A 48,422-nucleotide genomic window follows, 5' to 3' on the forward strand; every position below is an offset into this window, starting at 1 on the left:
GAACGTGCGGGTCTGTTTGACCCGCCTACGGCCGTCCGGGTTCGGTGTGCGGACGCACGCGACCACCTCGTCCTTACCGATGTCGATACCTGCGCACCGCTCGATCAGCGTGTCCATCCGTGGCCTCCTCGCCCCGCTCCCGGACAGGGGTGGGGCCGGCGGGGCCGACCGATCAACGACGCTGTAAGGCGTGCACGAGACAACAATTCGAGGTGCCGGGAAGGCCCCTGGCATCAGTCTCTGACACAGGCTCTCGCGCACCAAGCAAGAACGAGCTCAGCCGACCCCGCACCGATTCTCATCCTTCAAGGCGGCCAGCGGTAGCGGCCATGGGGTCTCTGACCGCGATAACCACTCACGGGTGGCGGAGCCGCTGCGGGTCGGCGTCGAGGGTGACCGGCGAGCCGTGCGGGGTGGCCGCGGCGGCCCGCCGCCAGGCTGCGGTGCGCTCGTCGAGCGAGCCGGGGTTGGTGAGGCCGTGCTCGGCGAGCAGCTGCTCCAGCGCGGCGAGCCAGGCGTCCCAGTAGTCGTGGCCGGACTCGAGCTCACCGCCCAGCGCCACGGCGAAGTCGCGCCGGTCCAGCACCCCGCGGTCCTGCAGCGCCACCGCCAGCGCGAACGCGCTCGCCTGCCACGGCTCGTCGAACACCGGACCCTCAGGCGTGCTCAAGGTAGCTCTCCCAGGCGTCGACGGAGATCGTCGTCGTCGGCTCCGCGTCCGGGCCCCACAGCTCCGCGCCGGTGAACACCACGGTGTAGAGCTGTTCGGGCGCCTCGCCGTTGCCGTGCGCGCGGGAGTCGGGCAGCACGTGCGCCCCGCGCCGCGACTCGACCACGCCACAGCGGCCGCGGACGTAGCGGGGCAGGCGGGTGTGCCCGCGCGGGTGCACCACCCGGGCCCGGACCCGGTCGCCCGGCCCGAACCGCGGCGGCGCCGGTTCCGGGCGCCCGGTCGGGGCGCCGGTCGCCAGCACCTCGGCGGCCGCCGCCGCGTCCAGCGGCTCCGGGGCCGGGGCCCCGGACCGCAGCGAGCGGCCCGCGGCGAGCTCGTCGGCGCCGACGAGACCGTGCGCGACCAGCAGGTTCTCGGTCGCCGCGAGCCAGATCTCGTAGTAGGTCAGGCTCAGGTACAGCGGCGGTGGCAGCGATTCGCGGGCGTGCCGGGACTCGTCGATCGACCACCCGCCCGGCCGCGCCGCGGCCAGGGTCAGGGCGAGCACGAGCGGCTCCCAGCCGGCGTGGAACCGCACGTCCTCCGGTTCCGGCTCCCCGCCGTCGCCGAGCACGGGGCCGAACCCCATCGCGCCGCCGAGGTCGTGCGCGCCGTTCACACCGACACCAGCCGGGTGCCGATCATGGAGTCGCGCGACACGATCGCGGCGAGCGCGTCGGCCGGCCAGTCGTCGGTCCCGGCGGGCCGCTGCGGGACGACGAGGTAGCGCAGCTCGGAGGTGGAGTCGTGGACCCGGACGGCGACGTCGTCGTCGAGCACCGTCCCGAACTCCGCGAGCACCGCGCGGGGCTCGAGCACCGCCCGCGACCGGTAGGCCGGTGACTTGTACCAGACCGGCGGCAGTCCGAGGACCGGCCACGGGTAGCAGGAGCACAGCGTGCAGACCACGAGGTGGTGCTCGCGTGCGGAGTTGAACACCGCCGCGAGGTGCTCACCGCCGCGACCGCCGTAGCCGAGCTCGGCGACCGCCGCGGTCGCGTCCGCCGCCAGCCGCTCGGCGTAGGCCGGGTCGGTCCAGGCCCGGGCGACGACGTGCGCGCCGTTGCGGGGGCCGACGCGGTGCTGGTACGTCTCGATGATCTCGTCCAGCGCGGCCGGGTCGACGTAGCCCTTCTCGACCAGGATCGACTCCAGAGCCCGCACCCGCGCATCGACCGCCCGCATCTCCCCGCTCACCTGTCCGACGCTAACGATTCGGTCATGGTGAGTCGAGGGTCACATCGGTGCCCGTCGGGTGGCGCCGGTGTGGCGCCGGCGGCCCTGGCACGGCGACGGCACACATGTTTAGCTGAGGCTCACCTACATAATCGAGCCCTGTGTGGCCGGGCTCGATGTGATCGGGCTCTATGTGATCGAGGAGGCGACGCCGTGACCGCAGCGGTGACCGAGGAGCGGACCGACGTCCGGGTCGTGGGTCTGCAGCGTCTGTCCGAGACGTTCGTGCGGGCCGAGATCGAGGGCGACGCGCTCAGCCGGCTCGGCCTGCCCGGCGCGCCCGACGAGGCGTGCGTGTTCCACTTCCCGCTCACCGGTGGTGGCCGCGACGAGTACGGACGCTGGTACACCCTGCGCGAGATCAGCCCGTGCCGCACCCGGGCGTCGATCGACCTCGTCTGCCATCCCGGCGGGGTCGGCGCCGACTGGGCACGCCGGGCCCGGGTCGGCGACGAGCTCGGCGTCTCCCGCTCGCACAGCTGGTTCCGGCGCCCGGCCGACGCCCGCTGGCAGATCCTGGTCGGCGACGCCGCCGTCGTCCCGGCACTGGCCCGGGTCGTGGCGGAGACCCCGCCCGGCATCGACACCGAGGTCGTGCTGGAGGTCGACGAGATCCCGGCCGACTTCCCGCGCGGCGGACGCCTGCGGCACGAGCCGGTCACCGGTGACACCAGCCGGCTCGCCGAGATCGTCGCCGGGCTGGAGCTGCCCGAGGGGCCCGGGTACATCTACGTCGGCGGGGAGGCCGCGGCGACCCGCGCCGCCCGCAAGCACCTGCGCCACGAGCGGAAGCTGCCCGCGTCGGCGTACGGGGTGCTCGGCTACTGGCGCCGCGACGCCGACACCTTCCGTCGCCGGTGGGCGGAGAACAAGGAGCGCTACGAGCGCGCCTACACCGACGCCGCGACGGCCGGCGCCGGCGACGAGGAACAGACGCTGGACCTCTACGAGGCGACCCTGGAGCGCGACGGGCTCCTCTGACCCCGGCCCCTCACCCGGGGGCGTGGGTCACCGTCTCCGCGAGCTCGAGCAGCAGCCGTTCGTCGGCGTCGTCGCCGACCCCGAGCAGCTGCACCCCGGCAGGCAGCCCCGGCCCGGCGACCGGGACGCTGAGGGCGGGCCACCCGGTCACGTTCGCCGGCAGGGCCGGTTCGAGCAGCGCCGCCGCGACGGTGCTGCGCTCGCCGGCCACGTCGACGAGCCGGGCACCGAGCGGCGTGGCGCGGACCCGGGTGGCCGGGGTCAGCACCGCGTCGAACCCGGCGAGGTGCCCGGCCAGCCGGTCGGTGACCCGCCGCGCGGTGCGCAGGGCCGCGGCGTGCTCGTCCGGCGGCGCCCCGGCGAGCAGGGACAACCCGGTCGCGGACTCGGGCTGGTAGTCCCCGGGCCGCTCGGCGAGCGTGGCGGCGTGCCGGGCGTGGGCCTCCGCCCCGAGGATCGGCATGTAGGCGGCGGCGATCTCGTCGATGCCCGGCGTGCCGACCTCGCGGACCTCGGCCCCGGCCGCCTCCAGCGCCGCCGCGGCGCGGTCCACCGCCGCGCGCACCGCCGGCTCGGCCGCCGTCCAGTAGGGATCGACCGCCAGCCCGACCCGGGCCCCGCGCGGGCCCCGGGGCCGTCCGGGGTCGCCGGCCAGCGCGGCCCGGGCCGCCAGCGCCGTGCCCGGGTCCGCCGCGAGCAGGCCCACGGTGTCCAGCGACGGTGCCAGCCGGACCGTCCCGGTGGCCGGGAGCACGCCCCGGGCCGGCTTGAGCCCGATCACCCCGCACAGCGCGGCCGGGATCCGCACGCTGCCGCCGGTGTCGGTGCCCAGCGCCAGCGGCAGGTACCCGGCGGCGACCGCGACCGCCGACCCGGACGACGAGCCGCCCGCGATCCGCGTGGGGTCGTGCGGGTTGCGGGCCGGCCCCTCGGCGGCGACGTCGCCGGTGGGGCCGAGCCCGAACTCGTGCGTGTGCAGCTTGGCGACCACCACGGCCCCCGCCGCCCGCAACCGGGCGACGACCGGTGCGTCCCGGTCGGCGGGCGCGGCCCGCGCGCGCACCGCCGACCCGGCCCGGGTCGGCAGCCCGGCCACGTCGATGAGGTCCTTCACCCCCACCGCGACGCCGTGCAGCGGCCCGCGCGGTCCGGTGCGGCGCAGCTCGTCGCGCAGCGCGGCGGCGTCGCGCAGGGCACGGTCGGCATCGAGGGTCACCACCGCGCCGTAGGGGTCGCCGGCGAGCCGCTCGAGGGCCTCGGCGACGTGCTCGACCGGGTCCTGCCGGGGCTCGACGCGAGCGGGCGCGGCCCCGGCGCGCACGGCGGCCCGCGGCTCGGCTCCTGGGGTGGATCGGGGCACGGCCATCGGCGCCGACCGTAGCCCGGAACCCCGGTCGGCCCCGCTCCGGTTTCCGGGCTCCGGCAACCGGGGCGCGCGGCTGGTGTGGCGGACGCGGCCTTGACGGCCCCGAGCGCCGGGTCGATGCTCGTGGTTCGGGACGAGCGAGTCCCGGAACGACCGAGCCCGCCGACCGGCCAGGAGCGGAGCGGGCCGGTCGTCCTGCACCGACCCGGGAGGAGACCGGGCCCGGGGCGGGGACGCCGCCGTCCCCGCCGAGCACCCCTGCCGTGACGGCACCGGTGACGCCGTCCGACGCACGACGGCCGACAATCCAGACAAGCCCAGCGGGCACGGCCGGGGGACACCCGTGTGCCCGCGAGAGAAGCATGGGGACGCACCGTGTGGATCTACCGCAGCAGGACCGGCGAATCCGCCGTCCGGTCCTGGTGTCAGCACCGCCTCGACGAGCGGCTCCCGGAGCACCGGCGTGAGGTCTGGCCCGGACCGGACGGCGCCGAGTACCACGCCGCGCACGTCGTCATCGCCGGTGAACAGCACGACCGGACCGTCGTGCTGCTGCCCGGACGGCACGCCAACGCCGCGACCCTGGCCGACCTGATCGCCGAGCTCGCCACCCGGCGCCGGGTGGTCGCCGTCGATCTCCCCGGTGAGCCGGGCCTGGCCTCGGGCGGGTGGCCCAACACCGACCGGATGCGGGACTACGGGGCGTGGATCGACACGCTGCTGGCCGACGTGGCCCGCCGGTCCCCGGGCGGGGTCACCGTCGTCGCGCACGAGTTCGGTGCCGCCGTGGCGCTGGCCGCGAACCCGGCCCCGCACCTGCGCGGGCTGCTGCTGCTCGGCCCGACCGGCGTCGTCCGGCGGGCCTGGACGCCGCGGGTGGCCGGTGCGCTGGCCGCCTGGCGGCTGGCCCGTGGCCGCTCCGGCTCGCAGCACCTGCTCAGCACGCTGGCCGCGCCGGGCTGGCAGCCCCCGGCCGAGCTGGTCGAATGGCTCGACCTGGTCGACCGGCACGTGGCGATGAGCACCACGCCGCCGCCGCGGCCCGAGTGGGTCCCGCGCTGGCGCGGGGTGCCGTGCCTGATCGCGGTGGGCGAGCACGACCCGGTGCTCGGCGACGGGCGCCTGGACGCCGCGGTGCGCCGCATGCTCGGCGCCGAGGTCGCCACCGTGCCCGGCGCCGGCGCACTGGTGCCCTACGAATGTCCCGGGGCGGTGCCCGGCCTGCTGGACCGGCTCGAGAACGGCGGCGTCGCCGCCGGGGCCGGAGTAGGCGCCGGGACCGCGCCGGCGGTGGCGGCACGCCCGGCCGGCCGCTGACCCCGGCGGTACGCACCGCCCCGTGACGGGGTGCGGGTCCTCCCGGCCACCAGGTCGGGAGGACCCGGCCGGAGCAGCGGCGTATCGTCGGGGAGGACTCCCCGTCCCGTGCCCGGGCCGGGGCCTGTCCCGTGCTCCAGCACCAGCCCCGTCCCGAGGAGTCCGCGCCACCGTGGCCATCCTGTCCGGTCTGCTCACCTCCGCCCTGTCCGATCCCGGCCTCCGTGCCGCGGTCGACGCCGCCCGCTCGGCCGAGACGCGCACCGGCGAGACCCCGGCCGTGCAGGTCGAGGGCCCGGCCGCGCTGCGCCCGCTGCTCGCCGCCGGCCTGGCCGAGCACTCCTGCGTGCTCGCCGTGACCGCCACCGACCGGGAGGCCGAGGACCTCGCCGCCGCGGTGTCGGACCTGCTCGGCCACGGCGAGGCGCTCGACGCGGCCACCGACACCGTCGCCGACAGCGCGGGCGCCCCCGTCGTCGTGCTGCCGTCGTGGGAGACGCTGCCGCACGAGAAGCTCTCGCCGCGGCCGGACACCGTCGCCCGCCGGTTGACGATCTTCCACCGGCTCGCCGACGCCGCCACCGCGCCACGGGTGGTCGTCACGGCCGCGCGGTCGCTGATCCAGCCGGTCGCCCCGGGCCTGGGCGCGCTCGCGCCGATCCGGCTGGCGGTCGGGACCGAGCACGACTTCGAGCAGCTGCTCGAGCGGCTCGTCGAGCTCGCCTACTCCCGCGCCGAGATGGTCACCACCCGCGGCGAGTTCGCCGTGCGCGGCGGCATCCTCGACATCTTCCCGCCGACCGCCGAGCACCCGGTGCGCATCGAGTTCTGGGGTGACGAGGTCTCCGAGCTCCGCGCGTTCTCGGTCGCCGACCAGCGTTCGGTCGGGGAGGTGGAGCAGGTCGTCGTCCCGCCGTGCCGGGAGCTGCTGCTCACCGCCCCGGTCCGGGAGCGGGCCGCGGCGCTGGCCGCCGAGCAGCCCGAGACCGCCGGGCTGGGCGGCAACCCGCTGCGGGAGCTGCTGGAGAAGCTGGCCGAGGGCATCCCCGACGAGGGGATGGAGTCGCTCATCCCGGCACTGGTGGGAGCCGAGATGCAGGTGCTCACCGATCTGCTGCCGGCCGGTTCGCGGGTGCTGGTCGCGGACCCGCAGCGGATCCGCACCCGCTGCGCGGACCTCGTCCGCACCGGGCAGGAGTTCCTGGAGGCGTCCTGGCTGGCGACCGGGGCGGGCGGCGAGGCCCCGATCGACGTGTCCGGCTCGGCGTACCGCGGCCTCACCACGACCCTGGAGCACGCGACCGGCAGCGGCCGCCCGGTGGTGACGCTGTCGCCGCTGCTGTCCGGCTCCGACGAGGCGGTCGTCCCGGCCGTGCACGAGATCGAGCCCTACCGCGGGGACACCGACCGGGCCCTGACCGACCTGCGTGCGCACGTCGCCACCGGCGGCGCGGCGGTGCTGGTCCTGGCCGGGCAGGGCACCGCGGACCGGTCGCTGGAGCAGCTGCGCGACGCCGAGGTGCCCGCGACCGCGGTACCGACGCTGGCCGACGCGCCGGAGAAGGGCGTCGTGACCGTCACCTGCGGACGGCTGCTCAACGGGTTCTCCGCGACCGAGATCGGGGTGGTCCTGGTCTCCGAGGCGGACCTGACCGGGAGCCGGGCCGGGCTGGACGCCGCGCCGCGCAAGACCACCCCGCGCCGGCGCAACGCCGTCGACCTGGCGGCCCTGCAGCCGGGCGACTACGTCGTGCACAACCAGCACGGCATCGGGCGCTTCATCGAGATGCGCGAGCGCACCGTCCAGGGCGCCACCCGCGAGTACCTGGTGCTGGAGTACGCCAGCTCCAAGCGCGGGCAGCCCGCCGACCGGCTGTTCGTCCCGACCGACGCGCTCGACGAGATCAGCCGCTACGTCGGCGGTGAGCAGCCCGCGGTCAACAAGCTGGGCGGCGCCGACTGGGCGAAGACCAAGGGCCGTGCCCGCAAGGCCGTCAAGGACATCGCGGCCGGGCTGGTGCAGCTCTACGCGGCCCGGCAGGCGTCGCCGGGGCACGCGTTCGGCGCCGACACCCCCTGGCAGCGCGAGCTCGAGGACGCCTTCCCCTACACCGAGACCCCGGACCAGCTCTCGGCGATCGACGAGGTCAAGAAGGACATGGAGCGGCCGGTCCCGATGGACCGGGTGATCTCCGGCGACGTCGGCTTCGGCAAGACCGAGATCGCGGTGCGGGCCGCGTTCAAGGCCGTGCAGGACGGCAAGCAGGTCGCCGTGCTCGTCCCGACCACGCTGCTGGCCACCCAGCACCTGACCACGTTCGCCGAGCGCATGCGGGCGTTCCCGGTGACCGTGCGCGGGCTTTCGCGGTTCACCGACGCGGCCGAGGCGCGCGAGACCCTCGACAAGCTCGCCGCGGGCGACGTCGACATCGTGGTCGGTACCCACCGGCTGTTGCAGGGCGGGGTGCGCTGGAAGGATCTCGGCCTGGTCGTCGTCGACGAGGAGCAGCGCTTCGGTGTCGAGCACAAGGAGCACATCACGGCGCTGCGCGCGCACGTCGACGTGCTGACCCTGTCGGCGACGCCGATCCCGCGGACCCTGGAGATGAGCCTGGCCGGGATCCGGGAGATGTCGGCGATCACCACCCCGCCCGAGGACCGGCACCCGACGCTGACCTACGTCGGCGGCTACGACGACAAGCAGGTCGCCGCCGCCGTGCGGCGCGAGCTGCTGCGCGACGGCCAGGTCTTCTACGTGCACAACCGGGTCTCCTCGATCGACCGGGCCGCCAAGCACGTCCAGGACCTCGTCCCGGAGGCCCGGGTCGCCGTCGCGCACGGCCAGATGAACGAGGAACTCCTGGAACGCACGGTCAACGCGTTCTGGCACCGCGAGTTCGACGTGCTGGTCTGCACCACGATCGTCGAGAACGGCCTGGACATCTCCAACGCCAACACGCTGATCGTCGAGCGCAGCGACACCCTCGGGCTCTCGCAGCTGCACCAGCTGCGCGGCCGGGTCGGGCGCGGCCGCGAGCGCGGGTACGCCTACTTCCTGTTCCCGCCCGAGCACCCGCTGACCGAGACCGCGCACGACCGCCTCGCCACCATCGCCCAGCACTCCGAGCTCGGCTCGGGTGCGGCGGTCGCCATGAAGGACCTGGAGATCCGCGGCGCGGGCAACATCCTCGGCGCCGAGCAGTCCGGGCACATCGCCGGCGTCGGGTTCGACCTCTACATCCGGCTGGTCGGCGAGGCGGTCGCGGCGTTCCGCAAGCAGGCCGGCGGGGAGACCGGGGCGTCGGTCGAGGACGAGCAGCTGGTTGAGGTGCGGGTGGACCTGCCGGTCGACGCGCACGTCCCGCACGACTACGTCGACGGCGAGCGGCTGCGCCTCGAGGTCTACCGCAAGATCGCCGAGGCGCCCGACGACGCGGCACTGTCGGCCATCGTCGAGGAGCTGACCGACCGCTACGGTGAGCCGCCGAGACCGGTGCACAACCTGCTCGAGGTGGCCCGGTTCCGCCAGCTGTGCCGGCGGCTCGGCATCCGCGAGGTGGCCTCGGCGGGCACCCAGCTGCGGATCGGCCCGATGCAGCTGCCCGACTCCGCGCAGCTCAAGCTCAAGCGGCTCTACCCGAAGGCCCAGTACAAGGCGGCGGCCCAGCTCATCACGGTGCCGAAGCCGGTGCCGGGCGGCCGGATCGGCGGCGCCCCGATGCGCGACGTCGAGCTGCTCGGCTGGTGCGCGGAGCTGCTGCTGCAGATCGTGCCGAGCTCCACCCCGGTGCACAGCTCCGGCTGACCGGGGCACCGCCGATGTCGGTGCCCCGGGTTAGGTTCGGTCCATGCCGTCCTTCCTGCGTCACCCGCACCTGCACGACGACACCCTCGTCCTGGTCGCGGAGGACGATGTGTGGGCAGCCCCGGTCGACGGCGGGCGGGCCCACCGGCTGACCGCCGACGAGGTGCCGGCGCTCGCACCGCGGATCTCCCCGGACGGGTCCGCCGTGGCCTGGGCCTCCCGCCGCGACGGCGTCTGGGAGGTCTACCGGTCCGACCTCGAGGGCGGCGGCGTGCGGCGGCTGACGTGGTGGGGCGACCCGCTCACCCGGGCGGGCGGCTGGACGCCCGGCGGCGAGGTCGTGGCGCTGTCCGCGCACGACGACCCGACCTCCCGCAGCTGGGCGTACGCGATCCCGGCCGGCGGGGGGACACCGCGGCGGCTGCCGTACGGCTCGCTGACCGCGCTCGCGTACCAGCCCGGCGGCCCCGGCATCCTCACGCAGGTCGAGGGCGGCCGGGACGCCGCGCACTGGAAGCGCTACCGGGGCGGGCGGGCCGGCCGGTTGTGGCTGGACGCCGACGGGTCGGGCGAGTTCACCCGGGTGCTCGCCGGTCTCGCGGGCCAGCTCGAGTGCCCGATGATCGTCGACACCGCGGGCGGGCCGCGGCTGGCGTTCGTCTCCGACCACGAGGGGTGGGGCAACGTCTACTCGGTCCCGCTGTCCGGCGGCACCGGCGCCGACCCGCTCGCCGGCCTGCGCCGGCACACCGACCACGGCGCCGGCTCCGGCACCCCCGACTTCTACGCCCGCCATGCCACGACCGACGGCCGCCGGGTCGTCTACGAGTGCGCCGGCGAGATCTTCCTGCTCGACGGTCTCGAGGCCGACTCGCGGCCCCGCCGGATCGACGTCCGGCTCGGCGGCCCGCGCTCGGCCCGCGACCCGTTCCGCGCCGCCGTCCCGGCCGACCTCGGGCCGGTGCGGCCGGACCGGACCGGCCGGGCGAGCATCGTCGGGGTGCGGGGCACCGTGCACCGGCTGACCCACCGCGACGGCCCGGCCCGCGCGCTGCTCGCCGAACCCGGGGTGCGGGCCCGGTTGGCGCACCCGCTCGGCGAGGACCGCGCGGTGTGGATCGACGACGCCGCGGGGGAGGAGGCGGTGTGCGTCGCGCCGCTGGACCCGCACGCGCCGTCCGCCCCGGAACGTGCGCGGTACGCGGCCGGGCAGCTCGGCCGGGTGCTCGAGCTGGCCCCGGCCCCGGACGGCACGGCGGTCGCGCTGATCACGCACGACGGGCGGCTGCTGGTGCTGCACACCGGCCCCGCCCCCGGCCCGGCCGCGGCCCCGGACGGGGTGGTGGACGCCCCGGCCACCGGTGCCGTGCGGAATGCCGGTGAGCTGCGCGAACTCGCCCGCGGCGCGGCCGGTGAGCCGTTCGACGTGGCCTGGTCGCCGGACTCGGCCTGGCTGGCGTGGTGCGACCCGACCGAGGCCGGGCTGTCCCGGGTGGTGCTCACCCGGGTCGCCGACGGCGGGCACGTCGAGGTCACCCCCGCCCGGTTCCACGACAGCGACCCGGTGTTCACCACCGACGGCAAGCACCTCGCGTTCCTGTCCCGGCGGGTGTTCGACCCGTCCTACGACCAGCACTCGTTCGACCTGACCTTCGGCACCGGCTGGAAACCGTTCCTGGTGCCGCTGGCCGCGCGGACGCCCTCGCCGTTCGGGGAGAGCCCGGAGGGCCGCCCGGTGGACCCGTCCGACGAGGGCCCGGAGGACCCGCCGGCCGCTCCGCCCGAGCCGGAGCCGGACGAGGGGGACGCGGGCGGGGACGGCGCGCCGGGTGGCGCCGCACCCGGTGTCGCCGCACCCGGTGTCGCCACCGCGTCCGCGGTACCGGAACCGGCTGCGCCGGCGTCCGCGCCCGGGGCGAAGCCGGGCCGCACGGGCGGCAACGACCGGGACGCCCCGCCGGAGGTCGTCGTCGACGCCGAGGGGCTCGCCGACCGGGTCGTCGGGATCCCGGTCGAGGCGGCCCGCTACCACGGCCTGACCGCCGTGAAGGACGGGCTGGTCTGGCTGCGGCTGCCCGGCGGCGGCGTGCTCGGCGACAGCCTCGCCGACGCCGACGCCGAGCGGGAACGCGCCGTGCTGGAACGCTTCGACCTCGCGCGGCGCTCGGCCACCGAGATCGCCGACCCGGCGTCCGGCTTCGCCGTGAGCGGCGACGGCACCCGGATCGTGGTGCGCGACCGCGGCACCGTGCGGTTGCTGCGCGCCGACCGCAGCAGCTCCTCGGCGCCGGACTCCGGCGCGGGCGGCGACGAGTTCGAGATCGACACCCGGCGGCTGGTCGTCACGATCGACCCGTCCGCGGAGTGGCGGCAGATGTTCGACGAGACCGCCCGCCTGATGCGCGACCACTTCTGGGTCGAGGACATGGCCGGGGTCGACTGGGCCGCCGAGACCGCGCGCTACCGCCCGCTGGTGGACCGGGTCGGCAGCCACGACGACCTGCTCGACCTGCTGTGGGAGCTGCACGGCGAGCTCGGGACCTCGCACGCCTACGTGATCGGCGGCCGCCCGGCGGGCGACGGCACCGGCCGGCCCGGCCTGCTCGGTGCCGACCTCGAACCCGGGACGGGCGGGGCCGGCTGGCGGGTGACCCGGGTGCTGCCGCCGGAGACGTCGGCGCCCGCCGCGCGCAGCCCGCTGTCCGCGCCCGGTGTCGACATCCGGGCCGGTGACGTCCTGCTGGAGGTGGGCGGCACCCCGGTCGACCCGCACTGGGGGCCGGCGCCGCTGCTGCTGTCCGCGGCCGGGCGCACCGTGGAGCTGACCGTGCGCTCCGGCCCGGACCGCGACGACGCCGGCACCGTCCGCCGGGTCGCCGTGCGGCCGCTGGACTCCGAGACCGAGCTGCGCTACCAGGATCGGGTGGCCCGGCTGCGGGCCGAGGTCGCCGACCGCTCCGGCGGCCGGCTCGGCTACCTGCACGTGCCGGACATGATGGGCTACGGCTGGGCGCAGCTGCACCGCGACCTGGCCCGCGAGACCGCCCGGGACGGGCTGGTGCTCGACGTCCGCGGCAACCGCGGCGGGCACACCTCCCAGCTGGTGGTGGAGAAGCTCGCCCGCACCGTGATCGGGTGGGACCTGCCCCGGCACCGGGCGCCGTCGACGTACCCGGAGGAGGCGCCGCGCGGGCCGGTCGTGGCGCTGGCCGACGAGCGCTCCGGCTCCGACGGCGACATCGTCACCGCGGCGATCAAACGGCTCGGCATCGGGCCGGTGGTCGGCGTCCGCACCTGGGGCGGCGTGATCGGCATCGACGGCCGGTACGGGCTCGTCGACGGCACCCGGATCACCCAGCCCCGGTATGCGACCTGGTTCGACGGGGTCGGCTGGGGCATGGAGAACCACGGCGTGGATCCCGACATCGAGGTCGTGGTGACCCCGCAGGACCGCACGGCGGGCCGGGACCCGCAGCTGGACCGGGCGATCGAGCTCGCACTGGCCCGGCTCGAGGAGCACCCGCCCGCCCGGCCACCGGACGTCACGACCCGGCCGTCGATGGCGCGCCCGGCGCTGCCACCGCGCCCGGCCGGCTGAGGGCCGCGGCGGGCGGGGGAGATCGACGCCACACCCCGTGAGAAGGTGACCGGGTGCGGACTCGCAGGATCATCGCCGCCCTCGTGGTCGCCGGGGCGCTCGCCGCGGGGTGCGGTACCGGGCCGAGCCGGGTCGACTCGGCCGCGATCGTCGGACAGACCTCGATCCCGCTCGCGGAGGTCCAGCCGGCGATCACCTCGGTGCTCACCCGGCCCGGGCTCGTCGAGGGGCTGGAGTCACAGGGCGGCTCGCAGGCCGACATCGGCCGCGCCGTCGTGTCCCAGCTCGTCATCCGGGACCTGCTCGGCCGCGCCGTGGCCGAGCAGGGCGTCACGGTCACCGAGCAGCAGGTGACCGACCAGCTCGAGCGGGCCGGCGGCGAGGAGGCCGTCACCGCGGGCTCGCTGGCGGTCGGCGGGGCGCGGGCCTCGGTCCGCGACGACCTGGAGCTCACCGCGCTGGCCCGCGCCCAGATCGACCGGCTCGCGGTCACCGCCGACGTCGCCGTGGCCCAGAGCCGGGACGAGGCACTCCGGCTGGCCGAGGAGGTCGCCGCAGGCGGTGAACGTGCCGAGGCCGCGCTGGCCGGGGCGGGCACCACACAGCGCGGGCTCTCGATCCGCCCGGCCGAGACCCCGCAGGCCGCGCTCACCCCGTTGATCGGGATCCCGGCCGGCCGGGTCGCCGCGTTCCAGCTCGGCACCGGCCAGGGCTGGGTCGTGGTGCGGGTGACCGACCGCACCCTCGATGCTCCGCCGCCCGCGCCGGAGGCGAACGCGGCCGCCCAGCTGGACCAGCAGACCCTCGCCGAGGCCGGGGTCCGGCTGCTCACCCCGACCGCGCTGGACACCGGCGTCGAGCTGAACCCGCGCTACGGCACCTGGGACGCGGTCCGGATGCTCGCGGTGCCCTCGGAGGAGGAGGCGTCCCTCGTGCTGCCCACCGGCACCCCGGCCCCGGCGGCGCCCTGATGGCCGCCACGATCGTCGTCTGCCCCCGGCGCGGCGCCGCCCTCCCGGCGGCCGCGCTACCGGCGCTGCGCGCGGCGGCCAGGGTGCTCGCCGTGCCGGAGCTCGAGGCCGGCACCGCCGCCGGTGCCGAGGACTGGGACGGCACCGACCCGGCGGCGCTGCCCGCGGACACGGTGCTGCTCGTCGCCGCCGGGCACCCCGCCGCGGAGCAGAACCCGGCCCCCGTCCCTCCGCCTGTCGGCCACGGCGTGCTCGATGCCGTCGCCGTGATGGACCGGCTCCGCTCACCCGGCGGCTGCCCGTGGGACGCCGAGCAGACCCACGAGTCGCTGCTGCGCTACCTGGTGGAGGAGTGCTACGAGCTCTACCAGTCGATCGAGGACGGTGACCGCACCGAGCTGCGCGAGGAGCTCGGCGACGTGCTGCTCCAGGTGCTGTTCCACGCCCGGGTCGCCACCGAGCACCCGGACTCCGCGTTCGGGATCGACGACGTCGCGACCGGCCTGGTCGACAAGCTGGTCGGGCGGCACCCGCACGTGTTCGCCGCGGGTGAGGCCGTCGCCACCGCCGCGGACCAGGATCGTCGCTGGGACGAGCTCAAGCGTGCCGAGAAACAGCGTGAGTCCAGTGTGGACGGCGTCGCGACCGCCCAGCCGGCCGTGGCGCTGGCCGCCAAGCTCGCCTCGCGCACGGCGAAAGCCGGCCTGCCGGCCGAGCTGTTGCCCGACGGCGGGGGGCCCGGCGAGCGGCTGTTCGGGCTGGCCGCCGCGGTCCAGCTCGGCGGGGGCGACCCGGAGGCGGCGCTGCGCACCGCGGCCCGGGCCTTCGACGCCCGGGTCCGGGCCGCGGAGAAGGCCGCCGCGGCCGACGGGAAGGACCCGCACGCGCTGACCGCCGACGACTGGCGCCGGTACTGGAACACCCCCTGACGGCGGTCCCGGGCGGCGGCGCGTGCGTACCGTGAGGTGAGTGCGCATCCGTTCGCTGCTCGCGGCGCTGGTCGGGATCACGGTCCTGGTGGCGCTGGTCGTGCTGGTCGCCGGGCAGCTCCCGGGCCCCCGCGGCCCGGGCACCCCGGTCGACCGGGACAGCCCGCCGCCGGCGACCGCGCCGCTCGCCGCGGGGACCGACCCGGCGTCCTGGGCGGGGGAGACGGCCCGCGGAACGGGCATCCCGGAGCGCACCCTGCAGGCGTACGCCAACGCCGAGCTGAAACAGCGTGAGCGCACCCCGGAGTGCGGCCTGAGCTGGTCGACGCTGGCCGGCATCGGCCGCGTCGAGTCCCGGCACGCCCGCATCGACGGCGCCGACCCGGGCACGGACGGCCGGGTGGAGCCGCCGATCGTCGGCATCCCGCTCGACGGGTCGAACGGCACCCGCCGGGTCGCCGACACCGACGGTGGCCGGCTGGACGGCGACCCCGTCCTCGACCGGGCGGTCGGACCGATGCAGTTCCTGCCCGAGACCTGGGCGCGGTACGGCACCGACGGCGGCGGCGACGGTGTCGCCGACCCGCAACAGGTCGACGACGCGGCACTGGCCGCCGCCGGCCTGCTGTGCGCGGGCGAGCGCGACGTCACCGACGGCGACGACTGGTGGGACGGCGTGCTCGGCTACAACGCCTCCGGCAGCTACGCCCGCGAGGTCTGGTCGGCCGCCGCGGACTACGCGCAGCGCACCCCGGAGCCCGGCCCGCAGCGGCGCTGAGCGCAGCGCCGCTGTGGGTGCAGCGCCCTGCGGGGACGGAGCCCTACGGGAACGGTGCCCTACGGGACGGCGCGCGAGCGGCGTTCACGCGAGCAGTGCACGACCCCAGTGGTCGTCGCCGTCGGCGAGCCCCGGCGGCACCGCGAACACGGCCGACCCGGTGTGCTCGAGGTACTCGCTCAGCGCGTCCGAGCGGGCCAGCGTGCGCTGCATCGGCACGAACCGGGACTGCGGGTCGCGGACGAACGCGACGAAGAACAGGCCGGCGTCGAGGTGACCGCGCCCGTCGGAGCCGTCGACGAAGTTGTAGCCGCGGCGCAGCAGCCGCACCCCGCCGTTCTCCTGCGCCGACGCGAGCCGGACGTGGCTGTCGTCGGCGATCACCGGCCCGTCCGGCCCCGTGGCGGACAGGTCCGCCGGGTCGAACTCACCGGTCCCGGTCAGCGGGGCGCCCTCGCCCTTGTCCCGGCCGATGATCTGTTGCTGCTCGTCGAGGTTGGAGCGGTCCCAGGTCTCGATGTGCATCCGGATCCGGCGGGCGACCAGGTAGGTGCCGCCGCGCAGCCAGTCCGGGCCCTCGGCGCCGACCCAGACGTGCTCGTCGAGCAGTTCCGGCTCCTCGGCCTTGAGATTGTTGGTGCCGTCCTTGAACCCGAACAGGTTGCGGGGCGTGGCCTGCGCGGTCGAGGTCGACGCGGTCCGTCCGAACCCCAGCTGCGACCACCGGACCTCGGTGACGCCGAAGCCCTCGCGCACCAGGTTCCGCACGGCGTGCACCGCGACCTGCGGGTCGTCGGCACACGCCTGGATGCACAGGTCGCCGCCGGAGCGCGCGGGGTCGAGCCGGTCGCCCTGGAACCGGGGCAGCTCGGCCAGCGGGGCCGGGCGCCGGTCGGTGATCCCCAGCTTGTCGAACAGCGCCGGCCCGACGCCGAAGGTCAGCGTCAGCGACGCCGCCGAGAGCCCGAGCGCCTCCCCGGTGTCGGCCGGTGCGACGTAGCGGTTCGCCGGGACGGCATCGCCGTCGGCGGTCTCCAGCCCGGCCGTCATCCGTTCGGCGGCGAGCGTCCAGCGGCGCAGCAGGTCCCCCACGGCGCCTCGGTCGGTGCCGGTCAGGTCCAGGGCGACGAAGTGCATCCGGTCCTGGGCCGGGGTGACGATCCCGGCCTGGCGCTCGCCGCGGAAGGCGATCACACCGGTTCCGGGACCGGCCGCCGCGGACAGCCCGTACCCGGTCGCCGCGCCCGCACCGGCCAGTGCCGCCCCGGCACCGGCCAGCCCGAACAGCCGTCGCCGGGAGACCTGCCACGGGCTCATGCCGTCACGGTCCCCGCGACCTTGCTGACCGGCTCGGACAGGGCGTCGACGGCGGCGGTCATCTTCCGGACGTCGTCCGGGGTCAGCTCGGTGTAGAGCACGTAGCCGTCGCCGGCGCGGTAGCCCTGCAGCAGGGTGTCGAGGGCGTCGAAGCGCTCGTCGAGCACCGGGCCGAGCGCCGGGTCCTTGGCGTCGATCACCGGCCGCAGCGCCGCGACCGCCGCCTGCGAACCCTCCACGTTGGCCTGGAAGTCCCACAGGTCGGTGTGCGAGTAGCGGTCCTCCTCACCGGTGATCTTGCCGGTGGCGACCTCGTCGAGGAGCTCCTTCGCGCCGTTCGCCAGCTGCACCGGGGTGAGCTCGACGGTCGTCGTCCGGTCCGCGAGATCGCCGATGTCGGCCACGAGCCGGTCGGCGATCGCCGGGGAGTCCGGCTGCAGCCCGGTCACCCACAGGTCCTTCTCCAGGCGGTGGTAGCCGGTGAACGGCACGCCGGGGTCGCGCTCGTCGTCCTCCCGGCCGTCGATCTTCGGGTCGATGTCGCCGAAGGACTCGGCGACCGGCTCGATCCGCTCCCAGTAGGTGCGTGCCACCGGGTACAGGGCCTTGGCCTGCTCCACGTCGCCGGCCGTGACCGCGTCGGCGAACTCCTGGGTCTTCGGGACCAGCTCCCCGACCTGGGAGGCGACGTAGCGGGAGTAGCCGGCGGTGGCCTCGGCGAGCCGGGCGTCGCCGTCGGTGGACCGGGCGACCGAGCCGGTCACGGTGAACGGTGCCCGGATGCCCTCACCGGACATTCCGGGCTTGCAGGCGGTGGTGTACGGCCCGCCGTCGGGGACCTCGACGATCAGGTCGCGGGACAGTCCGGGGCCGATGTTCTCGACCTCGCCCATGATCCGGTCGCCGGTGCCGTAGAGGTAGAACTCGGTGACCTTCGACCCGGCGTTGGTGACCCGGAAGGTGATGGTCCCGGCGGGCGCCTGGGCGGCGGAGACCTCGCACGCGGTGTCGGTGCCGGTCACCGTGATCGGCCCGGGGCCACCGCCGGCGTCCGGTGCGGTGGACGTGCAGCCGGCCAGGACGGCGGCGGTGAGGGCGAGGGACGCGAGGCCGGCGGCCGTGCGCGGGTGCGGGGACATGGTTCTCCTGCGGTTACGGGGTGGTGGGGGCGCGGCGCGCGGGACGGCGGGCCGGGCGCAGGAACAGCGCCAGGACCACCACGACGTAGACCGTCCAGACGACGGCCTCGAGCACGGTCGTCCGCGGGGAGAAGTTGAAGATCCCCTTCAGCAGCGTGCCGTACCAGGAGTCGGGCGGGACGGCCGCGCTGACGTCGAAGGCCAGTGTGGTCAGGCCGGGTAGGATCCCGGCCTCCTGCAGGTCGTGCACGCCGTAGGCGAGGATGCCGGCGGCGACGAAGATCAGCAGGAAGCCGGTGACGGTGAAGAACCGGCCCAGGTCGAGCCGCAGTGCCCCGCGGTAGATCAGGTACGCGATGACGACCGCGACCGCGAGCCCGATCAGGAACCCGGCCAGCGGGCCCGCGGTCCCGCCCGCGGCCTGCGCGGCGGCGAACAGCAGGACCGCGGTCTCCAACCCCTCCCGGCCGACGGCCAGCGCGGCCATCACGACGACCGCCCACGGGCCCATCGCGACGGCCGCATCGAGCCTGCCCTCGAGCTCGGCCGACAGCGTCCGGCCGTGCGAGCGCATCCAGAAGATCATCCAGGTGACGAAGCCGACGGCGACGATCGACAGCGACCCACCGAGGGCCTCCTGTGCCTCGAACGTCAGTGCCTGCCGGGTCAGGGTGAGCCCGAGCGTGACGCCGATGCTGACCGCGACCGCGAGCCCGACCCCGAGCCACACCCGCGGCAGCTCCGCGCGGCGGCCGGTGCGGACCAGGAACGCGACGAGGATCGCCACCACGAGCGCGGCCTCGAGCCCCTCGCGGAGCCCGATCAGCGCGTTTCCGAACATGACGCGGGTCCTTCCCGACCTCGTGCCGATGACGGCAGACGCGCGGCAAGGGTGCGCTGCCCAGCGCGAAGGCTAGCCTCGGCTATGGGGTGCCGGAAGGGCCGTGTCGGCTTTGCGGTCGAAGAGGCCCGAGCAGGCGCGGAGTCCGCTTCGCCCCAGGTCAGGACTTTCGGCGCGGACGGTCAGCCGCGAAGGGTCAGCCGCGGGCGGTCAGCCGCGGACGGTCAGGGGCGGAGCGTCAGGGACGGTCGCCGATGACCGCGATCCGGGCCCGCACCTCGCCGAGCGCCTCCTGGTACTCGGGCCGCGGGTCCATCGCCACGGCCATCTTCAGCTGGGTCTCGGCCTCGGACAGCCGTCCCTGGCGCTGCAGGGTCCGGCCGAGCGCGAACCGGGCGTAGTGATCGGCCGGGTCGATCTCGATCACCAGCGTGAACTCGTCCTCGGCCCGGCGTAGCTGCGCGGAGTCGAGGTAGGCGCGCCCGGCGAGCAGGTGCACCGAGGCGTCCGGCGGGTCGTCCGGGTCCCCGGCGGCGAGGACGGAGCCGAGTGCGTCGAGCGCCTCGAGCGGGCGGCGCCGGGAGAGCAGCTCCTCGGCACGCCGGAACGCGGCGATCGGGTCCGAGGAGTGTGCGCGTCGACTGCTCATGGTCATTCCCACGTTAGGTGGCATTCGCGCGCGACGCGAGGCTCATCCGGAGACGGGCGTCGCAGCACCGCCCGCGGACCGGGGGTGGGTGACTACGCTGCCCCCCGGACGAGACCCCCATGAGAACAGGAGCCACGGTGGCGGTCATCGAGCAGGTCGGGGCACGCGAGATCCTCGATTCGCGGGGCAACCCGACGGTGGAGGTCGAGGTCGCACTGGACGACGGCACGCTGGCCCGTGCCGCGGTCCCGTCGGGCGCCTCGACCGGGGAGCACGAGGCCGTCGAGCTGCGCGACGGCGACAAGAAGCGGTACGGCGGCAAGGGCGTCGAGAAGGCCGTCGCGGCGGTCCTCGACGAGATCGGCCCGGAGCTGGTCGGGGTCGAGGCGGTCGACCAGCGGCTGGTCGACCAGCGGCTGGTGGACCTCGACGGCACCCCGGACAAGTCGAAGTTCGGCGCGAACGCGCTGCTCGGGGTCTCGCTGGCGGTCGCGAAGGCCGGCGCCGAGTCGTCCGGCCTGGAGCTGTTCCGCTACGTCGGCGGCTCCAACGCGCACGTGCTGCCGGTGCCGATGATGAACATCCTCAACGGTGGTGCGCACGCCGACACCTCCGTCGACGTGCAGGAGTTCATGATCGCGCCGATCGGTGCGGAGACCTTCCGCGAGGCGCTGCGCTGGGGTGCGGAGGTCTACCACGCCCTGAAGTCCGAGCTGAAGGACAAGGGCCTCTCGACCGGCCTCGGCGACGAGGGCGGGTTCGCCCCGGACGTCAAGGGCGGCACCCGCGGGGCGCTGGACCTCATCGCCGCCGCGGTGCAGCGGGCCGGCTACACCCTCGGCACCGACGTCGTGCTGGCCCTCGACGTCGCGGCCACCGAGTTCCACTCCGACGGCAAGTACGCGTTCGAGGGCAAGAAGCTGTCCGCGGACAAGCTCGCCGAGGTGTGGAGCGAGCTCGTCGGCGCCTACCCGCTGGTGTCCATCGAGGACCCGCTGGACGAGAACGACTGGGACGGCTGGGTGTCGCTGACCGAGTCGCTCGGCGACAAGGTCCAGCTGGTCGGCGACGACCTGTTCGTCACCAACCCGGAGCGCCTCGAGGACGGCATCGGCCGCGGCGCCGCCAACGCGCTGCTGGTGAAGGTCAACCAGATCGGCACGCTGTCGGAGACGCTCGATGCGGTGACGATGGCGCACAACTCCGGCTACCGCTGCATGATGAGCCACCGTTCCGGGGAGACCGAGGACGTGACCATCGCCGACCTCGCCGTCGCCACCGGCTGTGGCCAGATCAAGACCGGTGCCCCGGCGCGCTCCGAGCGGGTGGCGAAGTACAACCAGCTGCTGCGCATCGAGGAGCTGCTCGGCGACGCGGCCCGCTACAACGGTGAGCTGGCGTTCCCGCGCTACCAGGTCCCCGGGCAGGGCTAAGTCTCCGGATCGGGTGCCGTGTCGGATCGACTCGGCGCGGCACCCGGACCGCCGCCCGATCGGGCGGCATCCTGGGGTGGTCGTGCACGCAGCGGTACCGCCGCCGGGTGGCTCCGGGACCCGGCCGCCCCGACCGGACGAGGAGGACGCATGGCCGACAGGCGCGGGCGTAGCCGTGACACGCGGGCGCGTGCCTCCGGGACCGGCCGCGCCCGTACGGCGGCCAAGCCGCGCACCGCGCCGTCCCGCTCGGCGAGCACCCGCTCGGAGCGCTCCCGCGACGCGCCGGCGCGGTCGCGCCCGGCCGGTCCGGCGCCGGCGCGGCCCCGGCTGACCCGGGCCCGCTCGCGGGCCGGGGAGGTCGTGGCCCGGACGACCGGGATGCTCGGCCTGTCGTCGACCAAGCGGGCCGCGATCCTGGCGCTGGTGGTGTGCGCGCTGGCGCTGACCGTCGCCGTCCCGCTGCACAACTTCGTGTCCCAGCGCCAGGAGCTCGCGGCGGTGTCCGAGCAGCAGCAGGCGCTGGAGGCCGACGTGGCCCGGCTGGCCGCGGACCGGGCCCGGCTCTCCGACCCGGCCGAGGTCCAGGCGCAGGCCCGCACCCGGCTCGGCATGGTGCAGCCGGGGGAGACCCCCTACATCGTGCAGTTCCCGGCCCCACCGGCGCCGGAGACGTTCGACGGCCAGGCCGAGCCCGGCGTCCCGTGGTTCCACACCCTGTGGGACGACGTCTCGGGCGAACCGCGACGATGAACCGGTGAGTGACGAACGGGCGCCCGATGAACGGGTGAGCGCTGCGCAGGACCACCGTCCCCCCGGCCTGGAGGCCGGGCCCGTCTCCCAGGGCGACCTCGACGCCGTCGCCCGCCAGCTCGGGCGCGCCCCGCGCGGGATCCTGGCGGTGGGCTACCGCTGCCCGTCCGGGCACCCGACGGTGGTGCAGACCGCGCCGCGGCTGCCGGACGGCACCCCGTTCCCGACGCTGTACTACCTGACCTGCGCCCGGTTGACGTCCCGGATCGGGACCCTGGAGGCCGAGGGCCGGATGCGCGAGATGCAGGACCGGCTCGCCCTCGACGCCGACCTCGCCCGGCGCTACCGGGCCGCGCACGAGGCCTACCTGGCCGAGCGGGACGCGATCGAGCCGCTGCCCACCCACCCGGACGTCACGGCCGGAGGCATGCCGGACCGGGTCAAGTGCCTGCACGTGCACGTCGCGCACGCCCTGGCCGCCGGGTCCGGGGTGAACCCGTTCGGCGACGAGGCGCTCGCCGAGATCGGCGCGTGGTGGCGCGGCGGGGACTGCGGCTGAACGCCGCCACCCCGTACCCCGGTTTGCCGGGCCGGGTCGTCGTGGGTCACGCGCTCACGTGGTGGAACTCGCTCTGTGTGGAGCTGCGGGCCGGGAAGTCGAAGCCGCGGTCGCCGGCCGTGAGCGCGAAGCGGTTGACCCGCCCGGGATAGGCGGGGGAGCCGAGCACCGGCGACAGCACGGTGTCGACGAGCTGTGTGGGGTTCCCGTTCGGGGACCGCTGGCCCTCCACCTCGCCCTCGAACCGGCCCCCGACACGGACCTTGCCGGTGCCCTCGGCGACGTCGAACTCGATCGGCGCCCGCTCGACCGCGACGACCTCGCCGACCAGGTCCGCCAGATCGGCCAGCGGCCCGCCGAGCCGGCCGGTGAACGCGGCGAGCAGTGCCTGCTCCTGCCGCGGGGAGGCGTGGTCGTCGACCACGACGAGCAGGCGGACGTCGCCGTCGAGGGCGTTGCCGGGCACGTGCCCGACGAACCCCATGTTCAGCCCCGCGACCTCGACCCCGTCGACGTGGCCGCTGTCGAAGTGGAACACCCAGGTGAAGTTGCAGGTGCCCCCGTCGGGGTCGTCGCCGCCCCAGCACGGGCAGTAGACCGCGCAGCTGCAGATCTCGCACAGGCGTCCCCGGATGTCGTATCCCATGACCGTCCCCTTCCGTGCCGGTGTTCGGCGATGCCGCGTGTCGTTCGGTCGTGTGGTCAGTGCAGGTGTGCCGGCGGGCCGGTGCCAACCAGTGCGACGGCGATCCCGGCCAGCAGCAGGACGACCCCGACCGGCCGCACGAGCCGCCTGCCCCAGCGGGCGGTCTTCTCGGCGACCATCACCGCGGTCAGCCCGAGCATCCACACCAGGTCGGCGACGCCGGTGGCGAACATGATCAGCATCAGCGCCCAGCAGCAGCCCAGGCAGGACAGCGCGTGCCGGGTGCCGACCGACCACGCGCCGGCCACCCCCCGGCGGTAGCGGGTGAAGAGGAACGCGGCGGGGTCGCGACAGAGGGTCAGGCAGCGTTGCTTGAGCGGGGTGAACTGGAACGTGCCGGCCAGCAGGAGCGCTGCGGCCAGGCCGATGCCGTGCGGGACCTGGTGGAGCAGCGGCGCGATGGCGACGAGCAGGACCAGCGCCACGACGGCGAACCCGAGCCAGACCGCGAGGTAGGCGGCGAAGAACGCGGCGCGGACCGGGCCCGCTGCGTCCTGCCGGCTGCTCACCACGGTGAACATCCGCGCCATCGGCACGGTCGTCGGCAGCATCATCGCGGCGACCATCACCAGCCACCCGCCGGTGAAGAGCACCAGGGCCGCCGGGCGCAGCGGGCCGGCTGCCAGACCGGCCACCGCCTCGGCGGGATGGGCGGGGTGGGCGCCCGGGACGATCTCCAGCGCGAGCAGCGCCACCCAGCCGGCGGCCGTCAGCGACCAGAGGAGCGGCGCGGGATCGCGCCGGGCGGAGACCTGACCGGTGGTGGGCACCCGCCGATGCTGGCGGCCGGACCGTTCCCGAATCGTTCCGCGGCCCGGCCGGCGACCCCTACCCGGCCTGCGGGGTGGCCCGCTCCAGCAGCGCGCCGACGGCGTCGGAGCCCGGCCGTGCCCCCGCGGTGCGCAGCGGGCCGTCGGCGTCCAGCCGGGTCGCGAGGAACACCTGCGCGACCGGGTCCGGGGCGTGGCGCACCAGCAGCGATCCCTGCAGGGCGAGCGCGGCCAGCTCGGCGAGCCGGCGCGCCCGCCGCTCCTGCGGTGCGGCCAGTTCGGTGCGCAGCGCGGCCACGCACGCGTCGAGCCGCGGGTCGGCGCCGGAGGTCAGGTCGATCTCGGCGAGCAGCGCGTCCACGGCGTGCGGCTCGCGGGCGATGGCGCGCAGCGCGTCGAGCGCGGTGACGTTGCCCGAGCCCTCCCAGATCGAGTTCAGCGGCGCCTCCCGGTACAGCCGTGGCAGGTCGGACTCCTCGACGTAGCCGTTGCCGCCCAGGCACTCGAGGGCCTCCGCGACCACTGCCGAGGTCCGCTTGCACACCAGGTACTTCGTGACCGGCAGGGCGAGCCGCAGCAGCGCGCCCTCGGCCGGGTCGCCGGCACTGCGGTCGACCGCGCCGGCCAGCCGCAACGCGAGCACGGTCGCGGCCTCGGTCTCGGCGGCCAGGTCGGCGACGACCTCGCGCATCAACGGCTGGTCGGCGAGCCGGGCGCCGAACGCCGACCGGTGTGCCACGTGGTGTGCCGCCTCGGTGACCGCGGCCCGCTGGGTGCCGGCCGCCCCGAGCACGCAGTCGAGCCGGGTCATCGACACCATCTCGATGATCGTCCGGACGCCGCGGCCCTCGTCGCCGACCCGCCACCCGACCGCGCCGTGGTACTCGATCTCCGACGACGCGTTCGACCGGTTGCCCAGCTTGTCCTTGAGGCGCTGCAGGTGGATCGCGTTGCGCGTGCCGTCGGGGAGGACGCGGGGCAGGACCAGGCAGGTCAGCCCGCCCGGTGCCTGGGCGAGGGTGAGGAACAGGTCGTTCATCGGGGCCGAGGTGAACCACTTGTGCCCGGTCAGGCGGTAGCTGCCGTCCGGCTGGTGGTGCGCGACCGTGGTGCCGGCGCGGACGTCGGAACCGCCCTGCTTCTCGGTCATCGACATCCCGGCGAGCAGGCCGGTCTTGGCGGCCGGGTCGGCGAGGCCGGGCTCGTAGGAGCGCGCGGCCAGCCCCGGCTCGTAGGCCGCGGCCAGGTCCGGGGCGTGGCGCAGCGCCGGCACGGCCGCGTAGGTCATCGAGATCGGGCAGAGGTGACCCTGCTCGACCTGCGAGGTCAGGTAGAACCCGGCGGCCCGGGTGACGTGCGCGCCGGTCCCGGGTGCGGCGGTCCACGGCGCGGCGGCCAGGCCGTGCTCGACGCTGGTCCGCATCAGCTCGTGCCAGGACGGGTGGAACCCGACCTCGTCGATCCGGTGCCCGGTGCGGTCGTGGGAACGCAGCTGCGGCTCGTGGACGTTGGCGGCACGGGCGTGCTCGCGGTGCTCGTCGGTGCCGACCACCGCGGCGAGACGGTCGACGGCCGCCGGGTCGCCGCCCTCCCGGCCGAGCGCCTCGGCGAGGGCGGGATCGGCGGAGAGCAGGTCGCCACCGGAGCGGGGCGGGACCTGGTTGGTGACCTCGTGGGTGCCCAGGTCGCTGCGCGGGGCCGGACGGCCGGGCGCCTCCGGCCGGGTGTGCGTCGTCGTCACGTACCCGAGAGTAACCCGCTTCCGCGGCGACGCACGGGGTCCGGGAGCGGTGCGGCCGGTGCGTGCGTACGGTGACCTGCATGTCGCGCGTGGCCGCCATCGACTGCGGGACCAACTCGATCCGACTGCTCGTCGCCGACGTCACCGAGGCGTTCGACGGCCGCAAGGAGCTGCGCGACCTGCATCGGGAGATGCGGATCGTGCGGCTCGGCAAGGGCGTGGACGCGACCGGGCGGCTCGACCCCGAGGCCCTGGAACGCACCCGGGCGGCGCTGGTCGACTACGCCGTCGCGGCCCGGCGCAAGGGGGCCGAGCGGGTGCGGATGGTGGCGACCTCGGCGACCCGCGACGCGTCCAACCGCGAGGACTTCTTCGCCATGGTCCGCGACACCCTCGGCGTCGACGCCGAGATCATCACCGGTGACGAGGAGGCGCGGTTGTCGTTCATCGGCGCCGTCGGCGACCTCGACCCCGACGACGGCCCGTTCGTCGTCACCGACGTCGGTGGCGGCTCCACCGAGGTGGTCGTCGGGGAGCTGGACGACGACGGTGCCCGGGTGAGCGCGGCGCGGTCGGTGGACATGGGTTCGGTGCGGCTGACCGAACGGTGCCTGCCCTCCGACCCGCCCGCCGAGTCCGAGATCACCGAGGCCCGCCGGGTCGCCTCGGAGGTGCTCGCGCAGGCGTTCGCCTCGGTCCCCGTCGAGGGTGCGCGGACCTGGGTGGGCGTGGCCGGGACGATCACGACGCTGTCCGGGATCGCGCAGGAGCTGCCGGAGTACGACCGCGAGCAGGTGCACCTGTCCACCCTGTCCCGCGACGACCTGCACCGGGTCTCGGACCTGCTGATCCGGTCCTCGCGCGCCGAGCGGGAGAAGCACGGGGCGCTGCACCCGGGCCGGGTCGACGTGATCGGGGCCGGGTCGCTGGTCGTGCAGGCGCTGGCCGACGAGCTGCACGCCCGCGCCGGGATCGAGCGGATCGTCGTCTCCGAGCACGACATCCTGGACGGCATCGCGCACTCGATCGCATGAGCGTCGCGTCGGCACTGGCGGAGCTCGACCGCGAGATCTCCGGCTGCCGCGCCTGCCCGCGGCTGGTCGAGTGGCGGGAACGGGTCGCGGTCGAGAAGCGCGCGGCGTTCCGGGACCAGACCTACTGGGGGCGGCCGGTCCCCGGCTTCGGCCCGGCCGACGCGGCGATGCTGATCGTCGGGCTCGCACCGGCCGCGCACGGAGCCAACCGCACCGGACGGATGTTCACCGGGGACCGCAGCGGTGACGTGCTGTACGCGGCGCTGCACGCCGTCGGCCTCGCCTCCCAGCCCACGGCCGTGCACCCCGGCGACGGCCTCGAGCTCCACGGCGTCCGGATCACCGCGCCGGTGCACTGCGCGCCGCCGGCGAACAAGCCGACACCGGCCGAGCGGGACACCTGCCGCGGGTGGCTCGAACGCGAGCTCGCCCTGCTGTCGCCGACCGTGCGGTCGATCATGGTGCTGGGCGGGTTCGGCTGGCAGGCGTTGCTGCCGGTCCTGGCGGGGGTCGGCTGGGCGGTGCCCCGGCCCGCGCCGAAGTTCGGGCACGGTGCGTCGGTGACCCTGCAGCCGTCGGTGCCCGGGCGGGAGCCGCTGGAGCTGTTCGGCTGCTACCACGTGAGCCAGCAGAACACCTTCACCGGACGGCTCACCCCGGCGATGCTCGAGCAGGTTCTGGCCGACACCGCTCGGGCCGGCGGGCTGTCGCCGACCGCGCCGTAGCCGATCTTCCCGCCGCCCGGCCGTCCGGGACGAGGGTGGGCTCCTGGGGCGCCTTTGCTCTGCTTACCGATACGCACCACCGGCACAACCGCAGGTCAGGGGCTCGTCGCGGTGGTGGGGGAGTCCGGAGCGGGTTCCTCGAGACGGCGGCGCAGTTCCCGGACCTCCCGGCGCAGCGCCCGGGTCTCCTGGAACTTCGTGGTGACGTCGCGCAGGGTCGCCGCGATGCCGACCAGCCCGCCGCCGTCGTCGTCGAGCAGCGGGCTGATGCTGAACTCGACCGAGATCGTGCTCCCGTCCCGGTGGAGCGCGGGAACGGCGAGCAGGTCGTCGTCGTGGTAGTGGCTGCGGCCGGTGTCCATCACCTTCTGCCACCCGGCCCAGTGCGCGTCGCGCAACCGCTCCGGGATGATCAGGTCCAACGATCGGCCGGTCGCCTCCTCGGCGGAGAACCCGAAGATCCGCTGGGCACCGGGGTTCCAGTACGTGATGGTCCCGCTCCGGTCCGCCGCGACGATCGCGTCGGGGCCGGAGAGGATCGATCGTGCGATCAGGTTCGCCGAGGTCAGCGTAGGATCCACGAACACAGCATACAGTCTACCGAGGCTCGTGGCCGGTGGCGGCGACCGTGGGTCGGTGCCCACCCTCACCGCGGGTCGTGCGCGGATAGGGTGACGCGGCGCCCCCGTAGCCCAACGGCAGAGGCAGGCCCCTTAAAAGGGTCCCAGTGTGGGTTCGAGTCCCACCGGGGGCACCTCACTCCGCGCGGAGATCACCAGCAGGCAGGTGCGCGTGGCGAGTGATCAGGACGGCAGCAGGACGAGGCCGTCGTGTTCGGCGAAGTCGGCGAAGTCCTTGGTGTTCAAGGTCGCGAGCGGGACGTCGTTGGCGATGCACGCGGCGGCGATCCATGAGTCGTTCACCGGGCGGGAGCGTCCTCGGAGGCGAGCGCCGGCGTTGAGCCGACCCCAGGCCCGGGAGACCGTCTCGTCGGAGTCCACGACCACGACTCGGGAGAGCCAGTCGTCGAGCTGGTCACGGGTCCGGCGCCCCCAGTGCCGGATCTCGGCCCACTGCCACAGCTCGGCGACGGTCACAAAGGTCACGCACCACGTGGCCCCGATCAGCCTGGTGGCCAGTGGTCCGGTGAGCCGGTTCTTGAGGGCCTGGGAGGAGACATCGGTGTCCAGGACGACGGGCCGCATCGGTTACGCGAGCCCGGCCTGTCGGTCGGCGTGGACGAAGGTGAGGAACTCGTCGAGGTCGTCGTCGGAGCTGAACACGTCCCGGGCCATGTCGTCGAGGGACTCCACGGGCTGCACGCCCTTGCGCCGGGCCAGTTCCTCGATCGATACACGAGGCCGCACCCGGGGCGCCGACGGACCGTCGTCTGCGCTGTCGGTGGTCATGCTCGCCTCCCCTCGCGCTCAGGATCGAGTATCGCATCCTCCCGGCTCGGGTAGGCATGTCGACGCGGCGCGGGCGAGCCACGGACGCGGATGCACGCACCATGGTCGATGATCGGGGAGTCGCGCAGGATCGGCGCCGGCTCCGGCACCGATCCTGCACAGCTCCCCGATCAGCAGGTTGGTGGGCGCCGCCTGCCGGGGTCATGGTGTGCACGCGTCGTCCTCACTGTGGCTCGTCGATGGCGTGGCGCAGCTCGGTCAGCCAGGTGAGGTGGGCGCTCAGTGCGGTGCGGCCGGAGGAAGTGAGCCGGAGCCAGGTCCGGGGACGTCTGCCGACCGAGCCCTTGCGGATCTCGAGGTGGCCGGCGTCCTCCAGGGTCCGGCTGTGCTTCGACACCGCGGAGTCGCTGACGCCGATGAGGTCGCGCACCGTGGCGAACTCGACCCAGTCGGCTCCCTGCAGCAGCGCGCAGAGTGCCAGCCGCGGCCCGGTCTCGAAGATCGGTTGCCGCACTCCGGCCACCCCGGCGTCCGACGCCCCGGTGTCGGGACCGCGGGCTGCGGTCACGGTGCGATCCGGCCGGCAGCGATGTCGTCACGCATCTTCGCCCGGATCCTGTGCTGACCGGCGAAGATCGCCGCAGCCACGGGGAGCAGGACGAGCAGGGCTGCCGTGCGCTGTCCGCCGGCGACCAGCACATGGATGAGTCCGAGGCCGGCCAGGGAGATCACGAGTACCGCGTACCACAGCCACCGCGCGCTGGGGTACGCACCGATCCGGCGCGGAAGCTGCACCCCCGTGCGCCGGCGCTGGATCACCGAGTGGGCCGTCGCGACGGCGGCGATCGCCACCAGCACCCACTGGACCCCGGGGGCCGCACCGGGGAGATACGACAGCCAGATCGGGAGCCCCGCCAGCAGCACCAGGGCGCAGCCGTGAACCACCCAGTAGGTGCGCGAGAAGCCTGCGTAGGCGGCCAGCTTGCGTCGCGCCTCGCGTACCTGATCGAGCTCGGGTGATCCGGGCATGATGCTCTCCTCACTGCATCTACTTTCGATATGGAAAACGTATGCGACTTCGACAGGGCAGTCAAGGTGCTGGGTGGGCGTGAACAGCGCCGCCGGATCGTCGACGGGGTCCGCTCCCCGCGTCGGTGGGGGCGCGAGCACGCGTCGGGCCGACCCGGGCCGTCGCGGGGGTGCTGGGCCGTCAGGCTTGACCTTCGACCCGGCTCGAAGGCCTACCGTCGCCGTCGTGGTCCGCTACCGCATCTCCCAGCTCGCCGAGCGGGTCGGGCTCCCTGCCACGACGCTGCGCTACTACGAAGCCCGGGGTCTGCTGCCGGCGCAGCGCACCGCGGGCGGGTACCGCAGCTACGACGACCACGACATCGAGCGCGTCCGCTTCATCGCGACCACGAAGAACCTCGGGCTGTCGTTGACCCGGATCCGGGACCTTTTGCGGGTCCGGGAGAACGGCGCGTGCCGCGACGTTCGGGACCGGCTCCTCCCGCTGATCGCCGAGCAGCTCGCCGAACTCGAAGCCCGGGCGCAGGATCTCCACGAGCTCCGTCGGCACCTCACCGCGGCACAGGACCGCCTGCGCACGCTGCCCGCGCGGGAGGTCCCGTGCGACCCGGGATGCCGTGCGGTCATGGGCGAGCGCGCCGGATCCTCCGGCCTGCCGGCGGACGCCGGTGGCACGGCGCCGATCGCGTGTTCCCTCCCGGCCGCCGACCACGCGCCCCGGCTGGCGCGCTGGCGTGCGGTGCTGGCAGGCGCCGTGCCACGACAGCTCGACGACGCGACCCTCCGCGTCGACATCCCGCCGGAGCGGATCGGGGAGGTCGCGGTCCTGCTCGTCGACGAGGTGGCCTGCTGCCCGTTCTTCCGCTTCAGTCTGACCGTCACCCACGGTGGGGCGTACCTCGACGCCACCGCGCCGGCCGGGGCGGGTCCGCTGCTCGACGAGCTGTTCTCCGCCGGACCGGACCACGCCCGGCGGACCTGACCTGCGCGGACCCGCTCAGGCCGTGAGGGCGGGGGTGCGGCGCAGCCACCACTCCCCGGCCGCGGCGTGCAGGGCGAAGGCCACCCGGAACGCGGGCGAACGAGTCCTGGAACGAGACCCCGGCGGACTCGAACAGCCCGATACGACCTGGCAGCGGTCTCCGTGGCCGATGCCGGACGGTGCTGAGGCGCGGGAGATGCGCTACCCGCCCGTCGGGGCGGCGCGGGCACGCAGCGTGGTGACGCCGGGACCCTCGAGGTCGTCGCAGCAGCTCCCGCGGCCGGCGAGTGCCATCGTCAGCGCCTCGGTCGTGCCGCGCACGAGCGGTCCGTCGCCGTGCCGGAACGGCCCGTCGGTGGCCTCCAGCCGCAGCCCGGCGGCGGCCGTCTTCCCGGGGACGGTGAAGTCCCGGCCGACGAAGAACTCGGCGACGGCGGTCAGCGCCGCGATGCCGGGCAGCCGGGGGAGGCCGAGCGGTCGGCGGATGTCCTGCGCGTGCACCACGACCTCGCCGAGCCACGCCGGGGTGTGCCCCGACGCGGCGGTGGTGTCGGCGACCACCGCGCGGAACCGGTCGAGGGTCTCGGCGGGGGAGGCGCCACGGTGCTCGGCGATGCCGCGGTCGTTGTGCAGGTCGAAGTCGAAGCGCGCGGCGAGCACGCTGCGGATCCAGCGGACCCGACCCGTCGTCGCGGCCGTGGTCAAGTGGGCGACCACGTCCTCGACGGTCCACCGGTCGCAGAGCGACGTGACCGTCCACTGTGCAGGGTCGAGCGCGGCCAGGTCCTCGACGAGTGCTGCACGCTCGGTGCGGATCGCGGCCCACAGCTCCTTCCGGGACAGCCGTGCGGCGGGTTCGGTCATGCTCGATCTCCTGCGGTGTGTGGCGTCGTCTCCGGTCGGGACCGCCTCTGTGGACGGAAATCATCGGTGACCGGGGAGATCGGGCCGAACCGGATCGACGGCGTGCCGCGGTTGTCCGGACTTCTGGAAGATCGTTTCCGGTGTGTGGGCGCCCGATCGACCGCGCCGCACCGGCTCGTTACCGTCATCGTGGATCTCCTGAGGGGGTGGCAGATGTTCGTGTGCGTGCGACGCCTCCACATCGACCTGGTGCTGACGGCCGGCGCGACCTGTCGTCGCTGACCGTTCCTGCGCGTCCCCCGTTCCCACGCCTCTCCGGAGATCACGCATGACCAGCACCCAGACCCCTCGTGACACCGCGCTCGCGGGCATCGTCGACGCCACGGCCGAGGCGGTGTCGCAGGACGTCGGCAACGCGCAGGCGCTCTTCCGCGCCACGGGCGACGCCGGCGCCGGCGTCCGCTCGCACATCCGCATCGGCAACCACGAGGTGCTCGTCGACGAACCGCCCGCACTCGGCGGGGACGACGCGGCCCCCAACCCGGTGGAGTTCGCGCTCGCGAGCCTCCTGTCCTGCCAGGTCGTGACCTACCGGTTCTACGCCGCGAAGCTGGGCATCCCGGTCGAGGACGTGCACGTCGACGTCGAGGGCGACCTCGACGTGCGTGGCTTCTTCGGCATCGACGACGAGGTGCGTCCGGGCTTCGGAGAGGTCCGACTGGTCGTCGACCTCCGGGGCCCCGCCTCCCCGGAGGAGTACCAGCGCCTGCGCGAGACGGTCGACGCCCACTGCCCGGTGCTCGACCTGTTCCGCAACGCCACGCCTGTCACCACCGGCGCACCGGCCTGATCACGGTCGGTCCGCCCGGCGCGGGGGCTTGCGGGCCAGCAGCACGCCCCGGTCGGCGACGGTCGGCCGGTGCTCGACGTCGACGAACCCGACGCCCTCGGCGATCTCGGCCAGCTCGGCGACCGACCAGCACTTGCCCGGGGTCGAGTGCATCAACAGCGCCGAGTACTCGGCCACCGGCAACGGCCCGCGCTTGTCCGCGACGACGTGGGTGTCGTGGTCCAGCAGCCGGCCGCCGGGTTCGAGCGCCTCGAACGAGGCCCGGAGCAGGTGCTCGACCCGCGGACGGTCCCAGTCGTGCAGGACCTGGGAGAACAGGTGGACGTCGTGGCCGCCCGGCAGCGGCTCGCCGAACATGTCGCCGGTGACGACGTCGAGGCGGTCGCCGTGGCCGCGCGCCTCGATCAACGTGCGGGCGGCGACGTCGACGGGGGAGCGTTCGACCACGGTGCCCCGGGCGCCCGGGCGGGCGTCGAGGAGCGCCGCCGCGTAGACCCCGGAGCTGCCGCCCACGTCGAGGACCGCGCGGAGCGGGACGTCGGCGACCGCGGCCGCGAGCCGCGGAGCCAGGTAGGCACCCCGGGCGTCCATCGCGGCGGTGATCCGCTCGGCGAACGCCACGTCCCCCAGCCGGCCGGACCAGTCGGCGTCCTGTGCGGACGCGCTCGTGGCCGTGGCGCTCGCCCACGCGGCCTGCTCGTCGGTGCGCAGGACGTGCGCGAACTCGGCCACGGCCGGCCGCTCGGCGAGTGAGCGGTAGTAGGCCCGCAGGTCGAGCGGGGAACCCGCGGCGAGGTGGCTGCGTCCCAGGTCGGTCACCGCGACGACGTCACCGGCGTCGAGGTCCCGGTCGACGAGGCCGTGCGCGGCGCACAGGGTGAACAGCACGTCGGCGGGGCGCTCGGCCAGGCCGAGCGCGGCGCGGACGTCGGCCACGGTGCCGGGGCCGTGCTCGGCGAGCCGGGTGAACAGGTCGAACTCGGCGACCGCGGCGATGAGCAGGTCGGCGGCGTAGGCGCCGTCGCGGATGCGGTAGAGCCCGGTGGGGTCCGGTGCGTCCTCGACAGCCGCCACGGCGCCGACCCTAACGACCAGCGCGTCCGGCGGAGCGCCGGCGCCGGCAAGTCCATCGTTCGGCGGACCCCCGTCGATCGATCGGGAGCAGGCCTCCGATCCGCTCGACCGACGGCACCGGCCGGCGGCACTCCTAGCGTCGCGGGCATGTCCGAACCAGCACCGCCGCCGACCGGGCGCGCCCTGGCCCCCGATCTGGGCCGGGGCGTGATGCTCGCCCTGATCGCCGTCGCGAACGTGATGATCTACCTGGTCGGCCGCCCGTACGGCTACCGCCAGCACATCGTCGAGGACGGCCTGGCCGACCGCGTCGTGTCCACCCTGGTGGTGGCGTTCGTCGACGGTCGCGCCTTCCCGCTGTTCGCCTTCCTGTTCGGTTACGGCATCGTCCAGCTGACCCGGCACACGGACGCGGGCGAGTCCCGCCGCATCCTGCGGCGCCGCAACCTGGGGCTGATCGTCATCGGCGCCGTGCACGGGGTGCTGCTGTTCTCCGGGGACATCCTCGGCTGGTACGGCCTCGTCGGCCTGCTCGTGGCGGCCCTGCTGGGGCGCACCGACCGCACCCTGCTCGTCCTCGGCGCGCTCTGGGTGGTTCCGGCGAGCGCCGTGGTCGGCCTGATCTACTCCCAGCCCTCCGCCGACGGCGGTCGCGGCTTCCTGTGGTCGTTCGAGGTCGCCGACCCGGCCCTCGCCCTGGGGTTGCGGGCGATCGAGTGGACGATGGCGCCGTTCGGCCTGCTGCCGGTGGTCACCGCGGCCCTGGCCGGGGTCGTCGCGGCCCGCCACCGCGTCCTCGAGCCGCGCACCCACCGGCGGCTGCTGCGGCGGGTCGCGGCCGGCGGGATCGCCCTGTCGGTCGCCGGTGGGCTGCCCAGCGGCCTGGTCGTGGCCGGTCAGCTGCCGGTCCCGGACCCGGGCACGGCCTGGCTGCTCGCCTTCGTCCACTCCGTCACCGGGGTGGCCGGGGGCCTCGGACTGGCCGCGGGGTTCGCGCTGGCCGCCGCCCGGCTCGCCCGGGTGGGATCGCCCGTGGTGATGGCCCTGGCGGCGACGGGGCGCCGGTCGCTGAGCGCCTACCTGTTCCAGTCGGTGGTGTTCGTGGCGCTGCTGACCCTGCCGTTCGGTGGCCTCGGGGCACACGTGGGGACGGCCGCGGCGGCCGGCCTGGCACTGGCGGTCTGGGCCGTGTCGGTGCTGGGTGTCGCGCTGCTGGAGCGTCGCTCGGTGCGCGGACCCGCGGAGGTGCTGCTGCGGCGCTGGTCGCGCCGCGGCGCGGGGGTGGAACCGCGGCCGACGAGCGGGGGAGACTGGAGCGGTGTCACCCGCTGAGCACACGACGGACGTGGGCGCAGGGTTCGTGGCGTTCGACCGCCGGTGGAACCGGGCCTGGGGACTGCTCCCGTACCTGTTGGTCGCGCTCGGCCTCCTGCTCACGGTCCTGACGGCCGGGTTGACCGCCTCCGAACTCCTGGTCGTCGGCGGCGTGGCGGCGGTGCTGCTCGGCTGGCACGGCTGGTTCGTCACCCTGCACCCGCAGTGGCTCGAGCACCGGCTGCTGCCGATGGCGGTGTACTTCGCCGGTCTGGTGGCGCTGTCGCTGGTGCTCGGCGCCCTCGCCGGTCCCTTCTCGATCCTGGTGATCGGCTGCTTCCCGATGGCCTTTGTCGCGCTCCGCGGCGGCTGGGCCCATGCAGGTGTCGGCGTCGTCTGCCTGTGCCTGCTGGTCGCACTCGGCGGGACCCGCCCCGATCCGGACCTGGTCGTGCAGGTCGTCGGGGCCGGGGTCCTGGCCTCGGCCGTCGGCTGGGCGATCCGGCGGATCGAGTCCGAGGCGGTGCAGCGCCGGGAGGCCCACGCCGAGCTCGTCGAGCTCCACGCCCGGCTGCAGCGCACGACCCGGGAGAAGGAGGAGCTGCAGCAGCACCTGGTCGCCGCGGCCCGCGACGCCGGGGTCGCCGCCGAGCGGGCCCGGCTGGCCCGCGACTTCCACGACACCCTCGCCCAGGGGCTGGCCGCGATCGGGTCCCAGCTGGAGACGGCGGACGAGCAGCTCGACGACGGGCAACCGGCCCGGGTGCGGGTCCGCACGGCGCTGGGGCTCTCGCGTTCCTGCCTGGCCGAGGCCAGGAGGGCGGTGCACGCGCTGCGGCCGGGCGCGCTGGAGGCCGACGACCTGCACGGGGCGCTCCGCAGCACGGTGACCGGCTGGCAGGAGCGCACCGGGGTGCCGTGCCGGCTCACGGTGACGGGCACACCGGTGCCCGTCGACACCGCACGGCAGACCGCCGTCCTCCGGATCGTCCAGGAAGGCCTGTCCAATGTGGCCAAACATGCCGGCGCGTCCACGGCGACCGTCACCGTGTCCTATCTCGACGACCTGATGATGGTCGACGTGTTCGACGACGGCGCGGGGTTCGACCCGGCAACACCTGCACCACCCGGCGCCCAGGGCGGCTACGGGCTGGCCGCGGCCCGGGAGCGACTCGGTCAGGTCGGCGGACGGCTGGCCGTCGAGTCCGCGCCCGGTGCCGGGAGCACCCTGACCGCGACCGTCCCGGTGGTCGATCCCGCCGAGCCCGCCGCCGGGGACGCGTCGTGACCGCGCACCCGCAGCCCCTCCGGATCGTGCTCGTCGACGACCACCCGGTCGTGCGCGACGGTCTGCACGGCCTGATCGCCACCCAGGACGACCTGGTCCTGGTCGCCGAGGCGGCCGGCGGAGAGGAGGCGCTGGCCGCGGTGCGGGCCCACCGGCCCGACCTGGTGATCACCGATCTGCGGATGCCCGGCGTCGACGGGGTCGCGCTGATCGCGGCCCTGCGCGAGCAGGACCCGCACCTGCCGATCCTGGTGCTGACCATGTTCGGGACCGAGGACGACGTCCGCCCGGCGCTGCGGGCCGGGGCCACCGGCTACCTGCTGAAGGACGCGTCCCGGCAGGAGCTGTTCGCGGGGATCCGCGCGACCGGGCGGGGCGAGAGCGTCCTGGCTCCGGCCGTCGCCGGCCTGCTCGTGCGGGGCCACCGGAGCGCCGGGCGCGAGACCCCCGGCCCGGTGAGCCCGCGCGAGCTGGCGATCCTGCAGCTGGTGGCCGAGGGGCGCAGCAACGCGCAGATCGGCCGGTCGCTGCACATCTCCGAGGCGACGGTCAAGACCCACCTGGTCCGGCTGTACGGCAAGCTCGGGGCCGCCGACCGCGCGTCCGCCGTCTCGCTGGCCTACCGGCAGGGACTGCTGTCCACCGAGGACGGTTGAGCGGAGCACCGAGCCACGACACCGGCGAGGGCACGCACCGAAATCACCTGGCCGCCCCACGGCGGATCGTGATGGGCTCGCGCCCGACCCCCACCGGAAGGAACCGGCCCGTGATCGAGCTGTCCGCAGCCCTCGGCGTCCTCGTCATCGCTCTCGGCATGGTCCTCACCCCGGGGCCGAACATGATCTACCTGGCCTCGCGGGCGATCTCCCAGGGCCGTCGCGCGGGGCTCGTCTCGCTCGGCGGTACGGCGGTCGGGTTCCTCTGTTACCTGGTGGCCGCCACCGCGGGCCTCTCGGCGCTGTTCGTCGCGGTCCCGGCGGCCTACACGACGGTGAAGATCGCGGGAGCGCTGTACCTGGCCTGGCTGGCGTGGAGCATGCTGCGCCCCGGTGGGCGCTCGCCGTTCGAGCCCCGGCCGCTCGAACCCGAGTCGGACGCCCGGCTGTTCGGGATGGGCCTGATCACGAACCTGCTCAACCCGAAGATCGCGCTGATGTACGCCGCGCTCCTGCCCCAGTTCGTGACCCCGGCCGACGGTGCGCTCGCGACGCCCCCGGTGCAGAGCCAGCTCCTCCAGCTCGGCAGCGTCCAGATCGGGGTCGCCGTGCTCGTCAACGGCGTCATCGTCGTCACCGCGGCGTCCGTCTCCGGCTTCCTGGCCGCCCGGCCGCGGGTCATGACGGTGCAACGGTGGGTCGCCGGCACCGTCCTCGGTGGATTCGCGGTCCGGACCGCGTTCAGCCCGGCGCCGACGACACCCTGAGCGGCCGGTCCCGCGCGGCGCAGGCCCGGGGTCACCAGAAGGGGGCGGCAGACCCCTGGAAGCAGTGAGGTCGATCGTGGCCAGGCACGCGCCGTCGGCGTCGAGGGCACGGGCGAGCGGCGGCCGGTGCCGCCAGACGACGATCACGTTGCCGTGCCGTGGTACCGCCGTGGCGTCGCCGCCGTGGTCGAACGCGACGCGCACGACGGACCGGGCCGCCCGCAGGGTCGTGTAGCCGCACGGCGTCAGCGTGGGGAACTCGTCCGGAACGGGGCCCGGGACATCCGGCGGGATGCTGCCTCCGCTGCCGCCCCTGACGAGTGGCGCGCCGAGTACGTCGGTACTCGGCCGGTCCGACAGGTGGTCGTCGCCGTCCCCGAAGCCTCCGCCGCACAACGGACGCCAGTGCCCGTCCTGCCGGACGAACAGGTCGATCTCGTGGTGCGGGACGGGATGGCCACGCCGAACGAACCACGTCGCGGCGAGATCGCCGCGGACGTCGTACGCGACGGCGGCGACGCGGCAGCGTCTGCTCAACCGGCCGGGGTCGGCCGTGATGCCGGACTCGAGCAGGCGCATGCTCGCCGTGAACCGGTCGTACGCCACCTCGCCAGTGTGGACGAGCGGGGGACAGCGATCCCCGGACGGGTCGGGGACGACGGTGCTCCGCGGGGAGGGCGGTCGGTCTGGCGTCACACGAGCCGGCCCTCCCGCACGGGGGTCACTCCCGCGCCCCGGCCTCCACTCCCTCGGACACCGCAGTCCGATCGGGATCGCCGGCCGGCACGGTGCGCCCGAGGAGGGCGGCGAGCCGGTCGAGCGGCTGCGCGTGCTCGGGGACGGGCTGCGGTGGTGCGAACGGGGACCGGTCGGCCGGGAGGTCGGCGAGCGCGGAGCGGGTGAACTCCAGCGCGGGCTCGACGATCCCGTCGGGGAAGCGGACGGTCCGGCCGGTCGCCCGGGTGAGGTCCCAGCCGTGCACGAGATCCTCGACGACGCGCAGGTGCACCGCGACGAACCCCGGCACGTCGCCGGCCGGGGCCCGCACGATCCGCTCCATCGCCCCCGGCTGCCCGAACGCGGCGAGCAGGCCGTCCGCGGCCCCGCGGTACGCCGCGGCGGGGGCGTCGCCGAGGACGTCACCGGATGCGGGGTCCAGCGAGTCGGCGGTGGACGTGGGGTCGTCGTGGAGGAGGCCGGTGAACAGGTGGTGCCCGAGGACCATGTGGCCGGTCAGGTCGCGGACGGTCCACGCTGGACACGGAGTCGGGGCGTGCCACTGTGCGGGCTCGACCGTGGCGATGAGGTCGGCGACGGTCCCGAGCACCGTGGCGAGCCCGTCGATCGGCGTCGTGTGATCACTCATGGTGTGCTCCCTGATCGTGCGCCGACGGGTCGTCCGACGACGTTCCGGTTGTTGAGACACCACCGGCGGCCCGAACGGAACGGTCCGGAGCGAACGGGTTCCGGCGCCGGACCCCGTGGCAGGATGGCGCGGTGACCGAGGACACGCTCGAGCGGGCACGGACCGGCGACGAGCAGGCCTTCCGCCGGCTGATCGAGCCGTACCGGCACGAGCTGTGGGTGCACTGCTACCGGATCCTCGGATCGCTCACCGACGCCGAGGACGTGCTGCAGGAGACGTTGCTCGCGGCGTGGCGCGGGCTGGACGGCTTCGCGGGCCGGTCCTCGCTGCGCACGTGGCTCTACCGCATCGCCACCAACCGCTGCCTCAACGCGCTGCGCGACGCCGGGCGGCGCCGGCCGCCCGAGCCCGCTCCGCCGTTCGACCCGCCCGAGCCCACCAGCCGGACCGAGGTGACCTGGCTGCAGCCCGCGCCGGAGGAACTGCTGGAGCGGATCTCCGACCGGGAGCCGGGGCCCGAGGCGCGCTACACCGCCCGGGAGGCCGTGGAGCTGGCCTTCGTCGCGGCGCTGCAGCATCTCGCACCGCGCCAGGCCGCCACGCTCGTCCTGCGCGACGTGCTCGGCTACGCCACCGACGAGGTCGCGGACATGCTGGAGACCAGCGCGACGGCGGTCAAGGGGACCCTGCAACGCGCCCGCGCCGGCCTGCGCACACACGGCGCCACGCTCGCCGAGCACGGCACACCGCTCCCGGACTCGCCGCAGGAACGGGATCTGACCAGGCGTTTCGCCGAGACGTTCACCTCGGGAGACGTCGACGGTCTCGTCGCACTGCTCACCGACGACGCCTGGCTGACCATGCCACCCGCGCCGCACCGGTACCGCGGCCCGACAGCGATCGCGGCGTTCCTCTCGGTGTTCACCGCCTGGCGTGCCGAGCGCCGCCTGCGGCTGCTGCCGATCCGGGCCAACTCCCGGCCGGCCTTCGGCTGCTACCTCACCGAGCCCGGTGCGACGACCGGGCGTCCGGCCGGGATCCTCGTGCTGACCCCGGAGGCCGGCCGGCTCCGCGCCGTCGGCTGGTTCCTCCACGACGACCTGTTCGGCCACTTCCGGCTGCCGGAGCGCACCGGCGTCGAGGTGGCCGGGCCGCGCAGGGCCGAACCCGCGCCGTCGTGATGGCCGGTACCGCGGAACCCGTGGATCACGTGACGGCGAGCAGCACGCCGAGCACGACGAGGACGAGCACGGCGATCAGGTTCGCGATGCGGTGCTCGACGAGGATGGCGACGAACTCGCGGATCGTCGCGCTCGGCCAGTAGTAGCGGGCGGTCCGCGCGCCGAGCACCTGGCCGTCGACCCCGGCCCGGCGGGTCAGGAGCGCGGCGCGGAAGGCGTGGAAGTTGTTGGTGACCACCACGCACCGGGGGTCCGGGCGGCGCTCGGCCATGATCGCGGCGCTGAACCCCAGGTTCTCGCGCGTGGTCGTCGACCGGTCCTCGCACAGGATCGACTCCCGGGGGACGCCCTGGGTCACGAGGTACTCGGCTATGCCGTGTGCCTCGGGCACCGCCTCGTCCGGCCCCTGACCACCGGAGGCGATCAGGAGCGGCGCGCCCCCGGAGCGGGTCTCGGCCCGCCACACGGCCGCGGCCTTGTCCAGCCGGGCGGCCAGCAGCGGTGGTACCCGGCCGTCGATCAGCCTCGACCCGAGCACCACCACGAAGTCGAAGCCGCTCCGTGCGCCCAGCCGTCCGTAAAGGACGCTGTAGAGCAGGTAGCAGCAGAACACGAACCCGACGTAGGTGGCGACGATCAACAGGATCAGCGCCGCCACGGCCACCGCCGTGTTCTCCAGGTACTGGGCCGCGAACGGCAGGGCCGGTACGGGCAGGCAGGCCAGGCCGGCGAGGAGCGAGAGCAGGTTCCCCAGCCGGTGCCCCTCCCGCCGGAGCATCGTCAGGCCGTTCAGCACGAGGAAGATCGCGAGCACGAGGACGGCGACTGCGGGGCCGACGAACAGGACGGCGATCAGGATGTCCAGTGGCTGAGGGTCGAGCCGGGTCGCCTCACCCAGCAGACCCAGCCCGAGGCTGAGCAGCGTGAGCCCCAGCAGCACCGCGTTGCGGAACCGCCGTCGCTCCCGGGAGACCGTGACCACGAAGGCGACGCCGAGCACGGCCGCGACGACGTAGAAGATCCACACCGCCGGTCACCCGTCCCCGGTGCCGCTGCACCGATCCCTGCCCGCCATGCACGTCCCCCCTGATGCCGATGATCAGGGCGGAACGTACCGACCCGGGACGCCTCAGCTCGGCTGCGGCACGATCCGGATGTAGGGACGCGGGGCCTGCCACCCGTTCGGGTAGATCCGGTGGGCCTCGTCGTCGGAGACCGAGCCGGCGATGATGACGTCGTCGCCCTGGGTCCAGTTGACCGGCGTCGCGACCCGGTGCCGGGCGGTCAGCTGCAACGAGTCGATCACCCGGAGCACCTCGTCGAAGTTGCGGCCGGTCGTCATCGGATAGACGAGCACCAGCTTGATCTTCTTGTCCGGGCCGATCACGAAGACGTTGCGCACGGTCTGGTTCTCGGCGGGCGTGCGGGCCAGCGGGTCACCACCGGTGCCGGCCGGCAGCATGCCGTACAACGTGGACACCGCGAAGTCGGAATCGGCGATCACCGGGTAGTTCGGCGCGTAGCCCTGGGTCTCGGCGATGTCCGACGCCCACTTGGCGTGCCGGTCGACCGGGTCCACCGACAGGCCGATGATCTTCACGTCGCGGCGGTCGAACTCCGGCTTGATCCTGGCCATGTAGCCCAGCTCCGTGGTGCACACCGGGGTGAAGTCCTTCGGGTGCGAGAACAGCACGGCCCACGAGCCGCCCATCCAGTCGTGGAAGCTGATGCGTCCCTCGGTCGTCTCGGCCTCGAAGTCGGGAGCCGGATCGTTGATCGTGAGTGTCATGCGTGGTTCCTTCCCGTCGTGGGCGGGCGAGGCGCACGCCGGGCCGGGCCCGGTCGCCACGCGGCCGGTGAGCCCGCCTGATGGCACACGTCGGACTCGTCGCACCGGCGAGCCGGCGTTACAGCCGTGAACCGATCCGCGCCGGGACGCGTACGTACCTCGGGGCAGGGACGTTCAGGAGGTTCCGGACACCGATGATGGCGCGCAGACGCGGCATGCGTCCCGTGACGGGACCTGCGCCGGACCCCGGGCTGGACACCGAGACCGGGCTCCGGGCGGCCTACGGTGCGCACGGCCCCGAGATCTACCGCTACGCCCTGCGTCAGCTCGGGGACACCGGCGGCGCGCAGGAGGTGGTGCAGGAGGTCTTCCTGCGGGCCTGGCGCCGGGCCGACCGCTACGACCCCTCGGTGGCGAGCCTTCGGGTCTGGCTGTTCGCCATCGCCCGCAACGTGGTGATCGACGAGATCCGCCGGGTCACGGCGCGGCCCTGGCGGCGTGCGCTGACCGACGATCCCGAGTCCACTCCGGATGCGGTCGGCCCGGCCGACGACACCGTGATCGACACCTGGCTGGTCGAGGAGGCACTGCGCCGGCTCCGGCCCGAGCACCGGCAGGCGATCGTGGAGGCCTACCTGCGGCAGCGCCCGCACGCCGAGATCGCGGCCGAGGCGGGCGTGCCGCTCGGGACGATCCGCAGCCGGGTGTTCTACGGCCTGAAGGCCCTGCGCCTGACGATGGACGAGATGGGGGTGCAACCGTGACTCCGGAGGACCACCGGGCCGTGCGGGAATCGCTCGGCGACTACGCGATCGGGCGCCTGCCGCAGGCCGAGGCCACCGTCGTGCAGACGCACCTGGACGGCTGCGCGGACTGCCGTGGCGAGCTGGCCGAGGTGTCGTCGGTGCTGCCCGCGCTGGCCCGGGTGGACCCGGCGCAGCTCGACCGCACGCCGGTCCCCCCGGCCGATCTGGGAGAGCGGATCGTGGCGGCGGCCCGCGCAGAGCGCCGGTCCACCGTGCGCGGATCCACTGCGTTCCGGTCCACCACGCACCGGGCCGGCGCGCGCAGACGGCTCCCGCGCAGCGTCCTCGCCGCTGCGGCGGCCGTCGCGGTCCTGGCCGGCGGGGGCGTCGGCTACGCGGTGGGCGCCTACGACGGGGTGCCTCGCGAGCCGGTCGCCGTGCAGGCGTCGGCCCCGGAGATCCGGGCGAGCGCGGTCGCGATCCCGCACACCTGGGGGATGGAGATCGTGCTCGACGCCGACGGGTTCCGGGCCGGGGCGGCCTATCGCGTCGTCGTCGAGGGGGTCGATGGCCGCGAGGTCGACGCCGGCGCGTTCGTCGGGACCGGTGCGGCCCCGATGGTCTGCAACCTCAACTCCTCGGTGCTCCGGCCGGACGCCGCCGGGTTCAAGGTGTTGGACACGACCGGAGCGACCGTGCTCCGCGGGGACCTCGCGCCGGCCTGAGCAGGACCGGCTGCGGGGCCGCACCCGTCATGCCGGGCGGGCGTGGACGACGAGGTTGTCGGTGTAGCTGCGCTCGCCGCGGTCGAACCCACCGGCGCAGGTGACCAGCCGCAGCAGCTCCGGCGCGGCCGCGCCGAACACGTCGAAGGTCGGGAAGTCGTCCTTCGGCATCTGCCGGGTCCGCTCGACCACGTACCGGCCGACGGTCCCGTCGTCGCGCCCGACCTCGATCACGTCACCGGGCTGCAGATCGCGGAGGTCGTAGAACACCGCGGGACCGTCCCGGGAGTCCACATGTCCCATGAGGACGGTCGGCCCGGGCGCGCCGCCGCGGTCGAACCAGCCGACGCGGTCGTGGTCCTGCGGGACCTGCGCCGTGCCGTCGGCAGCGACACCGAGCCGGACCAACGCGTGCTCGTCCACCCCGATCGCCGGGATCCGCACCGAGGTGGGAGCGGCCACGCCGGCGCCGGACGGGAGGGACGTGGCCGGTGCCGCGTCGCGGGGCGCCGGCCCGGCCGCCCCGCAGGCGGAAACCAGTACGAGCAGGACCGCGACCGGGAGCAGCCGCGCGACAGCGCTCGAGGGCGGTCGCACGCCGGCGGCCGGGAGCAGCCGCGCGACGGCGCCCGGGAGCAGTGCTGCCCCCGGGCGCCGGTCACGCCTGCGTTCAGCGCCCGGCACGGCTCCGCCGGGCCAGCACGACGCCCGCGCCGGCCACGGTCGCGAGCCCGGCCGCGCCGAGCGCGTAGCCGGCTGTGTCGGCCGGGCCGGCCGAGGTGCCGCCGGCGCCGGTCTCGACACCACCCATCGGCACCTGGGTGAGCTGCCCGCGCACGGCACCCGGCGTGTAGTCGGCGGTGTGGGTGTCGGCGCTGAAGCCCGCCGGGTTCGCCTCGATCGCCGCCAGGGAGAACCCGGTGGCGGTGTCCTCGCCGTTGTCACCCTCGAGGCCGGTGGTGAAGGGGCCCTGCAGACAGCCCGCTGAGGTACGGACGTCGCCGTCGCCCGCCGGGTCCGGGAAGGAGAGCCGCGGCGGGCCGGGCTCGCCGGCGTTCGCCTCGTGGATGTGCGTCGCGGTCTTCGCCGGGCTCTGGTACTCCCCGGTCACGCCGCGCAGGGTGATGTCGTAGCAGATGATCTCGTCGTCCGAGTTGATCCGGAAGTGGAACTCCCCGGTCGCACCGGGCTCGCCGGGGACGGCGTTGCCGTCGTTCCCGACGATCGTGTCCGGTGTCGCCATCACGGTGTACATGCTGGTGAAGTCGTCCGGCTCGGGCACCGGGTTCTCCTGGGCGGTGGTGGTTCCCGCGGCGGCGACTCCCGCGGTCACGGCGAAGCCGAGCGCGGTCGCGGCGGTCACGGCGGCGAGGCGGGGGAGGGAACGACGCATCGTGGTGTCCTTTCCGGGTGGATCGTCCTTGATGCCCGCATCTACGGCCGCTCGAGCCGCGACGTTCACGGCTCGCCGGAGTCCCGGGTCGATGACGTCGCTACGCAGTGGATCTCCTCCCGGTTCACTGTTTCGCCCGCCGGAGTGATCCGGAGAGATGATCGACAGTCCGCACATGCGGAGGAATTGATCGTTTTGTAGCGAACATGCGGAGCGTTCCACCCCTTCGGGGAAGTGCTTGACCTGCGAAAAGCCGATTGCGCGCGATCGATCGGTGCGGAGATCGCCCCCCTGGCACTCGTGCCTACCGGCGCGTAACCGTCGAACGACCCGGGTCGTTGTCGCCCCGACGCCCCCCGGCCCCGCTCCCCGACCAGGGCTGCCGGTGGGTCGTGCACCGCAGCACCCCGGAGAGGACCACGATGCCCGCTCACCGCGCCTCCGCCCCCGAGCGCCGGAGCCCCGGCCGCAGCCACGTCAGCCGCCGCCGGTTCCTCGGCTACCTGGTCGCCGCGCCCACGCTGGTCGTGGCGGCCGAGGTCGGACGGCAGGCCGTGTTCGACAGCACGCCGGTCGCCAACGCGGCGGCGATCCCGTCGCCCCCGCTGCCCGGCGAGGTCTACGACCTGCTCGACGTCATCCGCGACGCGGCCCGGCCGACCGCGAACCTGATCCGGATCGAGGTCGAGCGGGACGGCACCGTCTCGTTCGCGCTGCCCCGCTCGGACAACGGCCAGGGCATCATCACCTCGACGCAGATGATCATCGCCGAGGAGATGAACCTGGACCCGGACCAGGTGGTGGTGACGCTGGCCGACGCCCGGCCGGAACTGGTGTTCAACCAGCTCACCGGCGGGTCGAGCACCACGTTCTCCACCTACACCCCGATCCGGGTGGCGGCGGCCCTGGCCCAGGGGCGGCTGCTCGACGCGGCCGCGGCCGAGCTGGGCCAGGACAAGAGCGTGCTCACCAGCCGGACCGGCCTGATCACCGGCATGAACGGCGAGGAACTGCCGTTCGGTGAGCTCACCGAGCTGGCCGCCAGCCCGGTGGACGAGGCCGTCGACGTCGCACTCAAGCCGCGGGAGGAGTTCAGCGTCATCGGGACGCCGCGGACCAAGTCCGACGCCCGGGCGATGGTGACCGGGAAGAAGAAGTTCCTCACCGACATGCAGGTCCCGGACGCGCTGCCGACCGTCATCTGCCGCGGCCCGAACCTCAACTCGGCACCGCAGGGCGTCAACAACATCGACGAGGTCCGGACCATGCCCGGGGTCACCGACGTCGAGCAGGTGCGCACCGGCGTCGCGGTGCGGGCGGTGACCTACGGCCAGGCCGTCGACGCCGTCAACGCGCTGGACGTGGACTGGGACGGCGGCACCGTCGAGGGCGAGAACGACGAGTCGGTGCTGGAGAAGGTGCGCGCCGGTGAGCTGCCGCTGGCCGTCCCGCAGACGCCCGGCACGACGGTCGAGGGCGACTTCGTCTTCTACTTCCGCAGCAACTCCGCACTGGAGACCAACTGCGCGATCGCCGACGTCCGGGACGGCTCGGCCGAGATCTGGGGCCCGTCCAAGAGCCCGATCGCCGCGCAGGCCGACATCGCCCAGGATCTCGGTCTCCCGCAGAACGCGGTCACGGTGCACGTCACCGAGGGCGGCGGTTCGTTCGGCAGGCGGTTGTTCTACGACGCGCTGCCGGAGGCCGCCGAGGCATCCCGGGCCATGGGCAAGCCGGTCAAGCTGATGTGGACCCGGGCGGACGACTCGCGGCAGGGCCGGGTGCACCCGATGGCCACCTGCCGGGTGCGTGCGCAGGTCACCGGCGAGTCGGTGTCGAGCTTCGAGATCCGGCACACCAGCGTCGCGTCCGAGCTCAACCCGGGCCTGTCCGAGGCGATCACCGCCGCGGCGAACAAGGCACCCCTGGGGAACCTGACGATCGCGCAGAGCATCTACATCACCACCCAGACCAACCCGTACAACGTCGGTGTGGCGACCTCGCTGCTCAACGAGGTCGACATGCGGTTCAACACCTGCTCGATGCGCAACATCTACTCGCCGGACACCGCGACCGCGCGCGAGCTGATGATCGATAAGGTCGCCGCGGAACTGGGCAAGGACCCGTACGAGTTCCGCTCGGAGTTCGTGAAGCTCGACCGGTTCAAGAAGGTCGTCGACCGGGCCGCGCAGGAGGCGGACTGGGGGAGGACGATGCCCGAGGGCATGGCCCAGGGCATCGCGATCCACCAGGAGTACAAGGGCATCGCCTGCGCCGTCGTCGAGCTGGACTGCCGTCCGGAGACGGTGAACCGCGAGATCCGCTCGGCCCGCACCGGGCCGCGGGTGACGAAGGTGACCTACGTCGTCGACGTCGGGCTCGTCATCAACCCGCGCGGCCTCGAGGCGCAGATGATGGGCGGGATCAACGACGGCATCGCGATGACGCTGACCTCCGGGCTGCACCTCGAGGACGGGCACTTCGTCGAGGCGAGCTGGGACAACTACTTCTACACCCGCCAGTGGAACACCCCGCCCGAGATGAACATCGTGCTCATCGAGGACTCGGAGGCCCCGGAGCCGGGCGGTGCCGGCGAGTTCGGGGTGGCCGCCACCTGCGGGGCGGTCGCCTGTGCCTATGCGCGGGCGACCGGGACGGTGCCGGAGTACTTCCCGATCCTGCACAAGGAGCCGTTGCCGTTCGAGCCGTATCCGACGGTGCCGCCGATCCCGCCGTCGCCGACCAACGGCCTCGAGATGGCCCGCTAGGAGGACCCGAGCTCATGTCGACACACACTTTCAAGGTCAACGGTGAGACCGTGACCGTCGATGTCGAGGACGACGTGCGGATGTTGTGGGTCCTGCGTGACGTTCTCGGGATCACGGGGCCGAAGTACGGCTGTGGGATCAACGTGTGCAAGGCCTGCACCAGTCATGTCAACGGCAAGGCGTTCAATCCGTGTTCGGTGCCGGTGGGGGCGATCTCGGAGTCCGATGAGATCACCACGATCGAGGGGCTGGCCGATGGTGAGGAGCTGCATCCGATGCAGCAGGCCTGGATCGACAACGATGTCGCGCAGTGCGGGTACTGCCAGCCGGGTCAGATCATGGCGGCGGTGGCGTTGGTGAAGCGGTGTGAGGCCGAGGGGCGCGAGATCGACGACGAGGCCCTGGACGAGATCCGCAACATCTGCCGGTGCGGTACCTACAACCGCATCCGGGAAGCGATCAAGGCCGGCGCCGGCGCGATGTGACGTCGAGGCCGCTCGAGGACGTGCGGCACCGCGGTGTCGTGCGGGGAATGCTCCCCGAACCGAAGGACGGATGCGATGAACAACCGGATGCGACGCTCGTTGGTCGCCGTCGGCGCCCTGGGTGCCGTGGCGTTCCCGCTGGCCGGGATGGCGGCCGCGGAGGAGGGTGACGGGCACGGCTACCCGAGTACGCAGAGCCCGACCCAGGCGGTGGACGCGGTCGGTGCCATCGGTGGCACGGCCGGGTACGGCGTGCTGGACGCGGCCGACAGCTACTCGCCGGGCAACCGGCCCGAGGGCGTGGCCGGGACCGAGGTCGAGTTCCCGCCGGTGACCCCGGGCTACGTCGAGGGCCCGGTGGGCGGTCTGCTCAACG

48 protein-coding genes and 1 tRNA gene are annotated in these 48,422 nt (G+C 74.5%); 26 read left to right on the top strand and 23 right to left on the bottom strand.

The genetic code is table 11. The features are described from left to right. Window positions 1–355: 355 nt before the first annotated feature. The 3 genes from BM093_RS27990 to nthA are packed head-to-tail and all read right to left on the bottom strand — an operon-like array spanning window position 356 to window position 1,897. A complete protein-coding gene (locus BM093_RS27990) occupies window positions 356–670 on the bottom strand; it encodes a nitrile hydratase accessory protein (RefSeq protein ID WP_245773854.1) in 315 nt (104 codons plus the stop codon). Next, window positions 657–1,331, bottom strand: coding sequence for a nitrile hydratase subunit beta (nthB, locus tag BM093_RS27995; protein WP_093352871.1), 675 nt, complete (start codon window positions 1,329–1,331; stop codon window positions 657–659). The genes BM093_RS27990 and nthB overlap by 14 nt, the downstream gene beginning before the upstream one ends. Beyond that, window positions 1,328–1,897, bottom strand: a complete 570-nt coding sequence (nthA, locus tag BM093_RS28000) for a nitrile hydratase subunit alpha (RefSeq protein ID WP_093353031.1) — start codon at window positions 1,895–1,897, stop codon at window positions 1,328–1,330. The genes nthB and nthA overlap by 4 nt, the downstream gene beginning before the upstream one ends. A 204-nt stretch (window positions 1,898–2,101) precedes the next feature. On the opposite strand from nthA, the gene BM093_RS28005 reads away from it, so the two are divergent. Next, on the top strand, window positions 2,102–2,929 hold the full coding sequence (locus BM093_RS28005) for a siderophore-interacting protein (RefSeq protein ID WP_177238748.1): 828 nt from the start codon (window positions 2,102–2,104) through the stop codon (window positions 2,927–2,929). A 10-nt stretch (window positions 2,930–2,939) separates the two neighbouring features. On the opposite strand, the gene BM093_RS28010 is transcribed toward BM093_RS28005, so the two are convergent. Next, on the bottom strand, window positions 2,940–4,295 hold the full coding sequence (locus tag BM093_RS28010) for an amidase (RefSeq protein ID WP_093352879.1): 1,356 nt from the start codon (window positions 4,293–4,295) through the stop codon (window positions 2,940–2,942). Between the two features lie 375 nt (window positions 4,296–4,670). On the opposite strand from BM093_RS28010, the gene BM093_RS28015 reads away from it, so the two are divergent. The 6 genes from BM093_RS28015 (at window position 4,671) to BM093_RS28040 (ending at window position 15,693) form a co-directional block, all read left to right on the top strand. Continuing rightward, the gene (locus tag BM093_RS28015; RefSeq protein WP_177238749.1) at window positions 4,671–5,612 is read left to right on the top strand and encodes an alpha/beta fold hydrolase; all 942 of its coding nucleotides are present in this window, start codon (window positions 4,671–4,673) and stop codon (window positions 5,610–5,612) included. 181 nt (window positions 5,613–5,793) lie between these two features. Next, window positions 5,794–9,417: a transcription-repair coupling factor gene (mfd, locus tag BM093_RS28020; protein ID WP_177238752.1), complete on the top strand. Its 3,624-nt coding sequence runs from the start codon at window positions 5,794–5,796 to the stop codon at window positions 9,415–9,417. A 43-nt stretch (window positions 9,418–9,460) separates the two neighbouring features. Further along, complete coding sequence (locus tag BM093_RS28025) at window positions 9,461–13,015, top strand: S41 family peptidase (protein ID WP_093352890.1); 3,555 nt, start codon at window positions 9,461–9,463, stop codon at window positions 13,013–13,015. Window positions 13,016–13,068: 53 nt separating this feature from the next. Continuing rightward, window positions 13,069–13,986, top strand: a complete 918-nt coding sequence (locus BM093_RS28030; RefSeq protein WP_093352894.1) for a SurA N-terminal domain-containing protein — start codon at window positions 13,069–13,071, stop codon at window positions 13,984–13,986. Further along, window positions 13,986–14,915, top strand: a complete 930-nt coding sequence (locus BM093_RS28035; protein ID WP_093352898.1) for a nucleoside triphosphate pyrophosphohydrolase — start codon at window positions 13,986–13,988, stop codon at window positions 14,913–14,915. The genes BM093_RS28030 and BM093_RS28035 overlap by 1 nt, the downstream gene beginning before the upstream one ends. A 40-nt stretch (window positions 14,916–14,955) precedes the next feature. After that, the gene (locus tag BM093_RS28040) at window positions 14,956–15,693 is read left to right on the top strand and encodes a lysozyme family protein (protein ID WP_177238750.1); all 738 of its coding nucleotides are present in this window, start codon (window positions 14,956–14,958) and stop codon (window positions 15,691–15,693) included. 84 nt (window positions 15,694–15,777) lie between these two features. On the opposite strand, the gene efeB is transcribed toward BM093_RS28040, so the two are convergent. From efeB to BM093_RS28060, 4 genes are all read right to left on the bottom strand, one after another. Then, window positions 15,778–17,010, bottom strand: a complete 1,233-nt coding sequence (gene efeB / locus BM093_RS28045) for an iron uptake transporter deferrochelatase/peroxidase subunit (RefSeq protein ID WP_093352902.1) — start codon at window positions 17,008–17,010, stop codon at window positions 15,778–15,780. Then, a complete protein-coding gene (gene efeO / locus BM093_RS28050) occupies window positions 17,007–18,149 on the bottom strand; it encodes an iron uptake system protein EfeO (RefSeq protein ID WP_093352906.1) in 1,143 nt (380 codons plus the stop codon). The genes efeB and efeO overlap by 4 nt, the downstream gene beginning before the upstream one ends. A gap of 13 nt (window positions 18,150–18,162) precedes the next feature. Continuing rightward, entirely contained in the window at window positions 18,163–18,990 is an 828-nt protein-coding gene (gene efeU, locus BM093_RS28055; protein ID WP_093352911.1) for an iron uptake transporter permease EfeU, read from the bottom strand. Between the two features lie 238 nt (window positions 18,991–19,228). Further along, window positions 19,229–19,645 (bottom strand): tetratricopeptide repeat protein, encoded by a 417-nt coding sequence (locus BM093_RS28060; RefSeq protein WP_425439206.1) that lies wholly within the window; start codon window positions 19,643–19,645, stop codon window positions 19,229–19,231. Window positions 19,646–19,776: 131 nt separating this feature from the next. On the opposite strand from BM093_RS28060, the gene eno reads away from it, so the two are divergent. The 3 genes from eno (at window position 19,777) to BM093_RS28075 (ending at window position 22,384) form a co-directional block, all read left to right on the top strand. Further along, window positions 19,777–21,072 (top strand): phosphopyruvate hydratase, encoded by a 1,296-nt coding sequence (gene eno, locus BM093_RS28065; protein WP_093352916.1) that lies wholly within the window; start codon window positions 19,777–19,779, stop codon window positions 21,070–21,072. A 150-nt stretch (window positions 21,073–21,222) separates the two neighbouring features. Next, on the top strand, window positions 21,223–21,825 hold the full coding sequence (locus BM093_RS28070) for an FtsB family cell division protein (RefSeq protein ID WP_093352920.1): 603 nt from the start codon (window positions 21,223–21,225) through the stop codon (window positions 21,823–21,825). Window positions 21,826–21,892: 67 nt separating this feature from the next. Then, the gene (locus BM093_RS28075) at window positions 21,893–22,384 is read left to right on the top strand and encodes a DUF501 domain-containing protein (protein ID WP_245773857.1); all 492 of its coding nucleotides are present in this window, start codon (window positions 21,893–21,895) and stop codon (window positions 22,382–22,384) included. Window positions 22,385–22,430: 46 nt separating this feature from the next. Here the strand turns inward: BM093_RS28075 and BM093_RS28080 are convergent, their stop codons facing one another. From BM093_RS28080 to BM093_RS28090, 3 genes are read right to left on the bottom strand one after another with little or no spacing between them, the layout of a single operon-like run. Next, entirely contained in the window at window positions 22,431–23,030 is a 600-nt protein-coding gene (locus tag BM093_RS28080) for a DUF1326 domain-containing protein (protein WP_093352924.1), read from the bottom strand. A gap of 56 nt (window positions 23,031–23,086) precedes the next feature. After that, window positions 23,087–23,860 (bottom strand): DUF2182 domain-containing protein, encoded by a 774-nt coding sequence (locus BM093_RS28085; RefSeq protein ID WP_093352929.1) that lies wholly within the window; start codon window positions 23,858–23,860, stop codon window positions 23,087–23,089. Window positions 23,861–23,918: 58 nt separating this feature from the next. After that, entirely contained in the window at window positions 23,919–25,544 is a 1,626-nt protein-coding gene (locus BM093_RS28090; RefSeq protein ID WP_093353043.1) for an acyl-CoA dehydrogenase family protein, read from the bottom strand. Window positions 25,545–25,681: 137 nt separating this feature from the next. Here BM093_RS28090 and BM093_RS28095 point away from each other — a divergent pair, with 137 nt between their 5' ends. After that, window positions 25,682–26,635, top strand: a complete 954-nt coding sequence (locus BM093_RS28095) for a Ppx/GppA phosphatase family protein (protein ID WP_093352932.1) — start codon at window positions 25,682–25,684, stop codon at window positions 26,633–26,635. After that, window positions 26,632–27,360, top strand: a complete 729-nt coding sequence (locus BM093_RS28100; protein ID WP_093352936.1) for a uracil-DNA glycosylase — start codon at window positions 26,632–26,634, stop codon at window positions 27,358–27,360. Before BM093_RS28095 ends, BM093_RS28100 begins: the two co-directional genes overlap by 4 nt. 95 nt (window positions 27,361–27,455) lie before the next feature. Here BM093_RS28100 and BM093_RS28105 read toward each other — a convergent pair whose 3' ends face one another. Beyond that, a complete protein-coding gene (locus tag BM093_RS28105; RefSeq protein WP_245773855.1) occupies window positions 27,456–27,941 on the bottom strand; it encodes a PAS domain-containing protein in 486 nt (161 codons plus the stop codon). A gap of 100 nt (window positions 27,942–28,041) precedes the next feature. Between BM093_RS28105 and BM093_RS28110 the strand changes: the two genes are divergently transcribed. Further along, window positions 28,042–28,114, top strand: a tRNA-Leu gene (locus BM093_RS28110). Between the two features lie 49 nt (window positions 28,115–28,163). Here the strand turns inward: BM093_RS28110 and BM093_RS28115 are convergent. From BM093_RS28115 to BM093_RS28130, 4 genes are all read right to left on the bottom strand, one after another. Then, a complete protein-coding gene (locus BM093_RS28115) occupies window positions 28,164–28,565 on the bottom strand; it encodes a type II toxin-antitoxin system VapC family toxin (RefSeq protein WP_093352940.1) in 402 nt (133 codons plus the stop codon). 3 nt (window positions 28,566–28,568) lie between these two features. Continuing rightward, on the bottom strand, window positions 28,569–28,769 hold the full coding sequence (locus BM093_RS28120) for a hypothetical protein (RefSeq protein WP_093352943.1): 201 nt from the start codon (window positions 28,767–28,769) through the stop codon (window positions 28,569–28,571). A 223-nt stretch (window positions 28,770–28,992) separates the two neighbouring features. After that, complete coding sequence (locus BM093_RS28125) at window positions 28,993–29,337, bottom strand: winged helix-turn-helix domain-containing protein (RefSeq protein WP_093352947.1); 345 nt, start codon at window positions 29,335–29,337, stop codon at window positions 28,993–28,995. Next, complete coding sequence (locus BM093_RS28130; RefSeq protein WP_093352950.1) at window positions 29,334–29,798, bottom strand: hypothetical protein; 465 nt, start codon at window positions 29,796–29,798, stop codon at window positions 29,334–29,336. Before BM093_RS28130 ends, BM093_RS28125 begins: the two co-directional genes overlap by 4 nt. Window positions 29,799–30,024: 226 nt before the next feature. Here BM093_RS28130 and BM093_RS28135 point away from each other — a divergent pair, with 226 nt between their 5' ends. Beyond that, a complete protein-coding gene (locus BM093_RS28135) occupies window positions 30,025–30,780 on the top strand; it encodes a MerR family transcriptional regulator (RefSeq protein WP_177238751.1) in 756 nt (251 codons plus the stop codon). Window positions 30,781–30,981: 201 nt separating this feature from the next. On the opposite strand, the gene BM093_RS28140 is transcribed toward BM093_RS28135, so the two are convergent. Next, complete coding sequence (locus BM093_RS28140) at window positions 30,982–31,644, bottom strand: maleylpyruvate isomerase family mycothiol-dependent enzyme (protein WP_093352959.1); 663 nt, start codon at window positions 31,642–31,644, stop codon at window positions 30,982–30,984. A gap of 66 nt (window positions 31,645–31,710) precedes the next feature. Here BM093_RS28140 and BM093_RS28145 point away from each other — a divergent pair, with 66 nt between their 5' ends. Together BM093_RS28145 and BM093_RS28150 are read left to right on the top strand one after the other, a co-directional pair. After that, window positions 31,711–31,926, top strand: a complete 216-nt coding sequence (locus BM093_RS28145; RefSeq protein WP_093352965.1) for a hypothetical protein — start codon at window positions 31,711–31,713, stop codon at window positions 31,924–31,926. Window positions 31,927–31,972: 46 nt separating this feature from the next. Then, window positions 31,973–32,494, top strand: coding sequence for an OsmC family protein (locus BM093_RS28150; protein ID WP_093352970.1), 522 nt, complete (start codon window positions 31,973–31,975; stop codon window positions 32,492–32,494). Here the strand turns inward: BM093_RS28150 and BM093_RS28155 are convergent, their stop codons facing one another. Further along, a complete protein-coding gene (locus tag BM093_RS28155; RefSeq protein ID WP_093352975.1) occupies window positions 32,495–33,568 on the bottom strand; it encodes a methyltransferase in 1,074 nt (357 codons plus the stop codon). A gap of 147 nt (window positions 33,569–33,715) precedes the next feature. Between BM093_RS28155 and BM093_RS28160 the strand changes: the two genes are divergently transcribed. The 4 genes from BM093_RS28160 to BM093_RS28175 all read left to right on the top strand — a co-directional run bounded on the left by BM093_RS28160 (window position 33,716) and on the right by BM093_RS28175 (window position 37,593). Next, entirely contained in the window at window positions 33,716–34,900 is a 1,185-nt protein-coding gene (locus BM093_RS28160) for a DUF418 domain-containing protein (RefSeq protein ID WP_093352979.1), read from the top strand. A gap of 13 nt (window positions 34,901–34,913) precedes the next feature. After that, complete coding sequence (locus tag BM093_RS28165; protein ID WP_093352982.1) at window positions 34,914–36,170, top strand: sensor histidine kinase; 1,257 nt, start codon at window positions 34,914–34,916, stop codon at window positions 36,168–36,170. Next, window positions 36,167–36,826, top strand: a complete 660-nt coding sequence (locus tag BM093_RS28170; RefSeq protein WP_093352985.1) for a response regulator — start codon at window positions 36,167–36,169, stop codon at window positions 36,824–36,826. Before BM093_RS28165 ends, BM093_RS28170 begins: the two co-directional genes overlap by 4 nt. Before the next feature lie 110 nt (window positions 36,827–36,936). Further along, window positions 36,937–37,593 carry a LysE family translocator gene (locus tag BM093_RS28175; RefSeq protein ID WP_093352989.1) on the top strand — a complete coding sequence of 219 codons (657 nt, stop codon included), beginning with the start codon at window positions 36,937–36,939 and terminating at the stop codon, window positions 37,591–37,593. Window positions 37,594–38,314: 721 nt separating this feature from the next. Here BM093_RS28175 and BM093_RS28185 read toward each other — a convergent pair. Then, window positions 38,315–38,959 (bottom strand): TIGR03086 family metal-binding protein, encoded by a 645-nt coding sequence (locus tag BM093_RS28185; RefSeq protein WP_093352999.1) that lies wholly within the window; start codon window positions 38,957–38,959, stop codon window positions 38,315–38,317. Window positions 38,960–39,090: 131 nt separating this feature from the next. Here BM093_RS28185 and BM093_RS28190 point away from each other — a divergent pair, with 131 nt between their 5' ends. After that, window positions 39,091–40,140 carry an RNA polymerase subunit sigma-70 gene (locus BM093_RS28190; protein WP_093353003.1) on the top strand — a complete coding sequence of 350 codons (1,050 nt, stop codon included), beginning with the start codon at window positions 39,091–39,093 and terminating at the stop codon, window positions 40,138–40,140. Between the two features lie 25 nt (window positions 40,141–40,165). Here BM093_RS28190 and BM093_RS28195 read toward each other — a convergent pair whose 3' ends face one another. Both BM093_RS28195 and BM093_RS28200 read right to left on the bottom strand, forming a co-directional pair. Further along, window positions 40,166–41,167 carry a YdcF family protein gene (locus BM093_RS28195; RefSeq protein WP_245773856.1) on the bottom strand — a complete coding sequence of 334 codons (1,002 nt, stop codon included), beginning with the start codon at window positions 41,165–41,167 and terminating at the stop codon, window positions 40,166–40,168. Between the two features lie 102 nt (window positions 41,168–41,269). After that, window positions 41,270–41,929, bottom strand: coding sequence for a peroxiredoxin (locus BM093_RS28200; protein ID WP_093353007.1), 660 nt, complete (start codon window positions 41,927–41,929; stop codon window positions 41,270–41,272). A 215-nt stretch (window positions 41,930–42,144) separates the two neighbouring features. Between BM093_RS28200 and BM093_RS28205 the strand changes: the two genes are divergently transcribed. Both BM093_RS28205 and BM093_RS28210 read left to right on the top strand, forming a co-directional pair. Beyond that, window positions 42,145–42,693, top strand: a complete 549-nt coding sequence (locus tag BM093_RS28205; protein ID WP_093353010.1) for a sigma-70 family RNA polymerase sigma factor — start codon at window positions 42,145–42,147, stop codon at window positions 42,691–42,693. Then, the gene (locus tag BM093_RS28210; RefSeq protein ID WP_093353013.1) at window positions 42,690–43,400 is read left to right on the top strand and encodes a zf-HC2 domain-containing protein; all 711 of its coding nucleotides are present in this window, start codon (window positions 42,690–42,692) and stop codon (window positions 43,398–43,400) included. The genes BM093_RS28205 and BM093_RS28210 overlap by 4 nt, the downstream gene beginning before the upstream one ends. A gap of 27 nt (window positions 43,401–43,427) precedes the next feature. On the opposite strand, the gene BM093_RS28215 is transcribed toward BM093_RS28210, so the two are convergent. Together BM093_RS28215 and BM093_RS28220 are read right to left on the bottom strand one after the other, a co-directional pair. After that, window positions 43,428–44,084, bottom strand: a complete 657-nt coding sequence (locus BM093_RS28215) for a sortase domain-containing protein (protein WP_093353018.1) — start codon at window positions 44,082–44,084, stop codon at window positions 43,428–43,430. After that, window positions 44,071–44,793 (bottom strand): CHRD domain-containing protein, encoded by a 723-nt coding sequence (locus BM093_RS28220; protein WP_093353022.1) that lies wholly within the window; start codon window positions 44,791–44,793, stop codon window positions 44,071–44,073. Before BM093_RS28220 ends, BM093_RS28215 begins: the two co-directional genes overlap by 14 nt. Before the next feature lie 422 nt (window positions 44,794–45,215). Here BM093_RS28220 and BM093_RS28225 point away from each other — a divergent pair, with 422 nt between their 5' ends. The 3 genes from BM093_RS28225 to BM093_RS28235 form a co-directional block, all read left to right on the top strand. Continuing rightward, complete coding sequence (locus tag BM093_RS28225) at window positions 45,216–47,561, top strand: molybdopterin cofactor-binding domain-containing protein (protein WP_093353025.1); 2,346 nt, start codon at window positions 45,216–45,218, stop codon at window positions 47,559–47,561. A gap of 14 nt (window positions 47,562–47,575) precedes the next feature. Beyond that, complete coding sequence (locus BM093_RS28230) at window positions 47,576–48,046, top strand: (2Fe-2S)-binding protein (protein WP_093353028.1); 471 nt, start codon at window positions 47,576–47,578, stop codon at window positions 48,044–48,046. Between the two features lie 75 nt (window positions 48,047–48,121). Next, on the top strand, window positions 48,122–48,422 hold a 301-nt coding region (locus BM093_RS28235; protein WP_218162966.1), incomplete at its 3' end, for a hypothetical protein.

Origin of the sequence: Pseudonocardia ammonioxydans (assembly GCF_900115005.1) — a bacterium.
Classification (GTDB): Bacteria; Actinomycetota; Actinomycetes; order Mycobacteriales; family Pseudonocardiaceae; genus Pseudonocardia; species Pseudonocardia ammonioxydans.

Bases quoted from the DNA above. Each gene is read 5' to 3' on its own strand.
- nthA (WP_093353031.1), bottom strand. From the start codon at position 1,897: ATGCGGGCGGTCGATGCGCGGGTGCGGGCTCTGGAGTCGATCCTGGTC.
- BM093_RS28010 (WP_093352879.1), bottom strand. From the start codon at position 4,295: ATGGCCGTGCCCCGATCCACCCCAGGAGCCGAGCCGCGGGCCGCCGTG.
- BM093_RS28025 (WP_093352890.1), top strand. From the start codon at position 9,461: ATGCCGTCCTTCCTGCGTCACCCGCACCTGCACGACGACACCCTCGTC.
- BM093_RS28035 (WP_093352898.1), top strand. From the start codon at position 13,986: ATGGCCGCCACGATCGTCGTCTGCCCCCGGCGCGGCGCCGCCCTCCCG.
- efeB (WP_093352902.1), bottom strand. From the start codon at position 17,010: ATGAGCCCGTGGCAGGTCTCCCGGCGACGGCTGTTCGGGCTGGCCGGT.
- efeO (WP_093352906.1), bottom strand. From the start codon at position 18,149: ATGTCCCCGCACCCGCGCACGGCCGCCGGCCTCGCGTCCCTCGCCCTC.
- efeU (WP_093352911.1), bottom strand. From the start codon at position 18,990: ATGTTCGGAAACGCGCTGATCGGGCTCCGCGAGGGGCTCGAGGCCGCG.
- BM093_RS28060 (WP_425439206.1), bottom strand. From the start codon at position 19,645: ATGACCATGAGCAGTCGACGCGCACACTCCTCGGACCCGATCGCCGCG.
- BM093_RS28070 (WP_093352920.1), top strand. From the start codon at position 21,223: ATGGCCGACAGGCGCGGGCGTAGCCGTGACACGCGGGCGCGTGCCTCC.
- BM093_RS28080 (WP_093352924.1), bottom strand. From the start codon at position 23,030: ATGGGATACGACATCCGGGGACGCCTGTGCGAGATCTGCAGCTGCGCG.
- BM093_RS28095 (WP_093352932.1), top strand. From the start codon at position 25,682: ATGTCGCGCGTGGCCGCCATCGACTGCGGGACCAACTCGATCCGACTG.
- BM093_RS28100 (WP_093352936.1), top strand. From the start codon at position 26,632: ATGAGCGTCGCGTCGGCACTGGCGGAGCTCGACCGCGAGATCTCCGGC.
- BM093_RS28115 (WP_093352940.1), bottom strand. From the start codon at position 28,565: ATGCGGCCCGTCGTCCTGGACACCGATGTCTCCTCCCAGGCCCTCAAG.
- BM093_RS28120 (WP_093352943.1), bottom strand. From the start codon at position 28,769: ATGACCACCGACAGCGCAGACGACGGTCCGTCGGCGCCCCGGGTGCGG.
- BM093_RS28130 (WP_093352950.1), bottom strand. From the start codon at position 29,798: ATGCCCGGATCACCCGAGCTCGATCAGGTACGCGAGGCGCGACGCAAG.
- BM093_RS28140 (WP_093352959.1), bottom strand. From the start codon at position 31,644: ATGACCGAACCCGCCGCACGGCTGTCCCGGAAGGAGCTGTGGGCCGCG.
- BM093_RS28150 (WP_093352970.1), top strand. From the start codon at position 31,973: ATGACCAGCACCCAGACCCCTCGTGACACCGCGCTCGCGGGCATCGTC.
- BM093_RS28160 (WP_093352979.1), top strand. From the start codon at position 33,716: ATGTCCGAACCAGCACCGCCGCCGACCGGGCGCGCCCTGGCCCCCGAT.
- BM093_RS28185 (WP_093352999.1), bottom strand. From the start codon at position 38,959: ATGAGTGATCACACGACGCCGATCGACGGGCTCGCCACGGTGCTCGGG.
- BM093_RS28200 (WP_093353007.1), bottom strand. From the start codon at position 41,929: ATGACACTCACGATCAACGATCCGGCTCCCGACTTCGAGGCCGAGACG.
- BM093_RS28205 (WP_093353010.1), top strand. From the start codon at position 42,145: ATGCGTCCCGTGACGGGACCTGCGCCGGACCCCGGGCTGGACACCGAG.
- BM093_RS28220 (WP_093353022.1), bottom strand. From the start codon at position 44,793: ATGCGTCGTTCCCTCCCCCGCCTCGCCGCCGTGACCGCCGCGACCGCG.
- BM093_RS28225 (WP_093353025.1), top strand. From the start codon at position 45,216: ATGCCCGCTCACCGCGCCTCCGCCCCCGAGCGCCGGAGCCCCGGCCGC.
- BM093_RS28230 (WP_093353028.1), top strand. From the start codon at position 47,576: ATGTCGACACACACTTTCAAGGTCAACGGTGAGACCGTGACCGTCGAT.